Origin of the sequence: Planococcus donghaensis MPA1U2 (assembly GCF_000189395.1) — a bacterium.
Lineage (GTDB): Bacteria > Bacillota > Bacilli > Bacillales_A > Planococcaceae > Planococcus > Planococcus donghaensis_B.
The window spans coordinates 1-51,344 of record NZ_AEPB01000006.1; the positions used below are offsets into that span (position 1 = coordinate 1).

Below are 51,344 nucleotides of genomic sequence, written 5' to 3' on the forward strand. Positions count from 1 at the left end.
GCCAGTAAACGAAAGATAAATACATTTATCAATACACAAAAGGAGAATCCTAATCCCATAGGATTCATCCTTTCAAACTGTAGTCAGACTCGATTTATTCGAGTGGTCTACAGTTTTTTTATGGGAATCCATCGCTCCGGTCGCTTTGAGTAGAGCAAAGATGATTGCTCCTGCGCAAGCTCGTCTCAAAAGAGGAGCCAAAATCGCCCCTACTTGGCTCTCGTGAGAATACAGTGCCAATAAATGGAAATTTAAAAGGGGAGTAATCCGAAAAGAAACACGCGCCTACTAAGAATAACTCCAAGAAGAAATTAATCGAGATCGAGAAAATCATGGTAAAAAATAACTCACCATCTCATTGATTACATGTGCGATTTGGTTGGCTGGCACAAGGTCTTAAATATCAAAGATAGCAAAGCCTTGTTGGTTGTTATAAATGGACGATTTTTTTGTATCCTTTTTTCGTTTTAAAACGGCTGATGGGAATGGAGACGGCGACTCCAGCGGGAACAGCGCGAGCCGAAGACCCTGGACTGAGCGAAGCGAGGGAAGCGGCTAAGGCCGTGCCCGCGGAAAGCGTCCGTCGGAATGGACATCAGCCCTTTCTTTAGAAGACGAAAAGGGACCGCCCCTAAAAGTCACTTTTCATGACATTTTGGGACAGCCCCTTTTATTGTAGGCTAGCCGCCAATATACGACATACCAATTTTGTTGCGATTTTTCGCTGTTAGTTCGGTGCGTTCATCAGAATATCGATCGTCTCTTCGTTCCCAAACAGCTGAAATTTTCTCTAACAATTCTTCATCATCTAACCCACTGCGAATTAGTTCACGAATATCGAAATGCCCTGTTGCGAATAGGCAAGTATAAAATTTGCCGTCTGACGATAAACGCGCACGTGTACAAGAAGAACAAAAAGACTCAGATACAGATGTGATAAATCCGACTTGTCCTTCCCCTTCTTCAAATCGATAACGTTTCGCTACTTCTCCGTAATAATCTTTATCTACTGGCTCTAGTTGATAAACAGATTGTAACTTCTCTAAAATTTGTTTTTTGGTCACTACTTTTTTAAAGCTCCAACCGTTATCGTTTCCAACATCCATAAATTCGATAAATCGTAATGTGATGCCGCGTTCTTTAAAATAAGCCGTCATCGGCAAAATCTCATGTTCGTTGACGTCTTTTTGAACAACCATATTGACTTTAATTTCAAATCCGACTTGTTGAGCAAAATCGATTTGTTTTAAAATATGTGAAGGATCAATTCCTCTGCCATTCAGTTTGCCGAATAATTCTGGGTCCAAAGCATCTAAGCTAATATTCAAACGGCGAAGTCCTGCATCATATAAAGCTTGCGCTTGATTTCCAAGCAATAATCCATTAGTCGTCAAGCCGATGTCTTCTACCCCTTCAACTGAAAGAATTTTTTCAACTAGTTGAGGCAATCCTCTGCGCATTAACGGTTCTCCACCAGTTAGGCGAATTTTTTTGACGCCCATTGCTACAAAAACTTTTGTTAAGCGGTGGATTTCTTCAAATGACAATAATTCCTGCTTTGGTAAAAATGCATAATCGTCACCGAATACTTCTTTTGGCATACAATAAGAGCAACGGAAATTACAGCGATCGGTAACCGATATTCGCAAATCCCGTATTGGACGTTGGAATTGGTCCTGTACTGGGTTTATAGCCATACTGCCACCTCCTCTTTTAATCATCCGGGTGATTTAGATTACGAAAAACAAGTTGATCTTCATGGATGGTCGATGTATCTATCCATCTAGTTGTGACTTTCTCCATAAAATTCATCACCCGTAATTGTCCGTTTTCTAGTTCGTTTTTTAGCTGATTTTTAATGCGCCCATCCCAAATGCTAAACAAGGGGATTTTTTCGGCATGGTTCAAAACAGCCGTTATATCAGCAGACGTATCTGCTAAAGCAACAAGTTTTTTTGTTTCTTCAGGTCCGACGAAAGGCATATCACACGGTAACACTACATATTTGTCTGCCTGTATTGCAATCATACCTGAGTAAATTCCAGCTAGCGGACCTTTTCCTTTGACCCATTCTGCATCTGTAATGACGTCATAGTTTGATGAAAAACGTGACACCAATTCTGGTCTGGATACAATGACAACACGATCACACACTCCAGCTAATGCGCGGTATGCACATTCGTAAAAATACTCTCCTTCTATTTCAGCAAATGCTTTAGGGGAGCCGAAACGTCGAGACAAGCCGCCTGCAAGTAATATTCCGACAGTCAAATTCACCCTCCGCTTACCGGCGGGATAAAAGCAACCACATCTCCAGACGCTAACACATCTGTTGGTAACGCGTATTCTTCATTCACAGCTAAACGGGCTGCACCACTCAGAAATTCCGGGTATTTTTCATTCGCCCATTGCCATAATTCTTCAACAGTTTTTCCTGCCATGTCCACTTGTTCTTCTGAGATACCGGTTTGTTCTTTAAGGCCTGCAAAATATCGTAAGCTGATCATACTGATTCCCCTTCTGGTTTTTTCTTTTGGTCGCCAATCCACTCTTCTCCGTCTTCCCAAATTTCTTTTTTCCAAATTGGTACAATTTCCTTAATTCGTTCTATGGCATATTCATTTGCTTCATATGCCGATTTTCTATGCGGAGATGACACTGCGATTACTACCGCAATGTCGCTTATTTGTAACTCGCCAATGCGATGAGCTATCGCAACTTTTGTGCCTTCCCAACGCTGCTCTATTTCCTCGCCAATTTGGGCTAGTTTTTTCTCAGCCATTGGTATATAAGCTTCATATGATAAATACATGGTTCGCACACCTTTTGTCCATTCACGAACATGTCCTGTAAACAAAGTTACTGCTCCTGCTTCTGGTCGCAAAACAAAATCTGCATAAAGTTGAGGATTGATTTGGGTTGTTACTATTTCAAACGCTTTCATGACTGTCACCATCCATCCAATTGATAAACCAATTCGCTAATTGCTTACTGTCATTCTGCAGAATCAGGCGCACATTGTCCAGTTCTACTACTTTTGGAGAAACAACCAGTTGAATGTGTTTCAGCTTTTGTAGGCTGACCCAATCATCTTCAGAATTGAGTAATACTATTTTTTCGTACTGCGCTTCTTTAAACCCTTCTACCAAGATCAAATCTGGATTTAAGTTGCTAGCAACTGTGATTAAATCATCTAAAGTTGCCTGTTGTTTTTGCTGATGCATTTGAATAACGCCATCTCCATAAGCAACAGAACAATCTGCTCCTTGATCGAAATGTTGCATGCTATCGGTTTTAGCATCAGGCATATTGAGTGCCCCGCCATGCCCGTGATGCTTGATTGTAGAGATTGTTTTTCCTCTACTTTTTGCAAGTTTAAGCAATTGCAAAGTTACTGTTGTTTTGCCGCTATTTTTAAACCCCACTATTTGCAATACTTTCACAGTTGCCACCTAGCCGCCCCTTCTTCTGAACCGAGCAGCAAAACGTCCACAGTATCTCCTGCTTCGTAGCCTCGCGAACCGCCCGGCAACACAATTAAGGCATTGCCTCGTGCAATAGAAGACACGGCATTAGATTTGTTGAAGCCTGCTGGCGATGCTAACTGTCCATCATAAGTTGCTCGAACAAATCGAGTAAATGGATTGGCTTTTGTAAAATCTTCACCGAGAGTTGCAGTGGTGTGTGGCATATATAACTTTTGGGCACCCATCATTTTCAAAAGTGCTGGACGCACAAACAGTTCAAATCCTGTAAAACAAGCTGATGGGTTGCCTGATAAACCGAACAACAAGCGACCATTTGCTATTGCAACTGTCGTTACACTGCCTGGGCGCATAGCGACTTTATTGAATAATACTTGTGCTTTAAGTTTTTCATAAATAGCTGGAAGAAAATCGAAATCCCCGACAGAAACACCACCTGTAGTTATAAGGCAATCTGTTTCTTCTGCCGCTTTTTTTATAACCTGATAACTTTCATCTAAATTATCGACTGACATGCCATACATTTTACAAGTTAAGCCCATCCGCTTTAACTGAGCTACAATCATTGGGCCATTGCTATTGCGAATTTTGCCGGGTACTAAATCATCTTCAACTGCTAATAATTCTGTCCCTGTAGAAAGAATGCCCACTATAGGCTGTTTTGCTACAAGAACTTGTGAATAACCAAAAGTTGCGAGCAATGCCACAGTTCCTGGGTTAATAAAACTTCCACTGTCGATTACGACTTCATCTTTCTGAAGATCTTCGCCTTGCAAAGATACGTTTTCTAAAGGTAAAAACGGCTTTCGAATGGTGATGCCGTCATCCGTTTCTATAGTTTGTTCAAACATAACAACCGCATCTGCCGCTTTTGGAAGCTGTGCTCCTGTCATAATGCGGATGGCCTCAAATGCTTGCAGTTGTTTTGTAGAAACTTCTCCTGCTCCTATATGGTCAATTACTTTAAACGCAATTCGGTTATCACCCGATGCTCCTTCAGAATCTATTGAACGAATAGCAAATCCATCATAAGGCGAACGGTCGAACGGCGGCACATCGCTCGAAGCAACGATTGGTTCTGCTAGAATACGACCGTAACTTTCTTCTAAATTTACTTTTTCAGCACCAATTGTAACAGCCTGTTCTACTACTTTCTTTACCGCTTCTGCAACAGCTAGCGGCGTCCGTTTTTCGACCATTCTACTTCAGCTCCTTTAAAGAAAACAAAGTTTCTATTGTGTTTTACTGCTTATGTATTTTCTAGGTTTTTGTAAATTTCTTATCGTACTAAACTTATACAAACAGCTAGTGCCTGTCAAACAAGGATTTTCCTATAAAAGAAAAAACCTTGAAAATTGAACCTTTCAAGGTTTTTCAACTAAATCATTTGTTCAGGAGTTTACTCAATCACTCACAACTTCAGCATTAGCATGTACTGCCATTTCTGCATTTTTAGCTCGAAGTCTTCGAATATCAAGACGAATTACAAGAGATATAACAAGTGCTACAACAAACAGGCCTGCAAAGAACATCAGACTGCCTTCGTAACTTCCTGTTTTGTCTTTCATGTAAGCTGCAAATAATGGTCCCGCAAGACCAGCTGCTGCCCATGCTGTCAAAATGTATCCGTGAATCGCACCAAGTTGCTTCGTGCCAAAAATATCAGCAATATATGCTGGAATTGATGCAAATCCACCACCGTAGCAAGTATAAATGATCGCTAGCATAATTTGGAAGAATAACGCATTTGTTGTAAACGGCAAGAACGCAAACAATGCAATTTGAATAACAAAAAATGCAGTGTATGTGTTTGGACGACCAATGTAATCAGAAATTGTAGCCCAGCCAAGACGGCCAAGACCGTTAAAGATTCCAAGAACACCAACTAATGCTGCCGCTTGAACGGTCGTCATGCCGATACTGTCAATTGCCATTGGTTTGGCAGCTGATAAAATCGCAATCCCGCATGTCACGTTGATAAACAACATAAACCATAAATAATAAAAACGTTTTGTTTTAATCGCTTCGTTCGCAGTCAGTTGAGACAAATCAATTTTTCGTTCGGCTTTTCCACTATTGAGTTTTTCTTCAAATCCAGCTGGAGACCATCCTTCTGGTGGCTTTTCGAGATAGAGTGAAGATAACAACATAATGGTTAAATAAGCTGCCCCTAAAATATAAAACGTCTGTTCTACGCCGACAGTGGTGATGAGCTGTTCCATAATCGGACTGCTAATCGCAGCTGCAAATCCAAAGCCCATAATAGCAAGACCTGTTGCTAACCCGCGACGGTCAGGAAACCATTTAACCAAAGTTGAAACCGGAGCAATATAGCCAATTCCAAGACCGATTCCCCCAAGAGCTCCGTAAAACACATACAACATCGGCAAAGAGGAAGCGCTTACAGCAAAACCTGATCCGATTATTCCAGTACCAAAAAACATAGCAGCGACTAGTCCCGCTTTACGAGGACCATACTTCTCAACAAAACTCCCAAAAAAAGCTGCAGATAATCCTAAAAATAAGATGGCAATACTAAATGTCAATTGCACTTGACTAGTTGACCAGCCAAATTGGTCGATTAAGGGGTTTGTAAAATTGCTCCATGCATAAACAGATCCAATTGATATATGAATCCCCACTGCAGATAAAGCAATCAGCCATCTGTTTTTTGGTTTCTTTTTCATTTTCTCTGACCTCCTGGTGAAATTGTATATAACTATATAAAATGATTTCTCAAAAAGAAAAATCATCAGTTTTCTGTAGTTACGTGGTTAATTTCCCAAGAAAAAAAGCTGTAAAACTACAGCTAAACTCTTGTTTGTAAATGTGATTACTTTGTGAATAATAAGACGATTAGAATCATAGCACCCTTCTTTTTATTTGTCACCAGATTTTTTTTCAAAAACTTCTTCCGGTTTTTCTCCAATAATTCTTTCGGGATGTGTATAAAGGTTAAATGAACTTCCTCGGATAAAACCGATTGCTGTGATCCCTAAGTCTTCAGCTAAAGTTAATGCCAGTTCTGTAGGAGCAGATTTTGAAAGAACAATTTCACAACCGATTTTTGCCACTTTCATCAAAATTTCAGAAGAAATCCTGCCGCTAAAGACGATTACTTTGTCGCGAACGTCAATATCATTCATCAAGCAATAGCCATATATTTTATCCAGTGCGTTATGCCTGCCAATATCCATACGAGAAACAATAATGCCATTTGCATCGCAAAGAGCCGCATTATGCACGCCGCCTGTTTGCTTAAACATTTCTGCTGACTCGCCCATCTCTGTCATAAGTTGAAAACAATTTTCAGGTGTTAATGTCACACGGACTTCTGTCATTTTCTTCGCAATCATGGCATCGTGTGCAAAAACAAATCCTTGACGACTCATCCCGCAGCAAGAACTAATAAATCGCTTATTTTGTAATTGCTCAAAAAATGGATAGACTTTTTTTGCAGTAATGTGCACCGTACCTGTTTTTTCTTCTACTCGAATGTCTTGGATATCTTTAAAGTTTGGGATGATTCGCTCAGAAACTAAAAATCCAATAGCCATTTCTTCCATCTTGTCGGGGGAACAAACGATAGTGATAAATTCTTTGCCGTTGATTTTGATAGTGGCTGGTTGTTCAACAACAACACGATCTTCTTTTTCGGTAAAAGCACCTTTTTCGAATCGAATGATTTTCCGTACTTTATCTTGTTTCATCGATGTTCTCTCCTATCTGCCCTGATTGATCAATTGGTCTATCGAAAAGAAAAACAGATACCGCAATATCATCTTCTATTTTGATATCTGAAAACAGGTGGACAAACTTAGCATTGACCAGTTTTTCCATGCCTTCTGGAGCAGCAGAAGCGTATACGCTTTGAATCATACGGGTCCGTGCTGCGTGAACCATTTCTTTTCCTTCAGGAGTTCTCGCGATAAATTGTTCGGAAGGGCTAAGGTTGCCATACAAAGTCGAGATCGCCATATCGTTGACAAATACCGTGTGGATCCGCTCTGGACCTTTGCCAAATAAACTTTTTCGTAATTTCCGAATGATGTCGTTAAATTCATGGATTTGTTTAGACATATGCTTCTACTCCCTATCGTCCGGATTTTTTTATTGAATAGTTTATATTTTAGTTGTATAAGACATTTTTACTGTTTATAATAATAGCATATGTTGGTACTGCCGTAAGTTATTGCGACAGCGCTTTCACTTTAACTGTATAAGCTTGGATTGGTCATTTAGCAAGTCCTGTTAAACCACTATTCCACTATGAAAACAAACACTTATCAAGTGTGTTTTTCATAGTGGATTTTTTTATATCAAAAAGGAGGATTTTGCATGTCGATAAAAATTAACGGCACCCTTACTGATTTTGAACAAGGAAAAACTATTTTACAAGTGCTGAACGAACAGAAAATTCTTCACCCTCAAATTTGTTATATGCCCGAACTCGATCCAATTGAAACTTGTGATACCTGCATCGTTGAAGTTGATGGCAAACTTGTTCGCTCATGTTCAACAAAAGCTGTAGCTGGTATGGATGTGCAACTTGCTTCCCCACGGGCGAAAGAAGCTCAAACTGAAGCGATGGATCGAATTCTTGAAAACCATTTGCTTTATTGTACTGTTTGCGACAACAACAACGGAAACTGTAAAGTTCATAACACGGTCGACATGATGGAAATTGAACATCAAAAATATCCTTACGAACCAAAATGTACAGTGGATGAAGTTGATTTAACAAATCCATTTTATCGGTACGATCCAAACCAGTGCATTGCATGTGGTCAATGTGTAGAAGTTTGTCAGAACTTACAAGTTAACGAAACATTAACAATGGATTGGTCGCGCGATCGTCCGATTGTTCTTTGGGACGGTGGCGCAAAAATCAATGACTCCTCATGTGTTAGCTGTGGTCAATGTGTAACGGCTTGTCCATGTAATGCGCTAATGGAAACCTCAATGCTCGGTGAAGCTGGCTTTATGACTGCAATCCCAGAAAAAGTTCTTAGCCCGATGATTGATTTGGTAAAAGATGTAGAACCAGGCTATAGCGGAATCATGGCTGTTTCTGATGCAGAAGCGAAAATGCGTGAAACACGCACGAAAAAAACCAAAACGGTTTGTACGTTCTGCGGTGTTGGTTGTTCGTTTGAAGTGTGGACAAAAGATCGCAAAATCTTAAAGATTCAACCCGTTTCAGAAGCACCTGCCAATCAAATTTCGACTTGTGTTAAAGGTAAATTCGGGTGGGATTTCGTCAACAGCGAAGAACGCATCACAACTCCTTTAATCCGGAAAGATGGCGAGTTTGTTGAAGCTAGCTGGGAAGAAGCGCTTGACCTTGTGGCTTCTAAATTTAAAGCAATTAAAGAACAAAACGGTAAAGACTCCATTGGTGTTATTTCTTCTTCAAAAATTACGAACGAAGACAACTATGTAATTCAAAAGTTAAGTCGTCAAGTATTTGAAACAAATAACGTCGACAACTGTTCACGTTATTGCCAATCCCCTGCAACTGATGGATTGTTCCGTACAGTTGGAATGGGCGGAGATGCGGGTACGATTAAAGATATTGGTAGCGCCGGGCTCGTGATTATTGTAGGGGCAAATCCCGCTGAAGGTCACCCCGTTCTAGCAACACGTGTAAAAAGTGCTCATAAATTACACGATCAGAAATTGATTGTGGCGGATATGCGTAAAAACGAAATGGCTGAACGCTCCGACCTGTTCATTACCCCTAAACAAGGTACTGACCAAGTATGGTTAATGGCTGTCACAAAATACATGATTGATCAAGGTTGGCACGATCAGCAATTTGTTGATGAAAACGTCAATTATTTTAACGAGTTTAAAGAAGTATTGGCTCAGTACACGCTAGAGTATGCTGAAAAACGGAGTGGCGTTTCAAAAGAAACGATTATCCGTACTGCAGAAATGATTCGTGATGCTGATGGCACGTGTATTCTTTGGGGCATGGGCGTTACACAAAACACAGGTGGATCTGATACGTCTGCTGCTATTTCCAACTTATTGTTAGCAACAGGAAATTACCGTCGTCCTGGTGCTGGCGCTTACCCACTTCGTGGTCATAACAACGTACAAGGTGCTTGCGATATGGGCTCACTTCCAGGTTGGTTACCAGGATACCAACACATCACCGACGACAATGCACGTCAAAAATTCGAGCAAGCTTACGGCGTGAAAATTGATGACAAGCCAGGCATGGACAATATCCAAATGCTACAAGCTGTGGATGAAGGCATTATGAAAGCGATGTACGTTGTTGGTGAAGATATGGCTTTAGTTGACTCTAATGCTAATCACGTTGATGAAGTTTTATCGAAGCTCGACTTTTTCGTTGTGCAAGACATCTTCTTCTCACGTACAGCACAATATGCAGATGTTATTTTACCAGCATCACCGTCACTTGAAAAAGATGGTACGTTTACTAATACAGAACGTCGTGTTCAACGTCTGTACAAAGCATTACCAGAATTAGGACAATCGAAAGCAGATTGGTGGATTGTTCAAGAAATTGCGAACCGTCTAGGTGCTGGCTGGAATTACAGTCACCCAAGTGAAATTTTTGCTGAAATGGCAAGCCTGTCTCCCCTATTTGCAAAAGCAGATTATACGAATATGGAAGGATGGGACAGTTTCTTATGGGGTAGCTTAGAAGGCGAAAGTACGCCTCTTCTATATGTAGATGGCTTTAACTTCCCGGATAAAAAAGCACGATTTGCTTTATCTGATTGGGTTGAGCCTGTTGTCTTTCCTCAAGAATACGATTTACACATTAACAACGGTCGTTTATTAGAGCATTTCCATGAAGGCAATATGACAGATAGATCTAAAGGAATTCTTTCTAAATTACCAGAGACTTTCGTTGAAGTGTCACCAAAACTTGCAAAAGAACGCGGACTTGAAGATGGCTCAACAGTGCGTCTTGTCTCACCATATGGCGCATTAAAATTACCGGTCATTGTAACAGATCGAGTAAAAGACAATGAGCTATTCTTGCCAATGAACTCTACCAAAAAAGAAACTGCCATTAATTTCTTAACGGGGCCGGCTGTTGACCAACGAACAAATACACCTGCCTATAAGCAGACGAAAGTTCGCATGGAAGTATTAAAAGATCACGTAAAACGTCCGCTACCAAAATCAAACCCGCGTGATAAAAAGCGCACGCCACAATCAGGCATTGAAGTCGAACGAAAATGGGCACGTGATGGCTATGTGCATTTGACAGATCAACGATAGAAAGGTGATGTCCTATGGCAAGTCCGATAACACAGATCAAGAAAAAAGAATGGACCTCTGAAGAAATCCGTCAACAAAAGCTTTATGAATTGGAAACGTTAATCGCTGAACAAAACGAGGCACTAAACAAACTATTAGCTATTACAGGCGATTTAGATGATGCCGGTGTTTTGGATGCTGTGGGCGCGATGGTCAAAGCCAAAGAAGGCATTGCCGAAGTGGTCATGGAACAAGCTACGCGTGAGCCGGTTACAAACCTCATCAACAATATGATGAGCGCTGCTGGTGCATTAACTGCGATCGATCCGGAGTCAACGGGCCGATTGGCAGCGAGTGCAGTTAGAGGGTTGAAAGAAGCTGAAGAACAAAATCAAAATGGCAAGAAAATTGGCGTATTCCAACTTCTCAAAGCTTTACGTGATCCAGATATTAATCGAACTATTAAGTTCGGCCTTAATTTTTTACGAGGAATGGGAAAAGAATTAGGTAAATAAGAAGATTTTTATAAACAGTTGCGGATACTCCGCAACTGTTTTTTATTGTGTAAAGGTAGATTACTTACGGTAGATTTCTAAAAGTTTAAAAACGCCCTATTATATAGAAGAAACTAAAATAAATGCGTCACTTTTTTTCTTTTTGTCTAGTAGATTTGAGTGAGAAATTCTGAGGTTATTGATTTCGCAAACAAAGGTGTACATCGCGCAAACAATGGGTTTTATACCGCAAACAAACTACTCTATCCCGCAAACAAGCTGTTGAATTCGGCAAACAAACTACTCTATCCTGCAAACAAACTCGATTTCACGAAATAAATAACTCAATAACCTACTATTTCCACCTTATAAAATTATACTTCTCGTTATTTCTAGTAAATAGTTACCTCTCTAGCTCCCCCTAGAACCTCCCCAACACTTAAAATCTATACTTTATCGTTCGATAACTGCTTTTGTCATGATATATTCGCTTTTATCCATTTCTTATGACAAAAAACCCCGACTGTTATATATTAATTAACAAGAAAACAAACTGTATTAATACAGTTGTTAATCAAATTTTTCAAATCAGAAAGGGATGGATGACATGGTCGCAAACAAACTTCAACAAATCGAGGAACTAAACACTAGCTGGGAAAATGACAGTCGCTGGAACGGCATTGAGCGTATGTATACGGCAGAGGAAGTTGTAAAGCTTCGCGGTTCTATACAAATCGAGCATACTTTAGCAAGAAAAGGTGCAGAGCGTTTATTCCGCTCGATTCACGAAGAGGATTTTGTAAACGCGTTAGGTGCTTTGACTGGGAATCAGGCCGTTCAACAAGTAAAAGCTGGCCTAAAAGCCATTTACTTGAGCGGCTGGCAAGTAGCTGCAGATGCTAACTCTGCAGGTCAAATGTATCCTGATCAAAGCTTGTACCCTGTTAATTCCGTCCCTGATGTTGTAAAGAAAATAAACCAGGCACTTCAACGTGCGGATCAAATTGACGGTGTTGAAGGCACTGAAGGATTTGATTGGTTTGCACCTATCGTGGCGGATGCTGAAGCAGGATTTGGCGGACCGTTAAACGTTTACGAATTGATGAAATCAATGATTGAAGCTGGAGCAGCTGGCGTTCACTTTGAAGACCAATTAGCATCTGAGAAAAAATGCGGACACTTAGGCGGTAAAGTATTGTTGCCAACTCAAAACGCCGTAAGAAACTTAGTTTCTGCTCGATTGGCAGCAGACGTACTTGGAGTACCAACATTAATCATCGCTCGTACAGACGCCGATGCAGCTGACTTAATCACTAGCGATATCGATCCTCGTGACCATAAATTCATCACAGGCGAGCGTACACCTGAAGGATTTTACCGGACGAATCCTGGGATTGACCAAGCCATTGCACGCGGCTTAGCATATGCGCCATACGCAGATCTTGTTTGGTGTGAAACGTCCCACCCGAACTTAGAAGAAGCACAACAATTTGCCGATGCAATTCACGCAGAATTCCCTGGTAAATTGCTTGCATATAACTGTTCACCTTCATTCAACTGGAAAGCGAAGCTTGATGAAGAAACAATTGCGAAATTCCAAGTTGAACTTGGCAAAATGGGGTATAAGTTCCAATTCGTTACACTAGCTGGGTTCCATTCTTTAAACCACAGCATGTTTGAACTTGCTTATGACTACAAAGATCACGGCATGGCTGCATATTCGAAACTTCAGCAAGCCGAGTTTGCGAACGAATCAAAAGGTTACACAGCGACTCGTCACCAACGCGAAGTTGGAACAAGCTATTTTGACGAGATTTCACAAATCGTTTCAGGTGGAACGAGTTCCACAACAGCAATGAAAGGTTCTACTGAAACCGCTCAATTTACTACAACTAAATAAACAAAACTTATATGACTAGCATCTATTTCACCGCCATGGCATTCACCCAAAATAAACTAACTTATTGGAGGAGATTCATATGAAAACGACAAAAACTTACGAGACACGCACAATGAAAGAATGCCGCGAGTGCGGATGCGAAATCAAAGAGCAGCAACAGTCAATCATCTACGAATGTGAACGTTGCATGTGCAATAAAGACGAATAAAACAAAAAACACAAGCCACTCGAAATTGAGTGGCTTGTGTTTTTTATATCAGTTCCATTATACATACTGAAAAATTATAGGAGTAACTAAACACTTATTTACTTTTACTAACTTTTAAAATTAAAAAGTTTGGGCTCTTCATTAGCTTCGCATATTGTTCGGGTGCTAGTTTTTTGAATATCTCAGTTGGTTTTGGTTCTATTATTTTTTCGATTGTAAAGTGAGCAAGTAGTGACTCAAAAACTTCACCTAAAGATCTACGGAAAAACGGCACTTTGTAAGTCTTTCCTCCTTTGTTCCACGAATCCACAATTAGCTCTGTGCTAAAATAATCGACGTCTTCTAATAATTGGAGATCTGTTAGCGGATGATGAATCGATAAAAGAAAGCTGCCTCCAGGTTTTAATACTCGGTGAAGTTCTTTAAATGTCTCTCTCCACTCTTTTAAATAATGTAATGTTAACGAGCTAACAACCACATCAAACGTTTCATCTTGAAAAGGTAAGGTTTCTTCTAAATCCAAACAAATTACAGAGGCTTTGTCTCCCAGTAATTTATGCGTGTGCTTGACCATTTCTGGACTAATATCTACCGCTGTTATTTGTGCACCTCGATGAGCAAATTGCTCAGAATACCAACCAGCAGAACAGCCCGCATCGAGTATATGTAACCCGGTCAACTTTTGTGGGACTAGTTGCATCATCGCCGGTCTTTCATATTGCGTATTGTATAAATTATTCGCATCTCCCATTTGCTTATAAATGCCTGCTAGCTCATTAAATACATCCACTACTTGGTTTTTCATACTTACTCCCCAATCTCATCGATTAATTCTATACAATACGTGTCGCTCAAGAGAATTACCCTTTTCGAGCTTCGGATGATCAAATTCTCCCACTTGAATCATGCCAACTCTTTTCATCACGCTTTCAGAAGGCTTGTTAATTGCCGCAGTAAAAGAATACACTTGCTTCATGTTTAATGGGCCAAACGCATACGCTAAACAAGCTTCCGCTCCTTCTGTTGCGTAACCGTTTTTCCAAAATCGTTTGTCTAAGCGCCAACCAATTTCTGCAGAACCTTTCCCTTCTATCTCCATTGTAATTTCCAGTAATCCGATAAAACCGATAAACGCTTCGTCTTCTTTTCGTTCTACTGCCCACATTGTATAGCCTTTATCATCCATATGCGCTTCAAAGCGATCTATTAATTGATTCGCTTGGGCTTTCGACAATCGTTCAGGAAAATAACGCATCACTTCTACGTCTTTAGACATAGCAGAAAATTTGTCTCGGTCTGTGTTTTTCCAACGCCTAAATCCTAACCTTTTGGATTCAAAAAGATAGTTCGTCAAAAGTCTTCAGCCCCCTTTTTTAATTCATATCCCAAATTATTTTCGCTCTTCTATATTACCAAATTTCGGCATTATTAAAAACCGCATACGTAATTGTCATCTTTCAAAGCATTATTTAATAAAACATAAAAATAATAAAGAAATATCAAAAATAAAGATTGCAATATGCAGTATTTTTTTGCATTATTATAGATAGGGATAATTATTAATGCAAAAAAATTTTGCGTCTAACATTTTATTCTACATATGTTGAAGGTTCACTACATCTTCAACGATTTGTTCCGTTATAAAATACAGAGAAGATTGGGGCAATAAAAAATGATCGTAAAAAACTTCTTTATCCACCTTTCAGAAAACCAACTTTTAAATAAAGCTGCTCAAAATTACGGTTTCAAACTTGGAGCTCATAGCGTAGTTGCGGGAACCAACATTGAAGAAGCCATTGGCAGCATCAAAGAACTAAATGCACAAGGCATTAGTTGCACGATTGATAACCTTGGAGAATTTGTCCACGATAAAGCAGAAGCGTTAGCAGCAAAAAATCAGATCTTGGGTGTAGTGGATGCGATCCACAACCACGATGTAGATGCGCATATCTCATTAAAGCCTTCTCAATTAGGTCTGGATATCGACTATGCCTTCTGTTTTGAAAACATTAAAGAAATTGTTGATAAAGCATCTCACTACGGGATTTTTATCAATATTGATATGGAAAACTATGATCGCCTACAACCTTCATTTGACTTGATGGAAGAGTTGTCTAAAGACTATGACAACATTGGTACCGTAATTCAATCGTATTTCCTAAGAGCTCAAGAAGACATTAAAAAATATAGCAACTACCGTCTTCGCATTGTAAAAGGTGCATACAAAGAGCCGGAAGCTGTTGCATACCAAACAAAAGAAGAAATTGATGCGAATTATATCGAATTGATCGAGTACCATTTGTTAAACGGTAAGTTTACTTCAATTGCAACTCACGATCATAACGTCATTAATCATGTTAAACAATTTGTCATTGACCATAATATTTCAAATGATAAGTTTGAATTCCAAATGCTTTATGGTTTCCGTAAAGAAATGCAGTTTGAACTTGCAGCGCAAGGTTATAATTTCTGTACGTATATTCCTTTCGGCACAGATTGGTATGGTTACTTCATGCGTAGACTTGCTGAGCGTCCTCAAAACTTGAACTTGGTCGTTAAACAAGTATTTACGAAAAAAACGAATACGGCATTAGGCGTAGTAGCTGGCGCATTTTTACTCGGCCGCTTAACAAGCAAAAAGTCATAAGGTTCTATTTATAGGGTTATTACTTCACTAACCACATACGCTTTTGATATCAACTAAACTATTAACACCAAAAAACCTGTAAACCATAGACGGCTTGCAGGTTTTTTGGTGTTCACTAATAAATATTGATAAATACAGAAACAAAATAATATTAAATTTCGATGATTTTCATTGCAGTATGAATTTCTTCTTTTGGCGAGTCAAGTACCCATTCATTTGGATAATGTCCCAGTGGGTTGCAAATACACTCAATGCCTTTATATTCTTCATGGTACCGAGAATGCGTGTGACCAAAAATCATTTTTTTCACATTATATTTTTCGGCCAACTCTCCAAATTTTGAACTTCCCATCATGGCGTTAAAAAAATCCCATATCGGCTCATCTTTAATTTGGATAAAATGAGCGAAAGGTACAAAATGATTAACTAAAATAATATTTTTGTCTTGATGTTCTATTAACCACTGTTCAAGTTTTGCTGCATACTTCTCGGTGACTGCTTTATCTTTCTCTGGCCAATGGGCGTGAAGTTTGTCTGGCCATGTAAAATTACTGCAGCGACCGATTTCAAACTCTTCTTCCGTAAATCCAGAAACACCTAATGAATAGTCGTACCATCCCCCATCCCCGATGACGACCCACTCTTCATTTAACTCCACTGGTCCTCTTCCTAAATTTCCTGGAAAAGCTAATAATTTATCATATGCTATAGTCGAATCTTCATGATAAATATCGTGATTGCCGTGAACATACAACACTTGAACCTGGGGCAATTCGTTTTGTAATTTAGTTAGTAAATTGAGGCTTTTTTCAGGTCCAGTTGCCATATCACCGCACAGGATAAAAACATCTGGCGCATGTTGAAGCAAACTGTCCCTTAAAAGCGATAGTATATCAGTCTCGGTTTTTTTTGGTTTAACCCTTCATGAATATCCGATAAAATCGCAATTTTCACTGAGCATTCCTCCTATGAGAAGCATACTAGTCGTTTAAACTATCCCTAACTATAGAAGATATTAATATTTCGTTACACATCTATTATAACTGATTTTTCAATCTTTTATGAGCTAGAGCTAAAATGTTTCATAAAAAAAGAAATGCAGCATGTATCGCATTTCTCATATGGAGTATTAATTTGGCACAAGTGATTCTGTTTGAACTGGCGCATTTTTTAAAGAGATGCTGACAAAATCGCCTGTTGTAAATCGTGTTGTAAATACCGATTCATGAATCGTCCATGTTTCTTGCTCAACTTCAACTGTGTAATGAATTTCATGTCCTTGGTACTGTACAAAAGAGACAATACCTTGCAGTCCATTTTGTTCTGGAGGCAGAAGTTGAAATTGTTCTGGACGAACGGGGTAAATGCCGTTTTCTTTAAAACTAATAGTTACCCCTAAATCTGGCCACACATTTTTCGGATCAATTGCAGGCACAAATTGATCGCTTCGCCACTCTCCTTTAACTAAATTGCACTTACCAACAAAAGTAGCGACAAATTCAGTTTCGGGACGTGTATAAAGAATTTCTGGAGGGGCAATTTGTTCTATTCGGCCTCTGTTCATGACGACAATTTTATCCGCGATAGCCAACGCTTCTCCTTGATCATGAGTTACAAAAACAATAGAAGCTTTTGTTTCTCGGTGCAACTTTTGAATTTCTTTGCGCATTTCCATGCGCAACTCAACGTCTAACGCACTTAAGGGCTCATCCATTAATAATAAGTTAGGTAATGGTGCAATGGCCCGAGCTAGTGCTACGCGTTGCTTTTGACCTCCTGATAACTCTGAAGGGTATCGTTCAGCCATTGAGTCTAATCCAACAAGTTTTAATACTTCGTTGATTCGTTCGTGAAGCTCTTTTTTTCCTTCTTTGATTTTGTTTGGATGATAGCTTAGTGGAAATTTCACATGCTCAGCGACCGTCATGTGTGGCCAAAGCGCGAACGATTGAAAGACCATGCCGATATTGCGTTTCTCCGGTGGCAACACTCGTCTTTTTGAAGCGAGCAAAAGCTCATCCATTTCAATCGTGCCGTCAGTCGGTCCCATAAACCCTGCTAATAATTTGAGTAACGTGGTTTTCCCGCATCCAGATGGACCAAGCACTGCGATAAATTCCCCTTCGCCGATTTCCAAATCAATGTCATGCAGCGCTGTAAAAGAACCGTATTTTTTTGATACATTGTTCACTTTAATCATTTGGTTTTCAGCACCTTTCTGTCCCAAAGCTTCCCTAATAGCATAAACAAGCCTCCACCAAACAAAATGCCTAGCACGAGTACCGTTGAAAATGCTGTTGAATACGTTGAATAACCCGCTTGTTCATAACCAAATATAACAACGCCCACTGTTTCAGATCCAGAAGACCACAGCAAACTCGATACCGTCAATTCTGTGAGTGCCATTAAAAATACAAGTAACGCACCGCTGACGATTCCAGGAAACAATAAAGGCAACAATATTTTGCGCCACTTTACCCAACCTGCTGCACCAGACGTTCGTGCTGCCTCTTCCATTGACGGATCGATTTGCAAAAATGCCGTGTAGCTTCCTCGTACTTGCAGCACAAGAAAACGTGTGATATAAGCGATAAATAGGATCCAGACCGTCCCGTAAATTCCAGGGTTCCATCCAGGTATTGGCTCAAGCCACATAAAAATCATACATAATGCAAACACTGTACCCGGAAGTGCATATGGAATGGTCATAAACAGTTCGGCTGTTTTCGTGCTCCAATCCGGATATTTAAAGCGCAAATACGCGACAGCCGTTCCGATTACTAAACAAACAAGCATCGTAAACAAGGCGAGCTGTAAACTATTTGATAAAGCCGACAGCGGCTTAGAATCTGTTAAAAAGACATACTCATAATTACGTAACGATAAATTTTCTAATTTGAACGGTACTCCGTAGGCAGAGATTAGCGATAACGCTCCCATTGTAATCAGTGGCATTAAGCTCGTCACTAATAGGAAAATCCATAACGATATTTCCAGGAACTTTTGTTTACCTGCCGACAAATAAATACGTGGTGTTGAATCACTTCTATTCGTTTCGTTAACGCGGCTACGACGTAACAAAAACCATTGCAACACCGTGCCCAATAATGCGATTACGCCAAGAATTACAGATAAAACAGCGGCACGAGAAAATGCAGATGGGCCAAATCCGACCACTTGCTCATAAATATACGTACTCAATACTCGAATATTTGCAGGTGTGCCAAGAAATGCCGGAATCCCAAAATTATCAAGATTAGATAAAAAAGCGATCAATCCACCACTAGCAATCCCAGGAAGCGCTAAAGGAAGAACGATTTTCCAAAACGTTCGCTTTTTCGATAAACCACTTGTTGCAGCTGCTTCTTCAAGTTCTCGCGGAATTTTCCTGAAAACGTTAACAGTAAACAAATACACAAGTGGATAATGGGATATTCCAAGAAGAAGAATGATCCCACCAATGCTGTATAAGTTTGGTGCTTGCGGTTCTCCTGGTAACCAAGATAGCATCGCTGTTACCGGACCAGAAGCACTAAAAAACTGTGTCCAAGCAAGTGTGGTTATATAAGAAGGAATCACAAATGGCAGGAAGATAAACAACTGCATGGCGCGTTTTCCACTTAATTGAACATATGCGACAATCCAAGAAAATAAGATGCCTAACACTAATGCTAATGTGGTTGAACCTAGTACGACGATAATTGTGTTTTTCACTGTTTTCCAAGTTGCTGGTTCTTTCAAAACCTCGGTGTAATATTGCATTGTTAGCGACCCGTCATCCACAAAACTCAACCAAACAAGTCGCAATACCGGTAGTAGAAAGAGCACGAAAATAACGAGCAGTCCTGCAATTTTATACAGATTCTTACTTTGAAAAAAGAGAGAAAAAGAGGAATCCCTCTTTTTTCTCTCTTCTGCCATTGGCGGTTTTGCTGTCATAGCACTAACTCCTCACATCGAAATTCAGTTTATTTTACTCTCCGAAAATCTTTCCGAATTTCGCTTTGTCATCGTTACGCGTTTCTAATAGCTCCATCGCTTCAGCATTTAAAATTGTCATTTCATCTAACGTTTTTAGCCCCTCAGGAGCTTCAACACCTTCACGAATTGGCGTATAACCTTGTTCAGAAGCTAACTTCTGACCTTCTTCTGAAAGGATAAAGTCGACAAACGCTTTAGATGCTTCTTCATTTTCAGTATTAGCGAGAATTCCTACCGGTTCTGTAATAACTGGTACTCCTTCTTTCGGGTAAATCAATTCGACTGGAGAACCATCGTTTTTAGCACGAGCTGCTAAAAAGTCGACAATCATCCCATAATTCTTCTCACCCGTTGCCACGCTTTCTAACACTGCTCCGTTACCTTGTGTGATCATTATATCATTGGCATTAAGTGCTTCATAAAATTCCCAACCCAAATCGTCTTGACGCGTAATTACACCTAAATTATAAGCTGCAGCACCAGAGTACAATGGACTTGGCATAACAGCCTGCCCTTTAGTTGCTCCATCAGTTAAACTACTCCAACTATCCGGCAGATCGGTCACTTCGTTTGTATTAACAATTAGACCAGTTGCCATAATTTTTGTGCCGGCATAAGTGCCATCTGGGTCTACAAAAGCATCATCGATTGATGCAGCTTCTGGAGATTCATAGCTGAGTAATAATTCTTCTGCTTTAAAATTTTCAAACGTTACCGAATCAGCTACCAATAAGACGTCTGCCTGAATATTGCCGCCTTGGTTTTCAGCTTGGATTTTTGATACAACTTCTTCTGTGCCTGAGCGGAAAATACTAATTTCAACATCTGGATTTTGCTTTTTAAAGGCATCTACCAATCCTTGCGCATCCGCATCTGGTTGTGAAGTATAAAAATCCAAAGTGCCTGAAACTCCTTCTCCTTCTTTTGAAGTATTTGAATAAGAATCGTTTTCCCCATCGCCACATGCAGCTAAGAACGTGGCTAAACACAATGACGCCGAACCAAAAAAGATTTTTTTCATCCCAATTCCTCCTCAAATTTTGTATCGGCCTTTGTTTTGTAGAAATGTTTATGTAAAGACTCTTTATTAGTATAGAACTAGTTTATAAAGCTATTGTTAAGTTAATGTTAAAGATTATTATCACAATCTCTAAAACATTTTCATCTTCTGGAAAGTTTACATACTTATTGTCTTATAAAGTAACTATAAATTGAGCAGCTAGCAAGGTCAAATATAAATTGAAATACTATTCAGTTTTCAATTTGTATTTGACCTAATTAACTTATCAAAGCTTTTGTCATCAAAAAAGCACCTTAACCCACAAGTTCAGGCGATCATACCTGATGGATTAAAGTGCTTATTATAATTATTTACTTTTAAGGGATGAGTAATTCATTTTAATTTACCGTTTGCTTTTTCTCGTTTAATTGAGATGAAAGCTCTTGGAACCACTCTTTATCATCTGTGGCGAGTGCTAAGTCGATCAAGAAGCTTAATTGTGCTATATCTTTATTTGCAGATTCTGGAATGCTATCAACTTGATGTATAGACATTGGAATGGTCATACCGATCATTTCCTCATTGTCGCTTTCTACCACCGTAACATTAACAGCTTCTTTAAGAACATCTAGGGAATCAATGAAACCGATAATTAGTTCATCATGGCGTGATTTCCCTTTTACCCAATCGCTTGTTTTTAAAATTGTTTTATTTGTACCCATATCTATACACCTACTTTGCATTATTTTTGTTCTCTACTTACCGAATTATGGATTCTTATTACTGTTTCCCTTATTCAACACTCGCAAACGCAATAAGCCATTATTCTAAGTTTTTCACTCATCAAGTAGAATAGTAATTTGCCTTTCCCTTTATATTTCTAAATAAAATAGGAAGAGAAATTTTCTCTGCTAAGCTTATTACTAGTGTTAATTTTACGTCTCTCTAGTTAGAAACTCAATTTATTTGCCTCATATTCGAGATATGTTCAATTTGAGAAAAAATAAAAACAACCTCTTGAACCATTTTAGGGTTCGAGAGATTGCAGCTATTTTAAGATCTAATTTCTTCAATGATATACGATTAAATTGACCAGTTAATCAGCATTCCTGCATGTGTTAAGCCGCCACCAAATCCATAGAGAAGCACTGTATCATTGGATTTCAGCTTTCCTTCCCGTAGTCCCTTATCTAACGATAACGGAATTGAAGCTGCAGAAGTGTTGCCATAGTACTCAAGACTATATATTGTTTGTTCAAGAGATAATCCAGTCCTGCTACAAATCGACTCGATAATTCTTAGGTTTGCACTATGCGGAACAAACCAATCCACACTATTTGTTTCGTATCCAGCTTTTTCTAATAATGCCGTTACTCCTTTAGGAACAGTGTTTACTGCCCATTTGTATACTTCACGTCCATTTTGATTGACGAAACCATTAACCTCTAATTCATTTCCAAACATTTGATTCGAAAGATCAGTGCAATACAAATTATGAGCTTGTTCTCCGTTCGTACCCATATGCGCTTCAATAAAACTTGGATTATGTTCATCAAATTCTACAAGAACCGCTCCACCACCATCACCAAACAAAATACACGTAGAACGGTCACTATAATCTAAAATTTTTGAAAAAGTTTCTGCGCCGATTACTAAAATCTTTTTGTTTAAACCCGCTGTGATTAAGCCATTGGCAATATGAAGTCCATAAGCAAATCCAGAGCAAGCTGCATTTAAATCAATAGCCCCTGTATTTTTAATACCAAGTTTCGCTTGAACAAGAGCAGAAACACTTGGAGTTTTAAAATCAGGAGTCATTGTACAGGCAATAATCATGTCTACATCATCTAGTGATTTCTTAAAACGCTCCTTTAAATTTTCTACAGCTTTCACACTAATATCACTTGTGAATTCAGTAGCAAGCGCTATACGACGTTCTTTTATACCAGTCCGTTGGACGATCCATTCATCGTTTGTGTCAACTAATTTTTCCAAATCGTGATTTGTCAGCCTCTTTTCAGGTACATATGAGCCGATGGCTGTAATTCGAGCTTTTGAAGTGTTCATGTGAATCGCCCCTTTATAGTGTCCTTCTACTATACTACCACCAACTATTAGTAATAGGTACTAATATTCGCTTGAAACAACTTTTAAAATATTTTTGATTTCGTTAATAAAATACTGACAATTCAGTTTATTTGTTTTATAATAAACTAAAAAATGGAAAAGGAGTTGATTAAATGAAAAAGCTATTACAATTACTTATCGCTGTATTTTTAGTCTTGTCGCTTGGACCCCTGTCTGTCTCCGCAGAAAACAATCATGGCAAGGATCTATTGGTGTCATTAGGTGATTCTGTACCTTACGGCTATAATTTAGGTAAGAATAACAATCAGCCTTCTAAAGCAGCATTTCCTTACTTAATTGGTGAAAAAGCTGATTTACGAGTCCGCAACCTCAGTGCTTATGGATGGCAAACCTCTGATTTATTGACTGCAATAGAAACAAATAAAAAATATCAAAAAGCTATTCATCACGCTGATTACATTACAATTACAATTGCCGGAAACGATTTTATTGAGATTTTACGAGCAGCCAATGCAGAAAGTGGTGGAGACTCTGATTTGTTTAAATTTCTAATTCAGCAAAAGTTATCTACCAGTAAAGCTTTTAATAACTTAGCGGAAATCATTAACGAAATACGAACATTAAGTGATGCTCCGATTGTATTGTATAATATGTATAACCCATTCCAAACAAATGATCCGTTACACAATATCGCTAATCTTTTCTTGCCTCAAGTTAATGCTACTTTTGCTGAATTAGCCCATAACTTTAATGATGTTCACATAGCTGATGCTTATAATGCGTTTGGCAACAATCAAGAAAAGTACGTATTGCCACAAGACATCCACCCTACCAAGGCTGGTCAAAAAAAATTGGCTAAAATCGGTATAAAGGCATTTCACGCCGAGCATGTAACCCATCATTAAGAGACATTTAAAAAAAGCTGTAGCTCCCGTTTTGGGGCTACAGCTTTTTTAAGTTAACATGAGAAGGACTTTACAACTGGTGGGTTATCGTATATTTTTTGTAGGTTAAAGGATATAATTGAGTTTGCTTGAAATAATTTATGAGGTGATCAGTTTGAGAAGTGGAAATCCAAGTTTAAAGACCGAAGCGTTTGAAAACTTCAAGAGTAAAGATGCGGGCCGAAAGATGACCATCCAAGGCACCGTTAATAAAACATTTATTTTGCTTTTGCTATTACTCGTAACATTTGTTTATTCTTGGAATCAGTTTGTCAGCAATCCAAATGGCGTATTGCCACTGATACTGGTTGGAGCAATTGGAGGACTTATTGTTGGGTTAATTACGATTTTCGTCCCCAAAATATCGCCTTTTACAGCGCCGGTTTATGCATTATTAGAAGGCTTATTCCTCGGTGCAGTATCTGCGCAATACGAAGTTCAGTATGGAGGCATTGTGTTCCAAGCCGTGTTGATCACTATCGGTGTGTTATTGAGTTTACTAGTTGTTTATAAGTCTGGCTTAATCAAAGTAACGCAAAACTTCAGACTTGGCGTTGCTGCAGCTACAGGAGCTATTTTCTTAGTTTATATCATTTCGTTTATTGGCGGATTTTTCGGTTTTAACATCCCTCACTTACATGAAGCGACACCATTGGGCATTGCCATTAGCGTCGTTATCGTTATCGTTGCCGCTTTGAATTTAGTGTTAGATTTTGATTTCATTGAGAATGCTGCCGAAAAACAAGTACCGAAATATTTCGAATGGTACGGAGCTTTTGGATTACTTGTAACATTAGTTTGGTTGTACCTAGAAATTCTTCGTTTGCTATCAAAAATTCGCAGCAGGTAACTCTAAAACGTCCTTCCGGGCGTTTTTTTGTTTAACGAGTTTAACTGCTTAATCTCACACTATAATGCCTCATGCTTTTCGGAATACCTTTTATTTCGAACAAGCCCTTTAATACTAAGCACCTTATGCGGTATTCTAAATATCCATCATTAATAAGATGTGGCGAGCGAAATAGAATTTCCCCAATAACTTTAGCTGTTAAAATAAAATCAGTTTTTCCATACTGGCTATGTAATTCTTGAACAAAGTCAATAATTAACGAATCAAAATAATCATCATGGACGTTTTGAATGGTTTCCTTTTCGATAACCCTAAGGTTGCCTCTTTGCTTTGATAGTAAAAGCCACTCATTTTCTAACTCCCTTCTTTTTTCAGCGGTCAAAGGTTCTCCCAGTTTTGTTGTATAAATCTCTTCAAATTGTTCTGGCGCGACTTCTCCAGAATGTCTTAAATCAACTTGAGGCGATTTAGTAGAATAAATGGCTTGAAATGCTTTTGTCGTATTTATAACATACATACAATTTTTCTTTTCTCGTAAAAGATACAAGAAATATCGAAGTGCAATTTGTTCATCTGAATTTGTCGCTGTCCACAAAATAATAGGGAGAGAAGATGGGATAGCATTGATTTGATCTATCGTTTTTGATATGCGGTTACAATACTCTTCTTCCAAATAATCCATATCATAATTGATATTGTTAACTAGCCAATCATAACGTTTTACCCTTCCTTCTTCCGTATGCAAATCCCAAAGGGGGCCTACCGTGAAAAAATCTGGAAAACCAATAATTTTATTTTCGTAATGTAAACCAATACGCAATGAACCTGCTGATGATTCACCGCAAATAAGGTGCACCGCCTTATTTGCACCTTCAAATTTCTTTTCTTTTTGCAATTCTTGTCGCACTTCCTGAGACAGTTCTAATAATTCTGTTACAGTATAGCTTTGAGAACCAGCTTCTTGTTTTAGAAATTCTATTCTGTATAGTATATTCACTAATAAACTTTTAGCTTCACTGCCACTTAACTTCTCAATTTCTACATGTAAATTTTCCATTTTCGCTATCAACTCTTTCGCTAATTTAATAAGTAAGCATATTCTGTAAATATCTCATATTTTACAGGATATGTCTAAAACATGTAAAAAGCACTTCCTATTCGCTATCAATAGGAAGTGCTTTTTCAAAATTAACTTATTTAAAATCACGGTCAAATTACGCTCGTTTAGTCTTTTCTCCTGCTATGTATAAAGCAGCTTTTTCCAATTTGTACTGCTTATATCCCTCAATATATTCCTTGTACATCCCCAAATATGTTTTCGCAAGCTGATTCTTTTTTCTTCCTTTGTTAATCATTGTAGTCATCTAAATCATCCTCCTTAGTATGGTTAACCTTTTGTTTTGTATCTGTTAAAGATCATGCAATGATTATTTACAATCAATCGATGAATTTTTCATATGTAGAATTTTTGTGAAATGGGATTACTTGAAAAATTTCTTCTGGGCATTTCTTGGATAATTGATACAAGTTATAAAATACTTCTTTTGTTATCTCATATCGTTGCATACAATTTGGCAAATCACGTATTTTTTTTGAAGCCTGTTCAAACCGTAGTTCATTTATATCGACCCAAAAGGTTTGAATCCGTTTTTGTTCTTCTTTGTCTTTATCAATTAGTACTTCTCTTGTTAAGCGAGCAAAGCAAGTGATATAAGTATTTCCTTCTTCAACATGAACATCTTTAGACTTCAAAAAGAAGTAATTGACCCTTTCATGTGGCAAATACAAAACTTGTTCCATTTTCTCTACTCTCCTTTGAACAACATACTGTTCTCCTCAAGCGTGCGAAGCGAATCTGATAGACGTATAGCAAAGTGTTCGGGCGACTCATGAGATGTAATCCGCAAACAAAACATTCCTCGTTCTGTCGACATTTGCTGCGAATAACTGCTAGGAAAATATAATGGGTGTTTGATCAGTTCGTTAATAAACACCGGTAACTCCTCAGGAAGGAGAAAAACTTCAGCTCGATTGATGGCTTTATCATAAGCACTAGTCATTTCATAAGTTACCGACAAGTCTAATGACCAATGTACAAACAACTCAGAACTTGTTTGAACTTTGACCTCTCGTCTTTTCTCCAGATGCCATACATCATCATAAAATTCCAATTCTCCCCCTAATAAACTGCTGATCGTTGCTGTAGTCTTTACTAGCAAATTAGTTTCTACCATTCTATCCACTCCTTTACACGCTATGAGAATAGCGCCTACATGTATACCCAATTCCATCCAGCTAATCTCATAGTATAACGATGACTACTTCATAAAAATTGTGTACATTGAAAATTCAGTCAAAAAAGTTTTAAAGTAAACAGAAATACTTATTTTAATATTTAATAAATAGCCCTTTATTACCTAATTAACTTTATTTAAATCTTTTCAACTTATATTTCCGATACATTCAGACTATAATACAACACAAAATATGTAAAGTGTTATAGAATATTCTTTTAATTCTGACTAATTAATTGTTTTACTCATATAATTTTTATACAAATCATCGTATATCTAATTAATTTTATACACTATTATCTCAGATAACAATATTTTATAAAAAATTCCATTTAAGCAGAAAATTAGTATAAATTTCAACTATTAAGATTCAGCAAACTTCTCACTCCTGTATGTATTTGCTGGTATTTTTTAGCTTTTCTGTTGTATTTTCATAACGAATTTTTACTAAAAATAAAGAGAAGGTGCAAAGTAATTTGCACCTTCTCTTTATAAAATTTCTTTTATAATTTAGTCATCATACATCTTCTTTCTATTTTCCAGTTGCCGAATGTTTTACTAAAATAAGGTAATCTTTAAATTTCCTCAACTAATTTTAAAGTCTTATTACCATTCATATGGGTCTATATTAGAATTATCCCCATTAGAATGTATATTCCTGCATTTACTTTTCGCGATTTTTTCGTTTGTACGGCCTAATCCGAACTTTCTCTTGATCGCTTTCCCAATACCCCTTTTTCAACTTCGATTCAATTAGTTTACGCGCTTCTTTTATACAAACTTCCTCCGAAGAAAATTCTTTTGTATTCAGAGAGCCTTGACTCCCTATTTTTCCATATAAAACGATAAATATATTACCTTGCGCTTTTATTTTCCAAAACTTATTGGAGTAGGCGGTTATACACACTAACGACTTTTCCACTCGACTTCCTCACTTTTACTCAAACTAGTTAGCATTATTTCCGATACATTTTATTGTAAAATAGACTTTTGGTCGCTCCGACTCAATTATATAACCATAAGCTAGATTGCTTTAAAATTTATTTCGTTCTTAAATTTGAAGATGTGCTCGGAAATGCGGTACCACAAACTCTCCTAATTCCTGTATCACTTCATCCAACGGACGGTGAATATTTTTTACTGACAAAATAACGTGATTAACTCCAATTTTCTCGAGTGCATATAGATAATCAATTAAAAATTTATGCCCTGATGTAAATCCAAGTTTAATTGGTACTGGACTTGGTGGTGCATTTGGTTTTTCGGACAAGTTAATTACTAGAGGTTGCGAAAACGGTTTAAATTCATTGGTTGCTGTTCTCCATTGCTGAATTAGCTGCTTTTGTCGACTAGCCTCTTGACCATAAAACATCCAGCCATCTGTATGTTCTGCTAACCACTCAATTGTCTGCCCAGAATAACCTGTCCCTAAAATCGGAATATTTTTTAACTGTGGTTTTGGAATAACATCTCCTTCAGTTAACCCAACCCGTGCAGATTGTATAGTAGGAAAAGACTCTTTCCAAGATTTTCTCATTACATGAATTGACTCTTTAAATAACTCATTTCGATTTTCTCTATCTACTTTAAACGCAGGAAATTCGATTGGCCGGTCCCCTGTCGCAGCACCAAATAAAAAACGCTGACTCGACAATGCATCTAAAGATGCAGCCGATTTAGCTAAATGAAGGGGATGACGTAAAGTCGTAATTACACTGGCGATTCCTAAAGCAATTTCTTTTGTATGCGCACTAGTATAAGCAAGAAGTTGAAAAGGATCGTGTATAACTCCTGTATCTCCAAAGTTCGGATCAAAAAGTGGCGAATCCCTTACAAATAAAGAAGCAAAACCAGCTTCTTCTGCTTGTTTTGCAAGCCTCATTTGGTAGCTTATATCCATTGTTTGAGAATTGTCGTTAGCCGTTTCAAAAGGAAACGAAATTCCGAGCGTTAATTTATTTTCTTTAAACGTTCGTGCAAACCCATTATGAAATTGAAAATTGTTCACGTTTGTTCCACCTGACTGTTGTATTGTTTTAACTAACATGGATAATAACTATCCACATTAGAATAGCAGTGTCGTTAATTAAAGTAAATATTTCTGATTGGAGACTCTTCATAAAAAAACTTACAAAACCTGTATGATTGAAAAGAATATAAGTTGTTACTTTTCTGGAACTATCTGCGCAAGCAAACGTATATAGTACTATACAACTCAAGGAGGTCATCCAATGTCGAAGTACTCTATTCACCAATTTGTTCAAAAAACAAAACAAGACGAAAATGCTCGTGAATTTTTCGAACTCGAAACAGATCGTCTTTTAGAAGTGAATTTGAATGGGCTTGTTTGGGCAAAAGCCGGCTCTATGATTTCTTACGAAGGCAATATTAAATTTGAGCGTGAAGGCATGCTCGAGCATGGACTTGGAAAATTTGTTAAAAAAGCTTTCAGTGGTGAAGGCGCACAATTGATGAAAGCACATGGTGAAGGTAAACTTTATGTTGCTGACAGCGGCAAAAAGATTACCGTATTAGATTTAGAGGGAGAAAGCATTTACATCAACGGGAATGATCTTCTTGCTTTTCAAGATGGTTTATTATGGGACATTAAACTCATGCGACGTGTTGCCGGAATGATGGCTGGTGGGCTGTTTAATATTCGATTAGAAGGTGAAGGGCTTGTGGCTTTTACCTCTCATTACGAACCGCTCACTTTACTTGTGACGCCTGACAAGCCTATTTACACTGATCCAAATGCAACAGTTGCGTGGTCAGGTAGTTTAGAACCTGATTTTGTGACAGATATTCAATTGAAAAGTTTGTTTGGACGAGGAAGCGGCGAGTCCGTACAGATGAAATTTTCCGGAAATGGATTTGTTGTGGTGCAGCCTTACGAGGAGGTTTATCAAGCTTTGCAGAAATGACTTTCGCCTTGTACTATAATGCATTTAAATTATTTACAGAAAAAAGGTTCTGGATTAACTACCAGAACCTTTTTATATGTCTTAATTAGTTTCTTTGTTAGGCCATTTCTAAAATTAGAAACACAAAAACCGTTAACTAAACGGACCTTATTCAAAATCGTACGTTAAGTCCCATTGCTTACGAGCTTCATCCATTAACTCCATCACATTTTCCGAAAGAGCTAAAGTCCAACTTTCTTTCTTATGTACTCCCAAATCTTCCATAGCCTCCACCTCATAGCGAAGAGCTCTCTCACTTTCTCCCGCTTTAATCGTTTCGATAGCACCATCTGATGTATATGTGACGGTGGCCTGGTCTGCTCTCGGGAAATTGTCTACTGTTATGTAACCTTTATCTCCTGCGATAATTGCACGTATTGGGAGATCTGCTCGCAAAGCAAGCGTTACAACAGCCAATTGACCTTGCTTATTTTTCATCACGATTGCTGATTGTTCATCTACCCCGGTATCGTGTTTCTTTACAGTCGTAAACAGTTCGGTTGGATGACTAGATAAAAAGTAACGTGTGAAGGTCAATGCATACGTACCAAGATCCAATAAACCTCCCCCCGCTAAATCCGGATTAAAAAAACGGTTAGTTGGATCATCTTCTTTACAGCTACCAAATGTTACATTAATCATGTTCACATTGCCAATATCACCCGCAGCGACTCGATCCTGTAACTCTTGGTAGATCGGCATATGATAGATGGTCATAGCTTCCATTACAATTAAATTTTTGGACCTTGCCAACTTCATAACTTGCTTTAACTGACTTGTATTCATCGTAATCGCCTTTTCACAGAGCACATGTTTGTTCTTGTATAATGTCGCTAACATAATATCATAGTGAAGGTGATGAGGTGTTGCGATATACACAATATCAATTTGCTCATCTGAAAGCATACTGTCCATACTTTCATAAACGTGTTCTACACCTAAACGTTCAGCGAAAGCTTTGGTTTTTTCATAATTTCTGCCCCAAACGCCAAACACGTGACCATTCACGTCATGAATCGCTTTCCCAAAGTCTTCAGCTATATTACCTGGTCCGATGATACCCCAATTTAATCGTTTCATCTTTATCTCCCTTTCTCATTTTTTCTGGCGAGAGTTAAAGTCTTGTTCAATTTCTTTTTTCCAGCTGCGATTCATTTTTTTACCTGTTCGAAAAGAACTGATAGCTTCACTCACCACATCATAGTTAAGTTGGGTGCCTTCAGCGTCTGCATGATAATTAACCGCAAAATCTTCTCCTACTCCGAACTGTCTTGCGGTTGCGACGGCATCGATATTCGCTCCAAGAAAGATAAACTCCCAATTTGCCGTATTTTTCTGCATCGCAATCATTTCATAAATTTTTTTATACGAGTATTCACAGCTGGAATTTTCCATACCATCTGTCGTAATAACTACCAATACCCTGTCTGCCCGTTGTTCTTGCAAAGTGCTTTTTTGCACATTGCTTATTTTCTGAATGGTCGAACCGATCGCATCAAGCAAGGCTGTCATTCCACCCACTTGGTAATCCTCTTCAGTAATTAGAGCAACTCCTGTTACCGGAATTCGATCATGTAGCAACTCAACTCTCTGATTGAACAATACCGTCGTGACACGAACTTCTCCGGGTAGCTTCCGTTGTTTTTCAAGCAATGCATTAAATCCACCAATTGTGTCCTTCTCTAGCCCCGCCATCGATCCACTTTTATCAAGAATAAACACCAATTCTGTCGTTTCATTTCTCATCATACATTCCTCCTTAAGTTTTCTTTACAACTTAAGGATATGATTTTCAACACGCAAATGGGTCGCTAGTAAAGCGACATTTTACGCACCAAGTAACACTTGATCAAAAGCGAACAAAGCCTCATTTATTTCATAAATATTGTAGTTTTTCCGCTCAATAAAATACAGAATAATTAAATCAAATTTATGACTTTTAGATAACCTATACCCAGCTTTTTCAAGCAATTCCTCCGTTTCCAAAAGATCTAGCTCGAGCGCTACAGCAAATGCAATTATAGTTTTTTTCATCGGTGTATAATTAGGCGAATTGCGTATTTTAGAAAACAGCTTTCGGTCAATATTTGCTTTTTTATACGTTTCAATGTCCGTCATGCCCTTTTCGTCTATAAAACGAAACAATCGCGCTGAAAAAGATTCATCCAAATTCCCTAACACGTCATCTAAACTAATTTCAATCTCAGGACTATAGAAGACATGTTCGTTGTCACTTTTTTTGCGATACCGCATATCTTGTTCTTCTAGTATTCGAACTTCATTTTCATCAATAAAAGCCGCAATCGATTGATAACGGTTTTTGCTGATTCCGAAAGACCTTTTATCGAACACTACGAGATAGATATGCATTTCATGGTCCGCTAAAAATTCTTCAATGGCAGAAACCGCAATTTGTAAAGCAGGCTCTTTTGGATAGCCGAAAATTCCAGTAGAAATAAGCGGAAATGAAATTGACTTACAACCAAGCTGATGTGCCAGTTTAAGCGAATTTCCGTAACAACTTCTCAGCAATTGTTCTTCGTGATTTTCCCCACTTTGCCAGACAGGACCAACAGTATGAATGATGTAGTTGGCATCTAATGAAAAGGCTTTTGTCTGCACCGCACTTCCTACGTCACAATGACCAATTTGATCACAAGGTTCTTGTAAGGCATGAGACCCCGCAGCAGAAAATATGGCCCCACATACTCCGCCCCCCATCTTCAAACTAGTATTCGCCGCATTGACAATTGCATCGGTTTTCATCTTTGTAATGTCATTTCGTACAATTTCGAATGGCATGCTTTTCCCCCCTTGACTCTTTTATCCTGACGTTCTTAATAATTTTCATCCCTACTCTATAGTTTATTAATTGTTGATAACGTCGACTTTGCTTTTATTATCCTATGACAAATAAAAAAACCTAACAAACCACACTATATTTGCGTTACAGTTAAATTAAGTATTTTATTTCTATCTATTAAACTTTTATTTAATTATACCTTTATTGCAGAGGAGCAACCTAATGAAAAAAGGTGTCATAATATATGAAAGCATCATGTTCGTTCTCATCTTAATTTCTATCTTTTTTGCTTTTTCAGAAGATCAAAGCTTTATCCTACTTGACCGAATCATTTGGGGGATTTTTGTTATTGATTACACCGTTCGATTATTCAATGCAAAAAACAAATGGACCTATGTTAAAAAGCACCCATTTGAATTGATCGCCATTATTCCGTTCGATGCTCTCTTTAGAGCTGCGCGTATTGCCAGATTGTTGCGATTGGTTCGCTTAATTGGCATTGGTTCGCGGTACATGAAGCCCGTATACAAATTATTGAAAACGAATGGCTTAGAAAAAGTATTAATTGTTGCGCTCATTCTTTTATTTCTGATTCCGATTCCTATTGTTATTCTAGAACCATCAATCGAAACTTTTGCGGATGCATTGTGGTGGGCTGTTGTCACTACCACAACTGTTGGATATGGAGACTTATCACCAGAGACCCCCATTGGTCGTATACTTGCGGTTGTTCTTATGATGGTCGGAATCGGGATTATCGGTACTTTAACCTCTTCTATCACAAGCTTTTTCAATAAAGAAATCGCTAAAGGACACGAAAAAAAACTTCTTGATATCCTTAAGACTATAGAAGAGGTTGATATGTTATCTAAAGATGATATAGAAATGATTAATCTTTACATTAAACGAAAAGAAGCTACTAAAGATACTGGTAGCGATGCAAAAGAAAAAGGTTCAATCCAAGAGTAACGAACTTGGGTTGAACCTTTTTTCACTATAAACCTGCCTATGGTAGCCAGCCTTTCTCAAAGCCGTTGAACTCAGTATAATTATAAATTTTTTCAAATTGGTGAAAGCTATAGTTTTCCATATATTGTTTTACGTAAACATTGCCACTTTGTTTTAACAATTGATTACGCTCATGCAGTTTCCCTAAGAACCGCTCTGCAGGAAGTTTTACGCCTTTTTGAGAATTTAACGTTGAAGAGGTTAAAACAAAATTCCACAAGTCATCGCTATGAACAAAACTCCAAGGTACAAAATGATCTACCGCTATTGTCCGTTGCGCTTTCACTAATGGTTTTTCTGTATAAAAACAACTGTGGCCTGAGTGCTCCACAATCAATTGTTGAAATTGTTTTAACGACTCGCGTTTTGTAATGTTCTCAATTTCATGCAACAAAATACCTTGAGTTAAATTCGGATTTTTCTTTTCTAGAAACTTTGCCATTTCATAATTGATAAGCTTAAAAAGGATTGTTTGGTACTTCAGTAAAAATTCATAACTTCCTGGGGTCAGCACTATTTTACGACTTTTTTTAGAAAAACCGTAAAATAGTCCGTTCGTATCGGCATACAACGCACCTACTACATATTTACGCAAAATACTAACCTCGATACGATGAATCAATTCATTTTGGTGATTTTTTTGTAGTCCATCAAAAGAAGCCCCTTCTGGAATAGCAAACTCTAATTTGAACTCCATTAAACCCTTCTCAATACTCGTTTGGTATCCTTGAGAATAGCCATTTCGAACAACTAAATTCCAGTACAGTCTGGCAAAAGATTCTGCCAATTGATTAAAACTCAGCTCAAATTCATCATTAGTCTTATAAAGGTTCTCAATAATAGCTCTCAGCAATACATACTTATAAGAAGTTGTTTTTACAGCCTGAGATGATAACACCTTCATGCATAGAGCCCATAGCTGATCAGCTGATACAGTTCTATATGTGGCTACTCCTTCTTTTAACTTCCATCCTTCTGCCACCGCTATTTCACCTCATTCTAAATGTAACCAAATTCAAATAATACAGCTACTTTATAAAGTTACTATTATTTTACAGCATTAATGATATCAATTCTCTAGTGCACTTGCAGAAAAACTTTGTTTATAGTAAGATTTTCTAAGAATAAATTATATGCATCTGTATAACCCTAAGGATATGGCTTAGGGGTCTCTACCAGGAACCTCAAAATCCTGATTACAGAAAACGATCCGTTCGTTTTTTGTAATCAGGATTTTTTTGTGTTTTTAACAAACCTTGATTCGATTACAAATGCAAAGAAGAGAGGAAGCGTTAGAAGCAATGAATTTAAAAGTGTATATTTTAGCTTTATCCACAGTGGCTGTGGGACTTGTCGAACTGATTATCGGGGGAATTTTGCCGACAATCGCTGCAGAGTTTGATGTATCTCTAAGCTCTGCCGGACAATTGATTACTGTATTTGCGATGATTATTGCCATCGCTGGCCCTGTCTTACTTGTGGCAACAAGTAAATTTGAACGAAAAAAAGTGTATTTGATTGCCATGTTTATCTTTTTTCTTGGAAACATCATGACTTATTTCAGTCCTGATTTCACGTGGATGATGATCGCGCGTGTGTTGACCGCTGCAAGCACTGCACTCATTGTCGTCTTATCGCTCACCATTGTTGCAAAAATTGTTGAGCCACCTTACCGCGCAAAAGCAATCGGCTTTATCTTCATGGGGATCAGTTCTTCATTAGTTCTTGGTGTGCCAATTGGAATTGTTGTTTCAGACTTGTTCGGCTGGCGTGTTATTTTCCTTGGCATCGCCCTACTTTCCATCGGATCAATGGTTTTGATTGCACTCTATATTCAGCCAATTGCCGGTGGTACAGCAGTTCCACTTAAACAACAACTAAAGGCCGTTGCAAGTGCAAAAATCGGTTCTGCGCATCTCGCGACAATGTTTATGTTAGCCGGACATTACACGGTCTATGCTTATTTCACACCGTTTCTTGAAACTATTCTTAACTTAAATTCATTTTGGGTTAGTGTCTGTTACTTGCTATTCGGTATTGCAGCAGTTAGTGGTGGTGCAATCGGTGGTGCGTTATCCGATTGGATTGGGTCGAAAAAAAGTATCATCATTGTCATTTCAACTTTTGCCGTTTCCCTGTTTTTATTACCACTTACAACATTCTCGTTAGTCGTGTTCTTGCCTGTAATGGTCATCTGGGCAGCCCTTAGCTGGAGTTTATCTCCGCCGCAACAAAGCTACCTAATTGAAATAGACCCAGCTACTTCAGACGTTCAACAAAGTTTTAATAACTCAGCTCTTCAAGTTGGTATTGCTCTAGGTTCTGCAATTGGTGGTATCGCATTAGCGCAAACCGGATCAATTTCCAGCATGCCTTGGGTTGGCGCTGTTATCGTACTTATCGCACTTGGTTGTGCCATATTCTCATTAACACGACCGGCTATTGTACGAAACCATAGTCAAACTACTAGTCAAAACTAATAGTTAAATTACACAAAGCCTAATAAAAAACAGGAGTGAAACCTTTTAGTTTCATTCCTGTTTTTTTTGCATTTACTTCACTTTTATTATATAAAAACTATGTTTACTGGTCTAACAATTTATCAAGCGCCGGCCCGTCCACGTGCTAGGCGAAGGGATAAGACAGGCGTTTTTCCTGGCTTATCGCGAAAGTCATGCCCAAAGCGACCGAAGCGTTTCCAGACCTCATTCAAACTTCCACACGCCGCATATTTTTCTGAGCTCCCTCTTTACATCCCTCTCCACTTCCTCTACACTATACCCATCGGGAACAACCCGAACACAAAAACCGCATACCGTTTTCTGCACTAGGGGTGCCCACTTTGGCTGAGATGCAAGCGCAAGCTTCGATCCCTCAAAACTCGATCAGGATAATACCTGCGTGAGGAAGTGCGGCGCATTTCTGAAATAATTCCTTTTTTGATTATTTGTAGACTATGGCTGCATCTTCACGGATGCGGTCTTTTTTGTGCACATTTTTAAGGAGGAATTTTACATGGAACCATTGCAATGCGGCACGAGCCCAATCGTTGGATTTCGCTTTTCGTTACATCCAATGACAGGAGATTTTATCAAAGTAATCAAAGGAGCTTTAAACGAAACGGATACTTCAAACGTATGGATGCATACAGACGATGTCTCTACTGTTATTCGTGGCAAACAAATTCATGTCTTTAATGTTGCCAAAGCTTTAACTCTACATGCAGCGAAAACTGGTGAACACGTCGCGTTATCTGGCACTTTTTCAATTGGCTGTCCTGGTGATTCTTCAGGTGATGTCTTTTTAAATAAAGACGATGTGTTACTGAATACTGACGACACAAAACAATATGTTTCTTCGCAATTTGCACTATATCCAATGAACAATCCTGATTATATGGCCGTGATTTACCGTGAAGTCGATCGGGCAAAACAGTCAGGCGTTTTTAACGACTCGATGCATTATGCGAGTGGCATCCACGGTGACATTCACGATGTCTTTGCTTTTTATGAAGATGCATTTACAAATGCTCGCTCTGAGGAGCACCGCCATTTAGTCATGACCGTATCGATGAGCATTAACAGCCCATCTCATGGAGGTGCTTAACATGCTAAAATCGTGGAAATTAAAAGAAGTTGTCTTAATGTCGTTATTTGCTGTTGTCTTTGGCATTGTATATTTGTTGTTTGTTCATGCTGCAAATATTTGGGCAGCTGTGATAGGCCCACTTGCTTATGAATGGATGTTTGGTATTTGGTTTATCGTCTCCATTATTTGCATGTACATTATCCGTAAACCTGGCGCGGCATTTCTTTCAGAAACTATGGCAGCTGCCATCGAAGTCTTAATCGGCAACGCTGTAGGACCTCGATTAATCTTAACAGGTGTTGTACAAGGACTTGGCGCAGAAGCCGCTTTTGCACTAACTGGCTACAAACATTTTAATATTTTAGTCCTAATGCTTGCTGGAATCGGTTCAGCAGTATTCAGCTTTATATACGGATATTTTGTCTCAGGCTATGCTGCGCTTGACCCGTCGTTCGTTGCGTTAATGTTTACTATTCGTGTGCTTAGCGGTGCGATCATCGCAGGAATTGGTGGTAAGTATATTGGAGATGCCTTACTTGCGACAGGTTCGCTGCGAGGTTATGCCATTGCACGTACGAAAAAAGGTGATATGAATGCTTAAAGAGACTTTCTCTTTAAATCATTTATCATTTCGCTTTCCAGATGACCAAAAAGCAACCTTAAAAGGTATTTCTTTCTCCATCTCAAAAGGCGAAAAAGTTGTTATTTCTGGTCCGAGTGGCTGCGGTAAAAGCACTCTCTTGTATTTATTAAACCGTTTGTATCCTGATAATTGCGATGGCTCTGTTGACGGGGAGGTTTTGTTATTCGGAAAACCAGCAACAGACTATGCGCCTGGTGAAATCAACCATCGCGTTGCAACCGTTTTTCAAGATCCAGATTCTCAATTTTGTATGCCTACTGTTGAAGACGAACTAGCTTTCACATTAGAAAATTTACAGATCCCTTTTGACAAAATGGAAGCTCGAATCACAGCCGTATTAGAATTAACGGGACTAACCCATTTGCGACACACGATAATCCAATCATTATCTGGTGGAACTAAGCAACGCGTTGCAACAGCGTGTGCGCTTATTATGGAGCCAGAAGTATTGTTACTCGACGAACCGTTGTCACATTTAGATCCATATACGGCAAAACAATTTGTTGAATGGCTCACAGATCTGCAACTTAAAACGCAATTGACGATCGTTGCAGTTGAACATCGCTTAGACAGTTGGGGAAAATTCTTCGAACGCGAAATCCAGTTAGATGAGAACGGATGTCTCGTAAACGATCATTTATTTTCACCAAAACAACCGATTTTATTTCCGGAACGTTCCATTTCACTTCAACCGAAAACTGCTTTACAAGTTGAGAATTTGTCTGTCACGATTAAGAACAAACAATTACTCACACCACTATCGTTTTCAGTGTGTCGAGGTGAAATCGTGGTGGTCGCTGGACCAAATGGTAGCGGCAAATCGACATTGGTTAAATCCTTATGTGATATTTACAAACCGACGACCGGCACAATTCAATCAGATGGCACCGGCTATGTGCCTCAATCACCGGAATACTTGTTTTTAACACAAACAGTCCAAAAAGAAGTTGCTTATTCTGGTAGTTCAAACCCTACTGACATTGCTTCATTAATGACTCGTTTACGTCTCGATGAAATTTGTGAAGATCACCCTTTCGCGATTAGTCACGGACAAAAAAGACGCGTTGCGATTGCAGCAATGCTTGCTGATAAAAGGCCTGTTCTATTAATGGATGAACCCACTTCAGGTCAAGACAAAGCTGCACTATTAGAACTTTTTGAGTTAATCGATCAGCGCTCTAAAGAAGGAACTACATTTTTAATCGTGACACACGATATGGAATTTGCAGCAAGCATAGCGGATTCTGTGTTGCTCATAAAAGACGGTGAACTGACGGGGAAATTTGACGCTAAAGATGTGTGGAATAATGAAGAATTGCTAGAGTCTCATCATTTGTTAACACCGAAAGGAGTAGATCGTTTTGCGGAATCTTTTGCATAACATGAATCCTTCGGTGAAGTTTATCGCAGTCACAATATCCATGCTTACAATTGCTTTCTTTTTCAATCCGTGGACGCCTCTACTGTTTTTTGTCAGTATTCTATTATTGCAATTAACTATGAGCCATATTAACTGGAAGTTATGGTTGTTGTTCATGCTACCTTTTTCCATTGGTGCTTTCGGTTATTTATGGACGACTGTCGTTTTTGGCGCAGATACTGGAGGCACAATCATTTGGTCGTTTGCAGGAATCAATGTAACCGACGAACAATGGGCCCACGCTTTGTCGCTATCTTTTCGTGTCATGGCGTTTTCTAGTCTTTCTCTCATGTTCGCATTTACAACAGATCCTGTAAAATTTATTTTAAGCTTAATGCAACAATTAAAACTATCACCAAAACTGGCATATGGCGTTATGGTCGGGTATCAGTTTTTGCCGGTCATGAAAGATGAATTCACTCAAATTCAACAAGCACAACGGTTACGCGGTGTTGAAGTAGAAAAACGCAGCTGGCAACGAATAGTGTCTATGCGCCGTGTATTGATTCCAATGCTTGCAGGCGCAGTTCGAAAAGCGGAACGCTCTGCCTTTGCTATGGAAGCACGAGGATTTACCGGTGAGCCGAGAAACGCTTACTATCGCCCTATTCTATTAAGTCGCACGGATGTTTTAATGTCAGGTGTTTTTCTCATTATTCTACTAACTAGTTGTTTTGGAGGCATATGGTTAAACTAAACAAACACAAAAAGGAAATCCAAATGTCATGGATTTCCTTTTTTATCTTGCTCTTATTTCTTGATTACTTGGTTTTGAACTTTTGACTATATCCTTAAGTAGTTATTTACATATTAAATATAAAACACATTTACCCTAAAATCTTGTTAGATTAAGTTTAACTATTCTTTTTTGTTTACATAATAAAATTATATTTAGTTTTATAGCTATAAAAAAAGAGCTGATTTCTCAGCTCTCTAAAGTTCCGTATGTGATTGCGTCTTCATCTCTTGCATTTACGCCATTTTTCACATGGACAATGGTGCGTAAAATTAGTTTTGCGTTTGGATTTTCAAGTACCCAGCGCTCATCTGGTACGATTTCAAACTGCTGCATAACGGTATCTTTAGATTTTACAGATCCCGCAAACTCCATCGATTGTTTTGCCACAATTGTTTCATAAAAATCAAAATCACTGTCTTCACGTGTATCCTCAACAAGACGGATTACATTCAATTCGATAAAATCGATTGTTTGCTCCCCGTCCCCACCGTCAAGATAAATTGTCCCATTTAACGTCTCGCCTTCTTCAAGATGAGGCCTTTCTACAACTGTATTTACTTTTAAAGATCCTATGCCTATAGATGATAAGAAATCTTTGAACTTCATAAACTTGAAACCCCCAAATTTTGTTAGTTGTTTAAATACAACTTTTCTTTTTTTACTTTTTTATAACTCTGTATAATCGTATTGATTTGATAAATTGGTTTCGTGTCGATTGTAGCGACGTTTAAACAATTTATAAAAGTGAGATACGAGCACTCTCAGCAAAGCATACATTGGTATACCAAGAATTACCCCAACTACTCCAAACAAAGATCCTGCTGTTAATAAAACAAAAATAATGGTCACCGGATGAATAAACATGGTTTTGCCCATAACTTGTGGTGAGATCAGGTTTCCTTCTACTAATTGCACGACTGTCCACACAATTGCTAGTTTAACTAGCATAAATGGTGAGGTCACCAATGCGATGATCGCGGCTGGTGCAATGGCAATCGCAGGGCCAATATAAGGAACTACACTCGTTACCATCGCAAGAACGCCTAGTAATAACGCATACTCCATACCGATTATCAAAAACCCGATATAGACCATCACACCGATGCAAAATGCCACAATCAACTGGCCTTGGATATATGCGCCTAATTGTTTATTTGCTTCTGAAAACACTTCTCGCGTATCGTCACGAAATCTTGGTGGCAAAAGTTTTAAGAAATACTCAGGTAATTTTTCCCCATCTTTTAATAAATAAAACAAAATAAATGGCACAATCACAATAGACAAAATTACGCCGGTAATTGTTGATATTAATCCAGTAATACCAGAGATAATGCCAGTTACCGTATTTTGAAGTGTGTCCGCAATATTGTCTGGCAACGTCGCAAGTAAGGTATCCAACGTGAAATTAGACTCACTATAATAATCCCCGACTAAGGAAGTTCTCAAAAACCCATCTACTGCTGTTACTAATTGCATAAAATATTCCGGGAAATCAGCGATTAGATTTTGAAATTGAGAACGTAAAAAAGGAAAAACCAACACGCTAAGCAACGTGATCAACCCAACTAAGCCGAGGAAGATAATGATAATTCCCCAAATACGAGGAATTTTAAACTTCTCCAACAGTCGCAGTATTGGTCTGAGCAAGTAAAAAAACACCAATGCCAAAACAATTGGCAATACCACGGTTTTCATAAAAACCGTCACTGGATGAAAGATAAATGAAACTTCCTTGAATACATAAATGACGAACCCAAGCAATAACAAGGAGAACAATGTAAATAAAGTATTTCTACCACCTAAAAACCGAATGTAATTGGTCGCAAAAAATGATGGCTTGTCCTCTGGCTCCATAAACTTCCCCTTTTCTGATTAAACTTTATACCTTCATTTTATCATAATCATCACTCAATTAGTTTAAGGGCTGCGACAAAAATTCACTCAATGCTTGTTTGTTCATCTCAAGGTCAATATCAAGAACTGAACCCGCATGAGCGTAGTTGCCATAACTATAGCCATTTTCAATCGGCAAGGTTAATCGTTCAACTTCGCCGCCACCACTAATGGCTAATTGTGTCGCTAACTTTATTTGATCGGTTAATGGCATATCCGTTTGAACATACCCTTGTAGCGTACCTGCTAATTTAGGCAGTTTTGGAATAGTAGAAACGGTTGCCATTTCGTCTTTCATTGCCGTAATCACTTGTTGTTGTCTTCTTACCCGACCAAAATCCCCTTCTTCGTCTGCTCGGAAACGAGCATACCCTAAAAGTTCTTTACCGTTTAGTTTTTGAAGTCCTGGCGTTAAAGAGACACCGATATTTTTTGACATTTCTTTTTCAACATCAATTTCAACTCCACCTGGTACCGCTACATCGACAAGACTTTCAAAACTTTGAAAGTCAATTAATGCGTAATGATGAATTTCAACGCCAAACATCTGTCTAAGTGTTTCTGCAAGCAAGTCTACTCCACCTAAATAATAAGCTGTATTTAGTTTATACGATTGGTAACCTGGAATATCTGCATAAATGTCTCTCATAAACGAAGTTAATTTTATTTCATTATTTACTTTGTCATGAGTTACTAACATCATCGTATCCGTACGCGACTGTTCTTCTCCTCGTGAGTCGATGCCTAGTACCAATATGTTTTCATAATCTTCGTTTACCTCATCTTGATCGAATAAAACAGGCTCTTGCGCTGATGTATCTGCTATGTCTTTACCTTCTTTAAATTGTAGGAATGCATAAGTGCCGATAGCGATTAAAGCGACTAGGAGCAGGAAGACGATGCCGCGCAGCCGAAATCTTCTTTTTCTGCGTCTTTTTCTTTTAATAGGTTGTAATTCTTCTTCCATAATAAATACACTCCTTTCTAAACTTTCACGTCAATATGACGCGTTATTAGGCATTAAGTTTCGGTATTTTGTTTTAAATTTTATACTTATAACCTTTATTGATAACACTTTTTAAACTTGGTTCACATTTAAATATGAAAATCGTTTTTATTTATCAAATCTGTTATTATTAGAATGACTTTAGTTTTACAAAAGACATTTTTATTGTCGGAAAATCGCGAAAGTGGTAATATTTCCTTAGCAACTCGAGAGGAGACATAAATATGACTGAAAAAGCAACATTTGCAGGCGGCTGTTTCTGGTGCATGGTCAAACCATTCGATCAATTTGACGGCATTGAACAAATCGTTTCTGGCTACAGCGGTGGCCATATCGAAAACCCTACATATGAACAAGTAAAGACTGGTACAACTGGCCATTTGGAAGTAGTAGAAATCACATTCCAGCCCGATGTCTTTTCTTACGAGCAATTGCTCGATATTTTTTGGCAACAAATAGATCCTACTGATGATGAGGGACAATTTCAAGACCGTGGACCTTCTTATCGTGCCGCAATTTTTGTTCATAATGAACGCCAACGAGTTATTGCTGAAAAGTCTAAACAAGACCTTGATGCGAGCGGACGTTTCAACAAACCTGTGGTAACAGAAATTCGTGATGCAACACCATTTTATGCAGCCGAAGATTATCATCAAGATTTTCACAAGAAAAATCCTGAACATTATAAGAATGATCGTGCAGCTTCTGGTCGCGATGAATTTCTTTCCTCTAATTGGGAAAAAGTTGACGTTTAATACGTCAGCTTTTTTTACCCTATAAAATTTTTTGATTATTCTACCAATTTATCGTTCTACTTTATAGTTTAGGGAGGTACTCGATTGAAACTCATTGAATCTATTGATCCCATTATTATGCAATTGGTGATTGTTCCGATTTTTGTTATCGGAATCGGTATATGGCTAGCATTGCTTTCTAAAAAAGTATATATCGGTCCGATTACAACAATGATTTTGACATTGACGTACAATTATTGGTATTTCACTTCTTTTTTTCCCGATTCAAAACTATCGTTTACGATGATTTCATCTTGGTGCATCATCTTCCCTTTAATATCTCTTTATCTTTCGTGGTTTATTCTTATGCAACTTCAAAGCATTAAAGATTTTTTTCTACTAGAGCCTAGAGAATTTGATTAATTTTTTTTATGAAGTAACAATGCAAAAATTAACATCAATCCGATAAAACTTAAAAACAACCATAAAGTAATATCATGATTACCTGTTTGATCATAAATTATGCCTATAACAAGAGGCATAAAAGCCGAAATCATATACCCACCCGATTGTGTCATCGCGGTCCAACTATTCGCTTCATCTGCTGTAGTGGTTTCATCAAGTGGCATCAATAAGGCAATGGGAAAAAGACCACCTAATGCAACACCAACAAAAGCTGCAGCTAACCAGACCAAGTTTACAGAACCAAACATCAATAACAAGACACCGACCGAGCCTGAACTTAAAACGAAGAGAGTCCATATTAATCGATTTGGAAATTTATCAAAAAATAACGGGATACTAATATTCCCTACAATTTGAACAGCTGTCATTAATGTAAGTACTCCACCTGCAGTTAACACGGTCATTCCTTTATCAATCGCAATTGGCGCAAGCCACGTAAGCATTGAAAAAAATAACGCTGATTGAGCACCAAAAAACAGTAGCATATACCAAGCTCTTTTATTTCTAAGTGGAGACCCGCGTCTAATTTCAAAGTCTATTTCTTCCACTTCTTCTTCAGCTGGTTGCTCTACACGTAGCCAAATACTAATCGCTACTACTGACAACAAACTCCAGCTGGCAATGGCTACTGGCCAATCCGCAATGGTATAAAATACACCAGTTAATCCTGCTGCCAATGTTGCCCCAAGACCCATTCCAAATGAATAAACACCGATTAATGCGGGCGTACGTGTTGGGAAGTTATGCTTTATAATCGCTGACAAAAGTGGACTAATTACTGCAATGGCAACGCCTATAAAAAATGCACTAATGAGCAATGTCGGATAATTTGGTATAAATCCTCTTAATAAAGTAAACACACCGATTACACCTAACAAAAAGGCGATTGAACGTTTCATGCCGAATTTCCGACCAAAAATCACGGCCAGTGGAGCAAAAAGCCCCATACAAAAAACAGGAATTGCTGTCAGTAAGCTAACCTCACTACTACTCAAATTCAAATCGATCCGAATAGGATCAAGCATCGGCCCAATAGAGGATATTGCTGGACGTAAGTTTAACGCGACAAACAATATTGCGATGACCATTAATCCCAGCGCTGACTTTCTTTTGTTCTCAGACATGTTTTTCCCTCCAGTAACTAACGCTCTAATGCCTTATTTAAACAGCATTCTAAAATAAAATTTCATTAGTAACTTTTTTAAAATTGCGCTCGAATTGACGATAACCCCAAACTTGTGTTCTCTATCTACAATCATTTAAAATAGAGAAATGAAAGGCGGTTTGTCAATGAAACTCGTAAATTGGAGTTATGCGAAACGCTATAATATAAAAGCGATTTTCGATGATTTTCCACATGTCGTCGTGCTGTTCCGTCAAATTGGAGGCTATTACTTTATCTATTCAATGAAAGGCCTCACGAAAGATCACGTTCCTGGTCGACGAGAATATGTGCAAATGGAGTACTTGCTAAACAAAGAACTTGGTTCGCTAACAGCTTATTTAGAGCGTAAATTAAGATAAAAAGACCTTATATTCTCAGTTTATCCGAGACCACGGCTGAATGCTATCGATTTCCGTGGAATTCGTGGTATACTAATCTTATTGTGAAATTTAGGAGGTACGTATACATGATAGCTGCAAATGATGTAAGTCTTCGCTTTGGCGATCGTAAACTATTCGAAGATGTAAATATTCAATTTAACCCTGGTAACTGTTACGGATTAATTGGTGCCAATGGTGCTGGAAAATCAACTTTTGTTAAAATTCTTTCTGGTGAACTTGAACCCCAATCCGGAAATGTTTATATGGGTTCTGGTGAACGACTTGCCGTACTAAAGCAAAACCACTTTGAGTACGAAGAGCATGTAGTTCTTGAAACTGTCATTATGGGACATAAGAAATTATATGAAGTAATGTCTGAGAAAAACGCAATTTACATGAAAGAAGATTTCTCTGATGAGGACGGTATGCGCGCTGCTGAACTTGAAGGCGAATTTGCTGAATTGAACGGGTGGGAAGCTGAGTCTGAAGCAGCAATCTTACTTCAAGGTCTTGGAATCACTGAAGATCTGCATGATAAAAAAATGGCCGAACTTTCAGGTTCTGACAAAGTAAAAGTGCTTTTAGCACAAGCTTTGTTTGGTAAACCTGACGTTCTATTACTAGATGAGCCTACCAACCATTTGGACTTGAAAGCAATCCAGTGGCTTGAAGAATTTTTAATCAACTTTGCAAACACAGTAGTCGTGGTTTCCCATGACCGTCATTTCCTTAACAAAGTATGTACACATATTGCCGATCTTGACTTTGGTAAAATTCAGCTATATGTCGGTAACTACGATTTTTGGTACGAATCTAGCCAATTAGCAACTCGTTTAGCATCTGATCAAAACTCGAAAAAAGAAGAAAAAATTAAAGAACTTCAAGCCTTTATCGCTCGTTTCTCTGCGAACGCTTCAAAATCGAAGCAAGCGACATCACGTAAGAAAATGCTTGATAAAATTGAATTGGATGACATTCGTCCTTCTTCTCGTAAATATCCATTTGTTAACTTTACAGTTGGTCGTGAAATCGGTAACGATGTGTTAACTATTCGAGACCTTAGCCAAACTGTAGATGGCAACAAGTTATTGAACAACATTAGCTTTAACATGAGCAAAGAAGATAAAATCGTTTTAATCGGCGATCCTCTTGCAAAATCAGCACTTCTTCGTATTTTAGCTGAAGAAGACCAGCCAGAATCAGGTGAATGCCGTTGGGGCGTAACCACTTCACGTGCTTACTTACCAATCGATAACTCAAGCTATTTTGGTGGCAGTGAAACTTCATTGGTAGAATGGCTACGCCAATACTCTCCAGATGATGAAAGTGAAACTTTCTTACGCGGATTCCTTGGGAGAATGTTATTCTCAGGCGAAGAAGTTAAAAAGAAACCTTCTGTTTTATCAGGTGGCGAAAAAGTGCGTTGCATGCTTTCAAAAATGATGCTATCTCACGCAAACGTTCTTTTATTGGACGAACCAACTAACCACTTAGACCTTGAGTCTATCCAAGCTTTAAACAATGGTATGATTGCTTTTAAAGGCGCTATGGTCTTCACTTCTCATGACCATCAGTTTATCCAAACGGTTGCAAACCGCGTAATTGAAATCCGTGAAGACGGATCAATTCTTGATAAACAATTAACATATGATGAGTTCTTGGAATGGAAAGAAACACAAGGAATTACAAACTAAAACGAACAGCAGCTCTTCTCTCGTGAGAAGAGCTGCTGTTTTCTTTTTGAAGTTAAAAAGCTGATTGCTTTTTTATTTTGTAAAACGCTTTACTAAACGACCTGCCGGTAACTTAGAAACGTATTTATTGCCTGAGTTGGACACTTTCTTCACAAGTGATAATAAATTTTCATCACCTGTCCAATGTTCGGTTATCACTTCTGTTGGGAATTTATTTAGAACCGTGTTAATCACAAATACAGCAACAACGACATCATCGAGAAATCCACCAGGTCCGACTAAAATCTCTGGCAAAAAATCGATTGGAGCGATGAAATACATAATCCCAGCTCCGACAGCTGCTTTACTTTTAGCATCGATTCGGTTATCTAGCATTAACCTTGTTAACAAATGAAACAAATCCGGTGCGAACATTACATAACCACTAACAGTTCCGACCACACCTGGCTTATTATCTACCCATTTCTGTACTTTTTTACGCAACTTTTGGTAGAAGTCTTGCTGTTTTTCTTCACTAGGCATTGGTTTTTTTAAATAGTCATTCGTCATTTTTTTGTCCCCTTTGCTCTTTCTAAATAACTTACAATTATTAAAAGATCAAAGTTACGTTTGTCGCAACACGTTCTTTATCAGCTACACCTTCATATGTTGTAAATTTCACTGGTTGTCCAGGCATTAGTTTTCGGAACCCATCAACATTGATATTAATCTCCTCAAAGAAAAAATCTTCTCCGTTATCTCCTGTAATCATTCCTATACCTTTGTTTTCATCAAACGATTTCACTTTGCCTTCCATCCCTAAAACCTCCCACATTCTCTTTATCCGGTCTTCTCATTATACCCCGTTGACAATGAATAAAAACCTTCTTAAAAAACGAGGTATTGACTAACAAGTATTTTTATTCACAAAAAAAGAACCGCTTCAAAAGAAGCGGTTCTTTGAGTTATTAGACTTTAGTTACGTTTGTAGCTTGAGGTCCGCGGTTGCCTTCTTCTACTTCAAATTCAACGCGTTGACCTTCGTCAAGTGTTTTAAAGCCTTCGCCTTGGATAGCTGAGAAATGTACGAATACATCGTCGCCGCCTTCAACTTCGATAAAACCAAAGCCTTTTTCTGAGTTAAACCATTTCACTGTTCCTTCTTGCATGTAAATTACCTCCTGTGGTAAGAAAAATTTTTCAATATGGAATCTTTTGCAATAAAAAAATTCACATATTCCCTAAAGTACCATCACGTGCTGATCACTTTTGGGAATATGTGAATAGCTGTTACTGGTCAAGATTTCATATTGTTTCATTTATTATATCAAATTGACTACAAAAGTCAAACAAATCTAAAAACTTATATTTGGTTGTCCATTTACTAGCCAGATTAACCCATGAAATATTTGCAAATCTTCTTCACAATTTTCACAGTATTCCGTTTCTTCTTCATTCCAATAACAAGAAAAAGCAGCATTCTTTTGTTTTTGATTAACAAAACGGCGACTAAAGTCATTTTTAAGATTTTCTAAATAAGACTGAGCATTTTCGGTTGAATTAAATTTATGCCGAGACACAACTTTTTCTTCCCAACCTTCAAACATCCACCACGGTTCGTAATCGGTTCTCATATAGATAATCTCATGCATAGTTGCCTGCCTCTTTTCTTCCTAATTAGCATTGTGCCAAATCCTCTTGTACTTGTAAAGTGTTACGCATTAAATTTTGGACGGATTCCAAAGTTTGTATTGACTTGGGGTTTCACGTAAAATATAGAAGAGCAAATAGCATTGAAATGAAACTTTTTAATGCTTTGGACGTATAGTTTAAGTAGTAGTGAAGGAGGTCCTTTGCATGAAGCCCCTAAAGCCGATTGAAAATTTTATCAAGAGGCAAACTGTTAGCTTACCCATAATGGCGGTTATGTTTCCCGTTCTATACTTGGGAGCTGAAATCGGTTTAATCGCTTCTGGAGCAGTAGCTGCTGGCACTTATATTGCTAGCAATAGTACATTGAAACAAGTTCAACTTTCTTCAGATTCTAAAAATTTCGGCATGACACGCAGTGAATATAAAAATGTACGTTTGCAAATAAAAGAAGGCAAAGAAAAAATTAAACAGCTTCAAGGAAATTACTATAAAGTCCGTTCCATTTCTTCTTTTAAACAATTAATGGATATGACAAAAATTGCGAACAAAATTATTATGGTAGTCCAACAAAATCCAAGAAAATTCTATTTAGCTGAACCATTCTTTTATTCTCATTTGGATTCTGCGATTGAGTTAACCGAAAAGTACACATTATTAGTTGGACAACCCGTTAAAGATACAGAAATGCGTATTACACTGCAAGATACACGGGAAATGCTGTTATCGCTAAATAAAGTGATGGAGCAAGATTTAAAGCGTGTATTGTCTAGTGATATTGAACGTTTGCGAATGGAACTAGATTATGCACAATTAGCCGTTGATCAACATAATGATCAGGAATTACTCGTTCAACCAGAACCTGAACACGAGGGAGACGTGGAAGATGACAGAGAAACCATCAAATCGAAGTGAATTAGATGATTTATTGGAGTCTCCATTTGGTATGCAGATGGAAAAACAACAGCAGTCAGTAGCCGAACAACAAGAAGAACGACCTGTTTCGCTTATGGATCGCTTATCAAAAGAAGAACAAGCAAAAGCGCGTGAACTTGCCAAGCAAATTCCGGTAGGCAACAACGAAGCGATTCTTACTTATGGTGCAAACGCTCAAAACCAACTGAGCCAGTTTTCACATAAAATGCTTGATCATGTACAGCGTAAAGACATCGGTCCTGTCGGCGACGTCCTTCATGACTTGATGAAAAAACTTGAAGAGTTAAATCCTGAAGAATTGACGCAAGGCAAACGCGCCGGAATTCGCAAGCTATTTTCAAAAGCTAAGTATTCGGTACAGGAAATGATGACCAAATACCAAAAACTCAGTAGCCAAGTAGATCGCATTAGCATTCAACTTGACCATTCTAAGCGAGGATTGCTTGACGATATTCAAATGCTTGAGCAACTATACGATCAAAACAAAACGTATTTCCAAGCATTAAATGTTTACATCGCAGCTGCTGAACTAAAGCGCGATGAAATTATGAACGAAACCATTCCGGCTCTGCGCAAAAAAGCTGAAACTTCCCAAGATCAAATGGTGTATCAAGAAGTAAACGACATGGTGCAATATGTGGATCGCTTAGAAAAGCGATTATACGATTTACAATTATCGCGCCAAATCACTATTCAAAGTGCACCGCAAATTCGAATGATTCAACAAACCAATCAGACCTTAGCAGAAAAAATTCAGTCGTCTATTATGACATCGATTCCGCTATGGAAAAACCAAATCGCGATTGCGTTAACGTTGAACAAGCAACTTAAAGCTGTAGAAGCACAAAAGCAAGTGACCGCAACAACCAATGACTTGCTTCTGAAAAACTCTGAAATGCTAAAAATGAATTCAATTGAAACCGCTCGTGAAAACGAACGTGGCATCGTTGAAATCGATACTTTGAAAAAAACGCAAGAAAACTTATTAGAAACGATTGAAGAAACTTTGCAAATTCAAGCAGAAGGTCGCAAAAACCGCAAAGCTGCAGAACTTGAAATCGGGCGCATGGAAGAAGATTTAAAACAACGTTTGCTCGCAATTCATGATGGTCATGAAAAAAATAATGAGTAGTATAAAACCC

At 38.2% G+C, this 51,344-nt stretch carries 55 protein-coding genes and 2 riboswitches; of the genes, 20 read left to right on the top strand and 35 right to left on the bottom strand.

Annotated elements, in window-relative coordinates:
* Positions 1-680 precede the first annotated feature (680 nt).
* The 9 genes from moaA to GPDM_RS01655 all read right to left on the bottom strand — a co-directional run bounded on the left by moaA (position 681) and on the right by GPDM_RS01655 (position 7,565).
* A complete protein-coding gene (gene moaA / locus GPDM_RS01615) occupies positions 681-1,697 on the bottom strand; it encodes a GTP 3',8-cyclase MoaA (RefSeq protein WP_008428280.1) in 1,017 nt (338 codons plus the stop codon).
* Positions 1,698-1,713: 16 nt separating this feature from the next.
* Positions 1,714-2,277: a molybdenum cofactor guanylyltransferase gene (locus GPDM_RS01620; protein WP_237704116.1), complete on the bottom strand. Its 564-nt coding sequence runs from the start codon at positions 2,275-2,277 to the stop codon at positions 1,714-1,716.
* The gene (gene moaD, locus GPDM_RS01625) at positions 2,274-2,507 is read right to left on the bottom strand and encodes a molybdopterin converting factor subunit 1 (RefSeq protein ID WP_008428284.1); all 234 of its coding nucleotides are present in this window, start codon (positions 2,505-2,507) and stop codon (positions 2,274-2,276) included. Before moaD ends, GPDM_RS01620 begins: the two co-directional genes overlap by 4 nt.
* The gene (locus GPDM_RS01630) at positions 2,504-2,944 is read right to left on the bottom strand and encodes a molybdenum cofactor biosynthesis protein MoaE (RefSeq protein WP_008428286.1); all 441 of its coding nucleotides are present in this window, start codon (positions 2,942-2,944) and stop codon (positions 2,504-2,506) included. Before GPDM_RS01630 ends, moaD begins: the two co-directional genes overlap by 4 nt.
* Positions 2,931-3,452 (bottom strand): molybdopterin-guanine dinucleotide biosynthesis protein B, encoded by a 522-nt coding sequence (gene mobB / locus GPDM_RS01635; RefSeq protein WP_008428289.1) that lies wholly within the window; start codon positions 3,450-3,452, stop codon positions 2,931-2,933. Before mobB ends, GPDM_RS01630 begins: the two co-directional genes overlap by 14 nt.
* Positions 3,440-4,684, bottom strand: a complete 1,245-nt coding sequence (locus GPDM_RS01640; protein WP_008428292.1) for a molybdopterin molybdotransferase MoeA — start codon at positions 4,682-4,684, stop codon at positions 3,440-3,442. Before GPDM_RS01640 ends, mobB begins: the two co-directional genes overlap by 13 nt.
* 204 nt (positions 4,685-4,888) lie before the next feature.
* On the bottom strand, positions 4,889-6,172 hold the full coding sequence (locus tag GPDM_RS01645) for an L-lactate MFS transporter (RefSeq protein ID WP_008428294.1): 1,284 nt from the start codon (positions 6,170-6,172) through the stop codon (positions 4,889-4,891).
* Positions 6,173-6,364: 192 nt separating this feature from the next.
* On the bottom strand, positions 6,365-7,195 hold the full coding sequence (gene fdhD / locus GPDM_RS01650) for a formate dehydrogenase accessory sulfurtransferase FdhD (RefSeq protein ID WP_008428297.1): 831 nt from the start codon (positions 7,193-7,195) through the stop codon (positions 6,365-6,367).
* Positions 7,182-7,565 (bottom strand): Na-translocating system protein MpsC family protein, encoded by a 384-nt coding sequence (locus GPDM_RS01655; RefSeq protein WP_008428298.1) that lies wholly within the window; start codon positions 7,563-7,565, stop codon positions 7,182-7,184. Before GPDM_RS01655 ends, fdhD begins: the two co-directional genes overlap by 14 nt.
* A 258-nt stretch (positions 7,566-7,823) precedes the next feature.
* Between GPDM_RS01655 and fdhF the strand changes: the two genes are divergently transcribed.
* From fdhF to GPDM_RS16690, 4 genes are all read left to right on the top strand, one after another.
* Positions 7,824-10,751, top strand: a complete 2,928-nt coding sequence (fdhF, locus tag GPDM_RS01660) for a formate dehydrogenase subunit alpha (protein ID WP_008428300.1) — start codon at positions 7,824-7,826, stop codon at positions 10,749-10,751.
* 14 nt (positions 10,752-10,765) lie between these two features.
* Complete coding sequence (locus GPDM_RS01665; RefSeq protein ID WP_008428303.1) at positions 10,766-11,245, top strand: helical membrane plugin domain-containing protein; 480 nt, start codon at positions 10,766-10,768, stop codon at positions 11,243-11,245.
* Between the two features lie 586 nt (positions 11,246-11,831).
* Entirely contained in the window at positions 11,832-13,124 is a 1,293-nt protein-coding gene (gene aceA, locus GPDM_RS01670) for an isocitrate lyase (protein WP_008428305.1), read from the top strand.
* A gap of 79 nt (positions 13,125-13,203) precedes the next feature.
* Positions 13,204-13,332: a hypothetical protein gene (locus GPDM_RS16690; protein ID WP_008428307.1), complete on the top strand. Its 129-nt coding sequence runs from the start codon at positions 13,204-13,206 to the stop codon at positions 13,330-13,332.
* A 94-nt stretch (positions 13,333-13,426) separates the two neighbouring features.
* On the opposite strand, the gene GPDM_RS01675 is transcribed toward GPDM_RS16690, so the two are convergent.
* Together GPDM_RS01675 and GPDM_RS01680 are read right to left on the bottom strand one after the other, a co-directional pair.
* Entirely contained in the window at positions 13,427-14,137 is a 711-nt protein-coding gene (locus tag GPDM_RS01675; RefSeq protein WP_008428309.1) for a class I SAM-dependent methyltransferase, read from the bottom strand.
* Between the two features lie 15 nt (positions 14,138-14,152).
* Entirely contained in the window at positions 14,153-14,686 is a 534-nt protein-coding gene (locus GPDM_RS01680) for a GNAT family N-acetyltransferase (RefSeq protein WP_008428310.1), read from the bottom strand.
* Positions 14,687-15,004: 318 nt separating this feature from the next.
* On the opposite strand from GPDM_RS01680, the gene GPDM_RS01685 reads away from it, so the two are divergent.
* Entirely contained in the window at positions 15,005-15,979 is a 975-nt protein-coding gene (locus tag GPDM_RS01685; RefSeq protein WP_008428312.1) for a proline dehydrogenase family protein, read from the top strand.
* A gap of 151 nt (positions 15,980-16,130) precedes the next feature.
* Here GPDM_RS01685 and GPDM_RS01690 read toward each other — a convergent pair whose 3' ends face one another.
* The 6 genes from GPDM_RS01690 to GPDM_RS01715 form a co-directional block, all read right to left on the bottom strand.
* Entirely contained in the window at positions 16,131-16,847 is a 717-nt protein-coding gene (locus GPDM_RS01690) for a metallophosphoesterase (RefSeq protein WP_008428313.1), read from the bottom strand.
* A gap of 261 nt (positions 16,848-17,108) precedes the next feature.
* Positions 17,109-18,179 (bottom strand): ABC transporter ATP-binding protein, encoded by a 1,071-nt coding sequence (locus GPDM_RS01695; protein ID WP_008428315.1) that lies wholly within the window; start codon positions 18,177-18,179, stop codon positions 17,109-17,111.
* Positions 18,176-19,918 carry an ABC transporter permease gene (locus tag GPDM_RS01700; protein ID WP_008428316.1) on the bottom strand — a complete coding sequence of 581 codons (1,743 nt, stop codon included), beginning with the start codon at positions 19,916-19,918 and terminating at the stop codon, positions 18,176-18,178. The genes GPDM_RS01695 and GPDM_RS01700 overlap by 4 nt, the downstream gene beginning before the upstream one ends.
* Positions 19,919-19,952: 34 nt before the next feature.
* The gene (locus GPDM_RS01705; RefSeq protein WP_008428318.1) at positions 19,953-20,981 is read right to left on the bottom strand and encodes an ABC transporter substrate-binding protein; all 1,029 of its coding nucleotides are present in this window, start codon (positions 20,979-20,981) and stop codon (positions 19,953-19,955) included.
* A 377-nt stretch (positions 20,982-21,358) separates the two neighbouring features.
* Positions 21,359-21,682: an IDEAL domain-containing protein gene (locus tag GPDM_RS01710; protein WP_008428320.1), complete on the bottom strand. Its 324-nt coding sequence runs from the start codon at positions 21,680-21,682 to the stop codon at positions 21,359-21,361.
* A gap of 361 nt (positions 21,683-22,043) precedes the next feature.
* A complete protein-coding gene (locus GPDM_RS01715; protein ID WP_008428322.1) occupies positions 22,044-23,027 on the bottom strand; it encodes a ketoacyl-ACP synthase III in 984 nt (327 codons plus the stop codon).
* 173 nt (positions 23,028-23,200) lie between these two features.
* On the opposite strand from GPDM_RS01715, the gene GPDM_RS01720 reads away from it, so the two are divergent.
* Together GPDM_RS01720 and GPDM_RS01725 are read left to right on the top strand one after the other, a co-directional pair.
* The gene (locus GPDM_RS01720) at positions 23,201-23,953 is read left to right on the top strand and encodes a GDSL-type esterase/lipase family protein (RefSeq protein WP_008428324.1); all 753 of its coding nucleotides are present in this window, start codon (positions 23,201-23,203) and stop codon (positions 23,951-23,953) included.
* A 154-nt stretch (positions 23,954-24,107) separates the two neighbouring features.
* Positions 24,108-24,842, top strand: a complete 735-nt coding sequence (locus GPDM_RS01725) for a Bax inhibitor-1/YccA family protein (RefSeq protein WP_008428325.1) — start codon at positions 24,108-24,110, stop codon at positions 24,840-24,842.
* Positions 24,843-24,882: 40 nt separating this feature from the next.
* On the opposite strand, the gene GPDM_RS01730 is transcribed toward GPDM_RS01725, so the two are convergent.
* From GPDM_RS01730 to GPDM_RS01750, 6 genes are all read right to left on the bottom strand, one after another.
* A complete protein-coding gene (locus GPDM_RS01730; protein WP_008428327.1) occupies positions 24,883-25,899 on the bottom strand; it encodes a DUF1835 domain-containing protein in 1,017 nt (338 codons plus the stop codon).
* A 157-nt stretch (positions 25,900-26,056) separates the two neighbouring features.
* Positions 26,057-26,206 (bottom strand): hypothetical protein, encoded by a 150-nt coding sequence (locus GPDM_RS16695; protein WP_008428329.1) that lies wholly within the window; start codon positions 26,204-26,206, stop codon positions 26,057-26,059.
* Positions 26,207-26,279: 73 nt separating this feature from the next.
* Positions 26,280-26,642, bottom strand: a complete 363-nt coding sequence (locus tag GPDM_RS01735) for a hypothetical protein (protein WP_008428331.1) — start codon at positions 26,640-26,642, stop codon at positions 26,280-26,282.
* Positions 26,643-26,647: 5 nt separating this feature from the next.
* Positions 26,648-27,076, bottom strand: coding sequence for a hypothetical protein (locus tag GPDM_RS01740; RefSeq protein ID WP_039862739.1), 429 nt, complete (start codon positions 27,074-27,076; stop codon positions 26,648-26,650).
* 724 nt (positions 27,077-27,800) lie between these two features.
* Entirely contained in the window at positions 27,801-28,058 is a 258-nt protein-coding gene (locus tag GPDM_RS01745; RefSeq protein WP_008428335.1) for a WGR domain-containing protein, read from the bottom strand.
* Positions 28,059-28,187: 129 nt separating this feature from the next.
* Positions 28,188-29,144 carry an LLM class oxidoreductase gene (locus GPDM_RS01750; protein WP_008428337.1) on the bottom strand — a complete coding sequence of 319 codons (957 nt, stop codon included), beginning with the start codon at positions 29,142-29,144 and terminating at the stop codon, positions 28,188-28,190.
* A gap of 223 nt (positions 29,145-29,367) precedes the next feature.
* Between GPDM_RS01750 and GPDM_RS01755 the strand changes: the two genes are divergently transcribed.
* Positions 29,368-30,060, top strand: coding sequence for an AIM24 family protein (locus tag GPDM_RS01755; RefSeq protein WP_008428338.1), 693 nt, complete (start codon positions 29,368-29,370; stop codon positions 30,058-30,060).
* Positions 30,061-30,207: 147 nt separating this feature from the next.
* On the opposite strand, the gene GPDM_RS01760 is transcribed toward GPDM_RS01755, so the two are convergent.
* The 3 genes from GPDM_RS01760 to GPDM_RS01770 all read right to left on the bottom strand — a co-directional run bounded on the left by GPDM_RS01760 (position 30,208) and on the right by GPDM_RS01770 (position 32,901).
* Positions 30,208-31,179, bottom strand: coding sequence for a Gfo/Idh/MocA family protein (locus GPDM_RS01760; RefSeq protein WP_008428341.1), 972 nt, complete (start codon positions 31,177-31,179; stop codon positions 30,208-30,210).
* Between the two features lie 15 nt (positions 31,180-31,194).
* Entirely contained in the window at positions 31,195-31,845 is a 651-nt protein-coding gene (locus GPDM_RS01765; protein WP_008428343.1) for a vWA domain-containing protein, read from the bottom strand.
* A gap of 81 nt (positions 31,846-31,926) precedes the next feature.
* Positions 31,927-32,901 carry a macro domain-containing protein gene (locus GPDM_RS01770; protein WP_008428346.1) on the bottom strand — a complete coding sequence of 325 codons (975 nt, stop codon included), beginning with the start codon at positions 32,899-32,901 and terminating at the stop codon, positions 31,927-31,929.
* A gap of 223 nt (positions 32,902-33,124) precedes the next feature.
* Here GPDM_RS01770 and GPDM_RS01775 point away from each other — a divergent pair, with 223 nt between their 5' ends.
* Positions 33,125-33,871: a potassium channel family protein gene (locus GPDM_RS01775; RefSeq protein ID WP_008428347.1), complete on the top strand. Its 747-nt coding sequence runs from the start codon at positions 33,125-33,127 to the stop codon at positions 33,869-33,871.
* Positions 33,872-33,908: 37 nt separating this feature from the next.
* Here GPDM_RS01775 and GPDM_RS01780 read toward each other — a convergent pair whose 3' ends face one another.
* Positions 33,909-34,892, bottom strand: a complete 984-nt coding sequence (locus tag GPDM_RS01780; RefSeq protein WP_008428349.1) for an HNH endonuclease domain-containing protein — start codon at positions 34,890-34,892, stop codon at positions 33,909-33,911.
* Positions 34,893-35,029: 137 nt separating this feature from the next.
* Positions 35,030-35,129, top strand: a riboswitch (purine riboswitch).
* Positions 35,130-35,211: 82 nt separating this feature from the next.
* Between GPDM_RS01780 and GPDM_RS01785 the strand changes: the two genes are divergently transcribed.
* The 5 genes from GPDM_RS01785 (at position 35,212) to GPDM_RS01805 (ending at position 40,258) form a co-directional block, all read left to right on the top strand.
* Complete coding sequence (locus GPDM_RS01785) at positions 35,212-36,390, top strand: MFS transporter (protein WP_008428351.1); 1,179 nt, start codon at positions 35,212-35,214, stop codon at positions 36,388-36,390.
* Between the two features lie 339 nt (positions 36,391-36,729).
* Positions 36,730-36,835: riboswitch (TPP riboswitch) on the top strand.
* Between the two features lie 90 nt (positions 36,836-36,925).
* On the top strand, positions 36,926-37,516 hold the full coding sequence (locus tag GPDM_RS01790) for a YkoF family thiamine/hydroxymethylpyrimidine-binding protein (protein WP_008428353.1): 591 nt from the start codon (positions 36,926-36,928) through the stop codon (positions 37,514-37,516).
* A gap of 1 nt (position 37,517) precedes the next feature.
* Positions 37,518-38,099: an ECF transporter S component gene (locus tag GPDM_RS01795; RefSeq protein WP_008428355.1), complete on the top strand. Its 582-nt coding sequence runs from the start codon at positions 37,518-37,520 to the stop codon at positions 38,097-38,099.
* Positions 38,092-39,522 carry an ABC transporter ATP-binding protein gene (locus GPDM_RS01800; protein WP_008428357.1) on the top strand — a complete coding sequence of 477 codons (1,431 nt, stop codon included), beginning with the start codon at positions 38,092-38,094 and terminating at the stop codon, positions 39,520-39,522. Before GPDM_RS01795 ends, GPDM_RS01800 begins: the two co-directional genes overlap by 8 nt.
* Positions 39,503-40,258: an energy-coupling factor transporter transmembrane component T family protein gene (locus tag GPDM_RS01805; protein ID WP_008428359.1), complete on the top strand. Its 756-nt coding sequence runs from the start codon at positions 39,503-39,505 to the stop codon at positions 40,256-40,258. The genes GPDM_RS01800 and GPDM_RS01805 overlap by 20 nt, the downstream gene beginning before the upstream one ends.
* A gap of 228 nt (positions 40,259-40,486) precedes the next feature.
* On the opposite strand, the gene GPDM_RS01810 is transcribed toward GPDM_RS01805, so the two are convergent.
* From GPDM_RS01810 to GPDM_RS01820, 3 genes are read right to left on the bottom strand one after another with little or no spacing between them, the layout of a single operon-like run.
* On the bottom strand, positions 40,487-40,906 hold the full coding sequence (locus tag GPDM_RS01810; RefSeq protein WP_008428363.1) for a sporulation protein: 420 nt from the start codon (positions 40,904-40,906) through the stop codon (positions 40,487-40,489).
* 60 nt (positions 40,907-40,966) lie between these two features.
* Complete coding sequence (locus GPDM_RS01815) at positions 40,967-42,154, bottom strand: AI-2E family transporter (RefSeq protein ID WP_008428366.1); 1,188 nt, start codon at positions 42,152-42,154, stop codon at positions 40,967-40,969.
* Positions 42,155-42,212: 58 nt separating this feature from the next.
* Positions 42,213-43,160 (bottom strand): LCP family protein, encoded by a 948-nt coding sequence (locus tag GPDM_RS01820; RefSeq protein WP_008428368.1) that lies wholly within the window; start codon positions 43,158-43,160, stop codon positions 42,213-42,215.
* A 263-nt stretch (positions 43,161-43,423) separates the two neighbouring features.
* On the opposite strand from GPDM_RS01820, the gene msrA reads away from it, so the two are divergent.
* Both msrA and GPDM_RS01830 read left to right on the top strand, forming a co-directional pair.
* On the top strand, positions 43,424-43,954 hold the full coding sequence (gene msrA / locus GPDM_RS01825) for a peptide-methionine (S)-S-oxide reductase MsrA (RefSeq protein ID WP_008428369.1): 531 nt from the start codon (positions 43,424-43,426) through the stop codon (positions 43,952-43,954).
* An 84-nt stretch (positions 43,955-44,038) separates the two neighbouring features.
* Positions 44,039-44,356, top strand: coding sequence for a hypothetical protein (locus tag GPDM_RS01830; protein WP_008428371.1), 318 nt, complete (start codon positions 44,039-44,041; stop codon positions 44,354-44,356).
* Here the strand turns inward: GPDM_RS01830 and GPDM_RS01835 are convergent.
* Positions 44,353-45,522 carry an MFS transporter gene (locus GPDM_RS01835; protein WP_008428373.1) on the bottom strand — a complete coding sequence of 390 codons (1,170 nt, stop codon included), beginning with the start codon at positions 45,520-45,522 and terminating at the stop codon, positions 44,353-44,355. The genes GPDM_RS01830 and GPDM_RS01835 overlap by 4 nt on opposite strands.
* 166 nt (positions 45,523-45,688) lie before the next feature.
* Here GPDM_RS01835 and GPDM_RS01840 point away from each other — a divergent pair, with 166 nt between their 5' ends.
* Together GPDM_RS01840 and GPDM_RS01845 are read left to right on the top strand one after the other, a co-directional pair.
* Positions 45,689-45,922 carry a hypothetical protein gene (locus GPDM_RS01840; protein ID WP_008428374.1) on the top strand — a complete coding sequence of 78 codons (234 nt, stop codon included), beginning with the start codon at positions 45,689-45,691 and terminating at the stop codon, positions 45,920-45,922.
* A 107-nt stretch (positions 45,923-46,029) separates the two neighbouring features.
* A complete protein-coding gene (locus GPDM_RS01845) occupies positions 46,030-47,637 on the top strand; it encodes an ABC-F family ATP-binding cassette domain-containing protein (RefSeq protein WP_008428376.1) in 1,608 nt (535 codons plus the stop codon).
* 72 nt (positions 47,638-47,709) lie between these two features.
* On the opposite strand, the gene GPDM_RS01850 is transcribed toward GPDM_RS01845, so the two are convergent.
* The 4 genes from GPDM_RS01850 to GPDM_RS01865 form a co-directional block, all read right to left on the bottom strand.
* A complete protein-coding gene (locus GPDM_RS01850) occupies positions 47,710-48,186 on the bottom strand; it encodes a YkvA family protein (RefSeq protein WP_008428378.1) in 477 nt (158 codons plus the stop codon).
* Positions 48,187-48,226: 40 nt separating this feature from the next.
* Positions 48,227-48,433: a cold-shock protein gene (locus GPDM_RS01855; RefSeq protein WP_008428381.1), complete on the bottom strand. Its 207-nt coding sequence runs from the start codon at positions 48,431-48,433 to the stop codon at positions 48,227-48,229.
* Positions 48,434-48,584: 151 nt separating this feature from the next.
* On the bottom strand, positions 48,585-48,785 hold the full coding sequence (locus GPDM_RS01860; protein ID WP_008428384.1) for a cold-shock protein: 201 nt from the start codon (positions 48,783-48,785) through the stop codon (positions 48,585-48,587).
* Positions 48,786-48,971: 186 nt separating this feature from the next.
* A complete protein-coding gene (locus GPDM_RS01865) occupies positions 48,972-49,268 on the bottom strand; it encodes a DUF1033 family protein (protein ID WP_008428386.1) in 297 nt (98 codons plus the stop codon).
* Between the two features lie 205 nt (positions 49,269-49,473).
* Between GPDM_RS01865 and GPDM_RS01870 the strand changes: the two genes are divergently transcribed.
* On the top strand, positions 49,474-50,181 hold the full coding sequence (locus GPDM_RS01870; RefSeq protein WP_008428387.1) for a 5-bromo-4-chloroindolyl phosphate hydrolysis family protein: 708 nt from the start codon (positions 49,474-49,476) through the stop codon (positions 50,179-50,181).
* Positions 50,153-51,334, top strand: coding sequence for a toxic anion resistance protein (locus tag GPDM_RS01875; RefSeq protein WP_008428389.1), 1,182 nt, complete (start codon positions 50,153-50,155; stop codon positions 51,332-51,334). The genes GPDM_RS01870 and GPDM_RS01875 overlap by 29 nt, the downstream gene beginning before the upstream one ends.
* The last annotated feature ends 10 nt before the right edge of the window (positions 51,335-51,344 follow it).

Bases quoted from the DNA above. Each gene is read 5' to 3' on its own strand.
- GPDM_RS01850 (WP_008428378.1), bottom strand. From the start codon at position 48,186: ATGACGAATGACTATTTAAAAAAACCAATGCCTAGTGAAGAAAAACAG.
- GPDM_RS01860 (WP_008428384.1), bottom strand. From the start codon at position 48,785: ATGCAAGAAGGAACAGTGAAATGGTTTAACTCAGAAAAAGGCTTTGGT.
- GPDM_RS01695 (WP_008428315.1), bottom strand. From the start codon at position 18,179: ATGATTAAAGTGAACAATGTATCAAAAAAATACGGTTCTTTTACAGCG.
- GPDM_RS01715 (WP_008428322.1), bottom strand. From the start codon at position 23,027: ATGAACACTTCAAAAGCTCGAATTACAGCCATCGGCTCATATGTACCT.
- GPDM_RS01735 (WP_008428331.1), bottom strand. From the start codon at position 26,642: ATGGAACAAGTTTTGTATTTGCCACATGAAAGGGTCAATTACTTCTTT.
- GPDM_RS16695 (WP_008428329.1), bottom strand. From the start codon at position 26,206: ATGACTACAATGATTAACAAAGGAAGAAAAAAGAATCAGCTTGCGAAA.
- aceA (WP_008428305.1), top strand. From the start codon at position 11,832: ATGGTCGCAAACAAACTTCAACAAATCGAGGAACTAAACACTAGCTGG.
- GPDM_RS01640 (WP_008428292.1), bottom strand. From the start codon at position 4,684: ATGGTCGAAAAACGGACGCCGCTAGCTGTTGCAGAAGCGGTAAAGAAA.
- GPDM_RS01775 (WP_008428347.1), top strand. From the start codon at position 33,125: ATGAAAAAAGGTGTCATAATATATGAAAGCATCATGTTCGTTCTCATC.
- GPDM_RS01710 (WP_008428320.1), bottom strand. From the start codon at position 21,682: ATGGGTACAAATAAAACAATTTTAAAAACAAGCGATTGGGTAAAAGGG.
- GPDM_RS01720 (WP_008428324.1), top strand. From the start codon at position 23,201: ATGAAAAAGCTATTACAATTACTTATCGCTGTATTTTTAGTCTTGTCG.
- GPDM_RS01655 (WP_008428298.1), bottom strand. From the start codon at position 7,565: ATGTCTAAACAAATCCATGAATTTAACGACATCATTCGGAAATTACGA.
- GPDM_RS01705 (WP_008428318.1), bottom strand. From the start codon at position 20,981: ATGAAAAAAATCTTTTTTGGTTCGGCGTCATTGTGTTTAGCCACGTTC.
- GPDM_RS01675 (WP_008428309.1), bottom strand. From the start codon at position 14,137: ATGAAAAACCAAGTAGTGGATGTATTTAATGAGCTAGCAGGCATTTAT.
- moaD (WP_008428284.1), bottom strand. From the start codon at position 2,507: ATGATCAGCTTACGATATTTTGCAGGCCTTAAAGAACAAACCGGTATC.
- GPDM_RS01870 (WP_008428387.1), top strand. From the start codon at position 49,474: ATGAAGCCCCTAAAGCCGATTGAAAATTTTATCAAGAGGCAAACTGTT.
- GPDM_RS01645 (WP_008428294.1), bottom strand. From the start codon at position 6,172: ATGAAAAAGAAACCAAAAAACAGATGGCTGATTGCTTTATCTGCAGTG.
- GPDM_RS01685 (WP_008428312.1), top strand. From the start codon at position 15,005: ATGATCGTAAAAAACTTCTTTATCCACCTTTCAGAAAACCAACTTTTA.
- GPDM_RS01820 (WP_008428368.1), bottom strand. From the start codon at position 43,160: ATGGAAGAAGAATTACAACCTATTAAAAGAAAAAGACGCAGAAAAAGA.
- GPDM_RS01770 (WP_008428346.1), bottom strand. From the start codon at position 32,901: ATGCCATTCGAAATTGTACGAAATGACATTACAAAGATGAAAACCGAT.
- GPDM_RS01840 (WP_008428374.1), top strand. From the start codon at position 45,689: ATGAAACTCGTAAATTGGAGTTATGCGAAACGCTATAATATAAAAGCG.
- GPDM_RS01630 (WP_008428286.1), bottom strand. From the start codon at position 2,944: ATGAAAGCGTTTGAAATAGTAACAACCCAAATCAATCCTCAACTTTAT.
- fdhF (WP_008428300.1), top strand. From the start codon at position 7,824: ATGTCGATAAAAATTAACGGCACCCTTACTGATTTTGAACAAGGAAAA.
- GPDM_RS01665 (WP_008428303.1), top strand. From the start codon at position 10,766: ATGGCAAGTCCGATAACACAGATCAAGAAAAAAGAATGGACCTCTGAA.
- msrA (WP_008428369.1), top strand. From the start codon at position 43,424: ATGACTGAAAAAGCAACATTTGCAGGCGGCTGTTTCTGGTGCATGGTC.
- GPDM_RS01875 (WP_008428389.1), top strand. From the start codon at position 50,153: ATGACAGAGAAACCATCAAATCGAAGTGAATTAGATGATTTATTGGAG.
- GPDM_RS01755 (WP_008428338.1), top strand. From the start codon at position 29,368: ATGTCGAAGTACTCTATTCACCAATTTGTTCAAAAAACAAAACAAGAC.
- GPDM_RS01790 (WP_008428353.1), top strand. From the start codon at position 36,926: ATGGAACCATTGCAATGCGGCACGAGCCCAATCGTTGGATTTCGCTTT.
- fdhD (WP_008428297.1), bottom strand. From the start codon at position 7,195: ATGAAACAAGATAAAGTACGGAAAATCATTCGATTCGAAAAAGGTGCT.
- GPDM_RS01700 (WP_008428316.1), bottom strand. From the start codon at position 19,918: ATGACAGCAAAACCGCCAATGGCAGAAGAGAGAAAAAAGAGGGATTCC.
- GPDM_RS01815 (WP_008428366.1), bottom strand. From the start codon at position 42,154: ATGGAGCCAGAGGACAAGCCATCATTTTTTGCGACCAATTACATTCGG.
- GPDM_RS01835 (WP_008428373.1), bottom strand. From the start codon at position 45,522: ATGTCTGAGAACAAAAGAAAGTCAGCGCTGGGATTAATGGTCATCGCA.
- GPDM_RS01765 (WP_008428343.1), bottom strand. From the start codon at position 31,845: ATGAGAAATGAAACGACAGAATTGGTGTTTATTCTTGATAAAAGTGGA.
- GPDM_RS01795 (WP_008428355.1), top strand. From the start codon at position 37,518: ATGCTAAAATCGTGGAAATTAAAAGAAGTTGTCTTAATGTCGTTATTT.
- GPDM_RS01855 (WP_008428381.1), bottom strand. From the start codon at position 48,433: ATGGAAGGCAAAGTGAAATCGTTTGATGAAAACAAAGGTATAGGAATG.
- moaA (WP_008428280.1), bottom strand. From the start codon at position 1,697: ATGGCTATAAACCCAGTACAGGACCAATTCCAACGTCCAATACGGGAT.
- GPDM_RS01760 (WP_008428341.1), bottom strand. From the start codon at position 31,179: ATGAAACGATTAAATTGGGGTATCATCGGACCAGGTAATATAGCTGAA.
- GPDM_RS01730 (WP_008428327.1), bottom strand. From the start codon at position 25,899: ATGGAAAATTTACATGTAGAAATTGAGAAGTTAAGTGGCAGTGAAGCT.
- GPDM_RS01865 (WP_008428386.1), bottom strand. From the start codon at position 49,268: ATGCATGAGATTATCTATATGAGAACCGATTACGAACCGTGGTGGATG.
- GPDM_RS01740 (WP_039862739.1), bottom strand. From the start codon at position 27,076: ATGGTAGAAACTAATTTGCTAGTAAAGACTACAGCAACGATCAGCAGT.
- GPDM_RS01810 (WP_008428363.1), bottom strand. From the start codon at position 40,906: ATGAAGTTCAAAGATTTCTTATCATCTATAGGCATAGGATCTTTAAAA.
- GPDM_RS01845 (WP_008428376.1), top strand. From the start codon at position 46,030: ATGATAGCTGCAAATGATGTAAGTCTTCGCTTTGGCGATCGTAAACTA.
- GPDM_RS16690 (WP_008428307.1), top strand. From the start codon at position 13,204: ATGAAAACGACAAAAACTTACGAGACACGCACAATGAAAGAATGCCGC.
- GPDM_RS01800 (WP_008428357.1), top strand. From the start codon at position 38,092: ATGCTTAAAGAGACTTTCTCTTTAAATCATTTATCATTTCGCTTTCCA.
- GPDM_RS01785 (WP_008428351.1), top strand. From the start codon at position 35,212: ATGAATTTAAAAGTGTATATTTTAGCTTTATCCACAGTGGCTGTGGGA.